This window comes from Enterobacter sp. TCD1-1, assembly GCF_020567405.1.
In the GTDB taxonomy this organism is placed as follows: domain Bacteria; phylum Pseudomonadota; class Gammaproteobacteria; order Enterobacterales; family Enterobacteriaceae; genus Enterobacter; species Enterobacter quasiroggenkampii.
Genome location: NZ_JAJCXF010000002.1, coordinates 285735 through 343405 on the forward strand (window position 1 = coordinate 285735; position 57671 = coordinate 343405).

A 57671-nucleotide genomic window follows, 5' to 3' on the forward strand; every position below is an offset into this window, starting at 1 on the left:
TCGCATCCCGATAAATCAATATTGCGTAAATAGAGCCCCCTGAGATCCATAAACCGCAGATCTGCACCTGCCAAATCAGGCTGGTATCGGCGATTTTTCAGCATCTTTCTATGATATTTAATCAGTTTTTTTCGTTTGTTTTTTTTGTTCATGCTCAACTGAATACCGATGGGTAAATTAGGCGTTGAGTTAAGCGCTCTTATCATCCTGTAGCAATAGCCCCTCTTCATTTTCAGAAATTAATTAGGGGTAAACTGTATTTATTAACGATTCATTTATTTTTCTCATACATTTTAGTGAGCCAGGGTGGTCTGTAGATCAAATATTGACAGGGAATAAACATGAATCACAATCCAGAGACATACGAAAAAACCACCTGAAGGTAGTCAGAAATGAAGGCTGTCGCGGTTGCCAGGTTTCAGGATAGTCGGAATGGAACAGCCGTTGGTGTGCCTCGTTTGTATCACAGTCTGTGTCACATTTTGCCTTAGAAAGCCTGAGACACACCAACGAATTGTTTTAGAAGAAGTTGAAGCTGACCGATAAGCCGGGTTCTGTCGTGGACAGTCATTCATCTAGGCCAGCAATCGCTCACTGGCTCAAGCAGCCTACCCGGGTTCAGTACGGGCCGTACCATGTGAACCCCTATTTGGCCTTGCTCCGGGTGGAGTTTACCGTGCCACGGACTGTTACCAGCCGCGCGGTGCGCTCTTACCGCACCCTTTCACCCTTACCTGATCCCGCTTGCGCGGGCCATCGGCGGTTTGCTCTCTGTTGCACTGGTCGTGGGTTTCCCCCCCAGGCGTTACCTGGCACCCTGCCCTATGGAGCCCGGACTTTCCTCCCCTCCGCCCGTCTCCCCCGAAAGGGACGACGACGAAGCGGCGACTGTCTGGTCAGCTTCGGCGCGCAGTATAGAGGGTTTGCACGCCGCTGTCACCCTCAGGTATAGGTAAGGCGTGATTATCGCGCTACTTCCACCTTCGCCAGTTTTTCGTAGTAGCATGCAATTGCGCTGTGATCGGCCGTGCCCAGGCCATCGGCACGCAGCGCCTGCATCATCTCCATGACCGCTGCGGTCAGCGGCAGCTGTGCGCCCACGCCGTGGGAGGTATCCAGCGCGTTGGCCAGATCTTTGATATGCAGGTCGATGCGGAAACCGGGTTTGAAATTGCGATCCATGACCATGGGCGCTTTGGCATCCAGCACGGTACTGCCCGCCAGACCACCGCGAATGGCCTGGTAGACCAGGTCCGGATTGACGCCCGCTTTGGTTGCCAGCGTCAGCGCTTCAGACATGGCGGCAATGTTGAGCGCCACAATCACCTGGTTTGCCAGCTTGGTCACGTTACCCGCCCCGATCTCTCCGGTGTGCACCACGGACCCCGCCATGGCTTTCATCAGGTCGTAAAATTTATCGAAAACGGCTTTATCACCGCCGACCATCACCGACAGCGTGCCATCGATCGCTTTCGGCTCACCGCCGCTGACCGGCGCATCCAGCATATCGACGCCCTTTGCTTTTAGCGCCTCGCTGATTTCACGGCTTGCAAGCGGTGCGATAGAACTCATATCGATCAGCACCAGGCCTGGCTTCGCGCCGTCGATAATGCCGTTTTCACCCAGCGCAACCTCTTTAACATGCGGGGAGTTTGGCAGCATGGTGATGATGACATCGCACTGCTCGGCAATGGCTTTCGCGGTGGTGGCCGTTTCTGCTCCCGCCGCCATCACTTCAGCCACGGCCTGTGGATTATGATCGGATACCACCAGTGAGTAACCCGCTTTGATGAGGTTCTTACTCATTGGTTTACCCATGATCCCCAGGCCAATAAAGCCCACTTTCAGCGTCATAATCTGTTTCCTCAATGATGGTTATTTTTTAAAAGCGTTCGCTAATTTCTGCGTAGCCGAGCGGAAAACGCCGAGGTCACTGCCGACGGCAACAAACGTGGCTCCCCACTCCAGATAGCGGCGTGCGTCAGCCTCAACCGGCGCCAGAATACCGCACGGTTTACCGTGTGCTTTGGCGCGGGCAAAGATGTGCTGGATCGCGCGCTGCACGTCAGGGTGGCTGGCGTTGCCCAGATGGCCAAAGGCGGCAGCCAGATCGCTTGGACCGACGAAGATCCCGTCCACGCCGTTTGTGGCGGCAATCGCGTCGACGTTATCAACGCCCTGCTGGCTCTCGATCTGAACCAGAATGGTGATGTTGCTGTTGGACTGCGCGAAATAGTCCGGGACGGTGCCAAACATATTGGCGCGGTGTGAAACGGAGACGCCGCGGATCCCTTCGGGAGGGTAGCGCGTAGACGCAACGGCCAGTGCCGCTTGTTCTTCCGTCTCCACAAACGGGATCAGGAAGTTGTAGAAGCCGATATCCAGCAGACGCTTGATAATCACTGGTTCGTTGGTGGGGACACGCACCACCGGAGCGCTGTGGCTACCTTTAAGCGCCATCAACTGCGGAATAAAGGTGCTGATATCGTTCGGCGCATGCTCGCCGTCCAGCACCAGCCAGTCGAAACCGGCCAGGCCCAGCACTTCGGTGCTGATGGGATTTGCCAGCGCGGACCAGCAGCCAATCTGAATCTGGTGCGCCGCGAGAGCCGCTTTAAATTTATTCGGGAAGATCGCGTTATTCATCGTATTTACCTTTTTAATTCAGCAGCCTTTTTCAGCATCATTTTATTTATTCAGACACCGCGCCAGCATGATATTTATTATTCTGCCGTATTCTGGCGTGATAAAAACGTCATTCAGTATAAGACGCTATCCGCGACCGCACATTGTTTTAATGCTCAGGTATTACGGTATATTTTGATAAAAATTTTTGCATATGCACAAAGCACTGGGCGCTAATGCACAGAATCAAGGATTACGGGTTCTGAAGCGATCGGGATCACATTTTGCTATTCATTCTGCTGACATGCTTTATTTCTGAAAGCCGCGTATTTATTTCTACCATTAGAAAAATGGCTGAATTTATTATCAGAGTTTTTGCTGGAGAATACTGAACAATGGCCGACATTGAAATTCGACAGGCACCGCCGACAGCGTTTTATATAAAAGTGCACGACGCCGATAACGTGGCGATTATCGTCAACGACAATGGCTTAAAAGCGGGAACCCGCTTTCCGGACGGGCTGGAACTGATTGAGCATGTTCCGCAGGGACATAAAGTCGCCCTGGTGGATATCCCTGTTAACAGCGAAATCGTGCGTTACGGTGAAGTCATCGGCTATGCCGTTCGTTCGATACCGCAGGGAAGCTGGGTGGAGGAGTCGCTGGTGGCGCTGCCAGAAGCGCCGCCGCTGAATACGCTTCCGCTGGCAACCCGCGTGCCGGAACCGCTTCCCCCACTGAAAGGCTATACCTTTGAAGGCTATCGCAATGCGGACGGCAGCGTCGGCACCAAAAATCTGCTCGGCATTACCACCAGCGTGCACTGCGTGGCGGGCGTAGTGGATTACGTGGTGAAAATCATCGAACGCGATCTGCTGCCAAAATACCCGAACGTCGACGGCGTGGTGGGCCTGAACCACCTCTACGGCTGCGGCGTGGCGATTAACGCGCCCGCTGCCGTGGTGCCTATCCGGACCATTCACAATATCGCCCTGAACCCGAACTTTGGCGGCGAGGTGATGGTCATTGGCCTCGGCTGTGAAAAATTGCAGCCAGAACGTTTGCTGCAGGGGACCGAGGATGTCAAAGCCATCCCGGCAGACGAGGCCAGCATCGTGCGCCTGCAGGACGAACGCCACGTCGGTTTCCGCTCAATGGTCGACGATATTTTGCAGGTGGCAGAGCGACATCTGGACAAACTTAACCGCCGCCAGCGCGAAACGTGCCCGGCGTCGGAGCTGGTGGTCGGAACCCAGTGCGGCGGCAGCGATGCCTTCTCCGGCGTAACGGCCAACCCGGCGGTGGGCTTTGCATCCGATCTGCTTGTTCGCTGCGGCGCCACGGTGATGTTCTCCGAGGTGACCGAAGTGCGTGACGCCATCCATCTGCTGACACCGCGCGCCGTTAATGAAGAGGTCGGCAAGCGCTTGCTTGAGGAGATGGCCTGGTACGATAACTATCTCGATATGGGAAAAACCGACCGCAGCGCCAATCCCTCCCCCGGAAACAAGAAAGGCGGCCTGGCAAACGTGGTGGAAAAAGCCCTCGGCTCTATTGCCAAATCCGGGCAGAGCGCCATTGCAGAGGTGCTCTCTCCGGGACAGCGCCCGACGAAACGCGGCCTGATCTACGCGGCAACGCCGGCCAGCGATTTTGTGTGCGGCACGCAGCAGGTGGCATCCGGCATTACGGTGCAGGTCTTTACCACCGGGCGCGGCACGCCGTACGGCCTGATGGCGGTACCGGTGATCAAAATGGCGACCCGCACCGCGCTGGCGAACCGCTGGTATGACTTAATGGATATCAACGCGGGCACCATCGCCACCGGAGAAGAGAGTATTGAGGACGTGGGCTGGAAGCTGTTCCACTTCATTCTCGATGTCGCCAGCGGGCGGAAGAAAACCTTTTCGGATCAGTGGGGATTACACAACCAGCTGGCGGTGTTTAACCCGGCACCGGTGACGTGACTTCCCCTCACTCTACCCTCTCCCCCAAGGAGAGGGTAAAAAAATTTAAACCAACACCACCTCAATCCCGCTTTTCCGTAATCCTTCAAGACTTTCCGCCGGAATACCTTCATCGACAATAATCATATCAATCCGTTGCGTATCAATGATTTTATGCAGGCTTGAGCGATTAAATTTGCTGGAGTCAGTAACAACGATAATACGCTCCGCCACCTCGCACATTTTGCGATTCAGACGGGCTTCGTCTTCGTTATGCGTACTCACGCCCCGATCGAGATCGATGGCATCGACGCCCAGGAACAGCAGGTCAAAATGGTAATTCTGTAGCGACTGCTCGGCCTGGTCACCGTAGAAGGATTGCGACTGACGACGCAAATGCCCGCCGGTCATCAGCAACTCCACCCCATCAGCTTCCAGCAGCGCATTCGCCACGTTCATGCCGTTAGTCATCGCAATCACGTCCGTGTGCTGGCGCAGCATGCGGGCGATTTCAAACGTCGTGGTACCCGAATCCAGAATAATACGGTGCCCGGGTTTGACCAGCGCGGCAGCGGCCTGGGCAATGCTGCGCTTCACCGCTGTATTCAGCGAGCTTTTATCTTCCACGGAAGGCTCAGCGCCCGGCACATTACCTTCGCAAATCAATGCCCCGCCGTAGGCGCGAACGGCAATGCCCTGCTTCTCAAGAAAGGCGAGGTCATTGCGGATCGTCACCGTCGATACGCCGTACAGATGAGACAGATCGTTAACCTGCACGCTTCCCTGCGCCCGCAACCGCTGAATGATCTGCTCTCGCCTTTCACTGGTGCCGGTGATGCGCTTTTCTGCGGATGAATCGGTGCTGCTCATACGAGCTCCTTAATCAATATTCTTTCGTTTCATTTCGTTTTGCCTATTAAGGCCTTTCCTTTACGGGAATGCAAGCCCTGCATGGTGACGATACGCAAGCTGGCATCGCGCTGAAACCTTTCATTATGTTTCTTTTGTGAAACAGATCGGAAAACCATTATCTTTCGTTTTATTTTTATATCACCATGATGCAGGATTAAATGAAACAAAACGAAAGATAAATATCATTACCATCCGAAATGGAGAGGAAAGTGAAACATCTGACAGAAATGGTGGAACACCATAAACGGGGGAATTCAAACGGGATTTACGCCGTCTGCTCCGCGCATCCGCTGGTACTGGAAGCGGCAATTCGTTATGCGCATTCGCATCAGTCGCCGCTGCTGATCGAGGCCACCTCCAACCAGGTGGATCAATTTGGCGGCTATACCGGCATGACGCCCGCTGATTTTCACGGGTTTGTCTGCAAGCTTGCCGAGTCGCTCGGTTTCCCGACGTCACAGCTGATCCTCGGCGGCGATCATTTAGGCCCCAACCGCTGGCAAAATCTCCCTGCGGAACAGGCGATGGCCAACGCCGACGATCTGATCAAAAGCTATGTTTCTGCCGGATTCAAAAAGATCCACCTCGACTGCAGCATGTCCTGTGAGGACGATCCGGTTCCCCTGACCGATGCGATCGTCGCCGGACGCGCCGCACGCCTGGCGAAGATTGCCGAAGCGACCTGTCGCGAGCAGTTTGGTGTAGCCGATCTGGTCTACGTTATTGGCACGGAAGTACCGGTTCCCGGCGGTGCGCACGAGACGCTCACCGAACTTGAAGTCACCACGCCGGACGCAGCCCGCGCCACGCTTGAAGCGCACCGTCATGCATTCGAAAAGGAAGGCTTAACCGACATCTGGCCGCGCATTATTGGTCTGGTCGTCCAGCCCGGCGTGGAGTTCGACCATGCGCACGTCTGCGACTATCAGCCGCAGAAAGCCGTCGCCCTGAGCAAAATGGTTGAAGCCTACGACACGCTGGTGTTTGAAGCGCACTCCACCGACTACCAGACGCCGCAGGCGCTGCGAAAGCTGGTCAACGATCACTTTGCGATTTTGAAGGTTGGCCCTGCCCTGACCTTCGCCCTGCGCGAAGCGCTCTTCGCGCTGGCCGCCATCGAAGAGGAACTGCTGCCAGCGAAAGCCGTTTCTGGCCTGCGTCACGTGCTGGAAAACGTCATGCTCGATCGCCCGGAATACTGGCAAAGCCATTACCACGGTGACGGCAACGCGCGTCGCCTGGCCCGCGGCTACAGCTACTCTGACCGCGTGCGCTATTACTGGCCGGACAGCCAGATTGACGACGCTTTTGAACGGCTGGTGCGCAACCTGGCAGACGAGCCCATTCCGCTGCCGCTGATCAGCCAGTACCTGCCGCTGCAGTACGGCAAAGTTCGCGAGGGCGCTCTCAAGTCAACGCCACGGGAACTCATCATCGACCACATTCAGGACATACTCCAGCAGTACCACGCCGCCTGCGAAGGCGTAACAACGCAAAACGCATAATAAAAAGAGGAAAGCGCTATGCCAAACATTGTCTTATGCCGCATTGATGAACGCCTGATCCACGGTCAGGTGGGCGTGCAGTGGGTGGGGTTTGCGGGGGCAAACCTGGTACTCGTCGCCAACGATGAGGTGGCTGACGATCCGGTTCAACAGAACCTGATGGAGATGGTGCTCGCGGAAGGGATCGCCGTGCGCTTCTGGTCACTGCAAAAAGTGATCGACAACATTCACCGCGCCGCTGACCGCCAGAAAATCCTGCTGGTCTGCAAATCACCCGCTGATTTTCTGAAGCTGGTTGAGGGCGGCGTGCCCATCACCCGTATCAACGTAGGAAACATGCACTACGCCAGTGGCAAACAACAAATTGCCAAAACGGTCTCTGTCGACGCGAACGATATCGCCGCGTTCAACGGCCTGAAAGCGGCTGGGGTGGAATGCTTCGTTCAGGGCGTTCCAACAGAAACTGCTTTGGATCTCTTTAAACTGCTCTGAGGGATTCACAATGGAAATCAGTCTGTTGCAGGCACTGGGGTTGGGCATACTCGCCTTTATCGCCGGTCTGGATATGTTTAACGGGTTAACGCACATGCACCGCCCGGTGGTGCTCGGGCCGCTGGTCGGTCTGATTCTGGGCGACCTGCATACCGGTATTTTGACCGGCGGCACGTTAGAGCTGGTCTGGATGGGGCTGGCGCCGCTCGCCGGTGCCCAGCCGCCGAACGTCATTATCGGCACCATTGTGGGTACCGCATTTGCCATCAGCACCGGGGTGAAGCCAGAAGTTGCCGTGGGCGTCGCCGTCCCGTTTGCCGTCGCGGTACAGATGGGAATTACGTTCCTCTTCTCGGTGATGTCCGGCGTGATGTCACGCTGCGATCGCATGGCGGCCAATGCAGATACTCACGGTATTGAACGGGTGAACTATCTTGCGCTGCTGGCGCTCGGCATCTTCTATTTTCTGTGCGCCTTCCTGCCGATCTACTTCGGTGCGGAACATGCGAAAACCGCCATTGATGTTTTGCCGGCACGGTTGATTGACGGCCTCGGCGTTGCGGGCGGCATCATGCCTGCCATCGGCTTCGCCGTACTGCTGAAGATCATGATGAAAAACGTCTACATCCCTTACTTCATTATCGGTTTTGTCGCCGCCGCCTGGCTCAAGCTTCCGGTGCTGGCGATTGCGGCCGCCGCGCTGGCCATGGCGCTGATCGACCTGATGCGTAAATCACCTGAACCGACGGCTCCTGCGGCCCAGAAAGAGGAATTCGAAGATGGCATCTAATCAAACTACGTTACCGGGCGTGTCTGAATCCGAAGAGACGCTGCTGACCGGCGTCAACGAAAACGTCTACGAAGACCAGAACATCGGTGCCGAACTGACGAAAAAAGATATTAACCGCGTGGCCTGGCGTTCAATGCTGCTGCAGGCCTCGTTTAACTATGAACGTATGCAGGCCTCCGGTTGGCTGTACGGGCTGCTGCCCGCGCTGAAAAAGATCCACACCAACAAGCGAGACCTGGCGCGGGCGATGAAAGGCCATATGGGCTTCTTTAACACCCACCCGTTCCTGGTGACCTTTGTTATCGGCATCATTCTGGCGATGGAGCGCTCCAAGCAGGATGTGAACAGCATCCAGAGCACCAAAATTGCCGTCGGCGCGCCGCTCGGCGGTATCGGCGACGCCATGTTCTGGCTAACCCTGCTGCCCATCTGCGGCGGTATCGGCGCCAGCCTGGCGCTGCAAGGGTCGATTCTGGGGGCCGTGGTCTTTATCGTGCTGTTTAACGTGGTGCACCTCGGCCTGCGTTTTGGTCTGGCGCACTACGCATACCGGATGGGCGTTGCGGCCATTCCGCTGATCAAAGCCAACACCAAAAAGGTCGGTCACGCGGCGTCTATCGTCGGGATGACGGTAATTGGCGCGCTGGTGGCAACCTATGTCCGACTCAATACGACGCTTGAAATCAAGGCGGGTGATGCCGTTGTCAAACTACAGGCCGACGTTATCGACAAGCTGATGCCCGCGTTCCTGCCGCTGGTCTACACCCTGACCATGTTTTGGCTGGTGCGCCGCGGCTGGAGCCCGCTGCGGCTGATCGGTATCACCGTGCTGCTGGGCGTAGTCGGTAAGTTCTGTCACTTCCTGTAAAAGCAAAGAGGTTGCGATGTTAGGCATTATTTTGACGGGTCACGGCGGTTTTGCCAGCGGGCTTGAGCAGGCGATGAAGCAGATCCTCGGCGAGCAGCCGCAGTTTATCGCCATCGATTTTCCTGAAACATCCACCACCGCGCGACTGACCGCTCAGCTTGAGCAGGCAGTGAGTGAACTCGATGCAGAGCACGATATTGTGTTTCTCACCGATTTGCTCGGCGGCACGCCGTTTCGCGTGGCATCGACGCTCGCCATGCAACGGCCGGGGAGCGAAGTGATCACCGGGACCAACCTGCAGCTGCTGCTGGAGATGGTGCTGGAGCGCGACGGATTAAGCAGCGAAGCGTTTCGTCTGCAGGCGCTGGAGTGCGGGCACCGCGGCCTGACGAGCCTCGTAGACGAACTGGGACGCTGTCGCGAGGAAGCCCCTGCCGAGGAAGGGATATGAGGCAGCTACTGCGCGCGAGGCGGGTGCTTACCGAACAGGGCTGGCTGGATGACCACCAGCTACGCATTGAAAACGGTGTGATTGCGGCTATTGAGCCTGTCCCGGCGGGCGTGACGTCGCGCGATGCGGAACTGCTCTGCCCGGCGTATATCGATACGCACGTCCACGGCGGCGCGGGCGTGGACGTGATGGATGATGCGCCTGACGTGCTGGATATTCTCGCGATGCATAAAGCGCGCGAAGGCGTGGGCGCCTTTTTACCCACTACCGTTACCGCGCCGCTGGAGGCTATCCACGGCGCGCTCGCGCGAATCGCCCGTCGCTGTCAGTCGGGCGGCCCCGGCGCGCAGATCCTGGGCAGCTACCTGGAAGGACCGTACTTTACGCCGCAGAACAAAGGGGCGCATCCGCCTGACCTGTTCCGGGAACTGGATATCGCCGAGCTGGACAGCCTGATTGACGTTTCACTGAGCACGTTACGGGTGGTGGCGCTGGCGCCGGAAAAACCTGGCGCGTTGCTGGCGATTCGCCATCTCAAACAGCGCGGAATACGCGTGATGCTGGGCCACAGCACCGCTACGTTCGAGCAAACCCTCGCCGCGTTTGACGCGGGTGCCGATGGGCTGGTGCACTGCTATAACGGCATGACGGGACTGCACCACAGGGAACCCGGCATGGTCGGCGCAGGGCTGACGGACAAACGGGCGTGGCTGGAGCTGATTGCCGACGGCCACCATGTCCATCCGGGAGCCATGCGGTTATGCCGTTGCTGCGCAAAAGAACGCCTGGTGCTGATCACCGATGCTATGCAGGCAGCCGGTATGCCGGATGGTCGGTATACGCTCTGTGGTGAAACGGTCACGATGCAAAACGGCGTGGTTCGAACCGGCTCCGGCGGGCTGGCCGGGAGCACGCTCTCGCTGGATGCCGCTGTACGCAATATGGTGGAACATACAGGTATCACTGCCGAAGACGCCATTCATATGGCCTCGCTGCATCCCGCCCGCCTGCTGGGCATGGATAATCAACTCGGTTCGTTAGCGCCGGGTAAACGCGCGAATCTCAACGCGCTGAACGGGGGTTTACACCTCCAGCAGATCTGGATTCAGGGCCAGGCTCTCCCCCTTTAGCCCTTTCATTGTGTCTCCTTTTGGCTTTACGGCCTGAAACCGTAAGGCCTTTCTTTTCCTTTCCTTTAATCTGCCTCTTCCTTTCATGATCACACTTTTCGTTTTATTTCTTTTCTTTCATTGAAGTTTCGATTTCTTTTCTATAGATTTTATTTAACTGCTAAAGTGAACAAGTGAAACGAAACGAAAGATAGCGACACGATTGCCAGCGTCTGATGTGGAATTCACACGACTAAGGATTGAGTTATGCCACAAACTACCACCGCCGCAACCGGCACCTGGACCGAGGAAGAGATCCGCCAGCAGCCTGCCAGCTGGATCCGCTCGCTCAACAATATCGATAGCCTGCGCTCTTCGATCGACAGCTTCCTGACGCCGCTGCTGCGCAAGCACGATCTGCGGATCGTCCTGACCGGCGCGGGCACGTCCGCGTTTATCGGCGATATCATTGCGCCATGGCTTGCGAGCCACACCGGGAAAACTATCTCCGCCGTCCCGACCACTGACCTGGTCACAAACCCGATGGATTACTTCAGCCCTGCGCATCCGCTGCTGCTGGTTTCGTTTGCCCGATCCGGCAACAGTCCGGAAAGCGTCGCAGCCGTTGAGCTGGCCAATCAGTTCGTACCGGAGTGCTACCACCTGTCGATCACCTGTAACGAGGCCGGAAGCCTGTACCAGACCGCCGTCGACAGCGATAACGCTTATGCCCTGCTGATGCCTGCCGAAACGCACGATCGCGGGTTCGCGATGACCAGCAGTATCACCACCATGATGGCGAGCTGTCTGGCCGTATTCGCCCCGGAAACGATCAACAGTCACACCTTCCGCGACGTGGCCGATCGCTGTCAGGCGATCCTCACCTCGCTCGGCGATTTCAGCCATGGCGTCTTTGGCAGCGAACCGTGGAAACGGATCGTGTATCTGGGAAGCGGCGGTCTGCAGGGCGCGGCGCGCGAATCGGCGCTGAAGGTGCTGGAGCTGACGGCGGGCAAGCTGGCGGCATTCTACGATTCCCCCACCGGTTTCCGTCACGGGCCGAAGTCGCTGGTGGATAACGAAACGCTGGTGGTGGTGTTCATCTCCAGCCATCCGTATACGCGCCAGTACGATCTGGATCTGCTGGCCGAGCTGCGCCGCGATCGCCAGGCCCTGCGCGTCGTCGCCATCGCTGCTGAAAACGATCCGGCCATTGAAGCGGGGCCGCATATTCTCCTGCCGCCTTCCCGTCCGTTTAGCGATATGGAACAGGCGTTCTGCTTCCTGATGTATGCGCAGGTCTTTGCCCTTACCCAGTCGCTCAGCGTAGGCAATACGCCCGATACGCCATCCGCCAGCGGGACGGTCAACCGCGTGGTGCAGGGCGTTGTTATTCATCCGTGGCAGGCTTAAGAGGATCTGATTATGAGTATTATCTCGACGAAATATCTTCTCCAGGACGCGCAGACAAAAGGCTATGCCGTTCCGGCGTTCAACATCCACAACGCGGAGACGATCCAGGCGATCCTCGAAGTGTGCAGCGAAATGCGATCGCCAGTGATCCTCGCGGGCACGCCGGGCACCTTTAAGCATATTGCGCTGGAAGAGATCTACGCCCTGTGCAGCGCCTACTCCCTCACCTACGACATGCCGCTGGCGCTGCACCTCGATCATCACGAATCGCTGGATGATATTCGCCGCAAGGTCAACGCGGGCGTGCGCAGCGCGATGATCGACGGCAGCCACTATCCGTTTGAACAGAACGTGAAGCTGGTGAAGTCGGTGGTCGATTTCTGCCACCTCAACGACTGCAGCGTCGAAGCCGAACTGGGCCGCCTGGGCGGCGTGGAAGATGACATGAGCGTGGATGCGGAAAGCGCGTTTCTCACCGATCCACAGGAAGCGAAACGCTTTGTCGAACTGACCGGCGTCGACAGCCTTGCCGTCGCCATCGGCACCGCACACGGCTTGTATACCAAGCGCCCAAAAATCGACTTCCAGCGGCTGGCCGAGATCCGTGAAGTGGTCACCGTGCCGCTGGTGCTGCACGGCGCGAGCGATGTGCCGGATGAGGATGTGCGTCGCACCATCGAACTGGGCGTGTGCAAAGTTAACGTGGCAACCGAGCTGAAAATCGCCTTCTCTGACGCGGTGAAAGCCTGGTTTGCCGACAATCCGCAGGGCAACGATCCGCGCTTCTATATGCGGGTCGGCATGGACGCCATGAAAGAGGTGGTCAGAAGCAAAATCACCGTTTGCGGCTCCGCAAACCGGCTGCTGCTTCCAGCGGAAGCCTGATCCCATCGCGCATTACGTCAGTACTTAAAAATAACTATAAGCCTCGCAAATATGAAGGCGCGTCCTTAAGCCGGACAGCGCCTTCCATTATCCTAAAAATCCGAGGAGTCCCTACATGACACAGGAAAAGTCGTTTAAATCGAAAGCGTGGGAATTTTTCCAAAGCCTGGGAAAGACCTTTATGTTCCCGGTCTCCCTGCTGGCCTTTATGGGGTTGCTGCTGGGGATCGGTAGCTCCGTCACCAGCCCTTCCACCATTAAAAGCTTTCCCTTTCTGGGCGGCGAGTTAACGCAGTTAACCTTTGGCTTTATCGCCATGGTGGGCGGCTTCGCCTTTACCTATCTGCCGCTGATGTTCGCCATGGCGATCCCGATGGGCCTCGCGAAACGCAACAAGGCCGTGGGCGCTTTTGCCGGGTTCGTTGGCTACATGCTGATGAACATGAGTATCAACTACTACCTGACCGCCACCCACCAGCTTGCCGATGCCGCGACCATGAGACAGGTGGGACAATCGATCGTGCTGGGGATCCAGACCCTGGAGATGGGCGTGCTGGGCGGTATCGTGGTGGGGGTGATTACCTATTTCCTGCACGAGCGTTTTCAGGACACGGTCCTCCACGACGCCTTTGCCTTCTTTAGCGGCATCCGTTTTGTACCGATTATCACCGCCCTTATCCTTTCGCTGGTCGGGCTGTTCATTCCCCTGCTGTGGGAATACGTGGCGCTGGGGATTGCCGGGATTGGCCATATTATCCAGAGCACCAGCGTTTTCGGCCCCTTCCTTTACGGCGTGGGCGTGCTGCTGCTTAAACCCTTCGGCCTGCACCACATTCTGCTGGCGATGGTGCGCTTCACGCCAGCAGGCGGGATTGAGATGGTCAACGGCCATGAGGTGGCCGGCGCGCTGAATATCTTCTACGCCGAGCTGAAAGCCGGACTGCCGTTTAGCCCGCACGTTACCGCGTTTCTGTCACAAGGGTTTATGCCGACCTTTATCTTTGGCTTACCTGCCGTGGCCTATGCCATCTACCGCACCGCGCGTCCGGAAAACCGCCCGGTGATTAAGGGACTGCTGCTTTCCGGCGTGCTGGTGTCCGTCGTTACCGGTATTTCAGAGCCGATTGAGTTCCTGTTCCTGTTTATCGCGCCTGCGCTTTACGCCTTCCATATCGTGATGTCGGGCCTGGCGCTGATGGTGATGGCTCTGCTTGGGGTGACCATCGGCAACACCGACGGTGGGATTCTGGATCTGCTGATCTTTGGCGTGATGCAGGGGATGTCGACCAAATGGTATCTGATGTTCCCGGTCGGTATCGCCTGGTTTGCTATCTACTTCGTCGTCTTCCGCTGGTACATCCTCAAACACGATATCAAGACGCCGGGACGTGAAGTGGATGTACAGGCTGCACAGCAGGCCGTCGAAGCCAACACCCGCGCGCGTGGAAAATCGAAATACGATCATGGGCTTATCCTGCAGGCGCTCGGTGGCAAAGAGAACATCGAGTCGCTCGACAACTGCATCACCCGCTTGCGTCTGGTGGTGAAAGAGATGGGCCTTATCGATCAGCAGGCGCTGAAAGCAGCGGGCGCCCTGTCGGTGGTGGTGCTGGATGCTCACAGCGTACAGGTGATCATCGGCCCGCAGGTGCAGAGCGTCAAAACCGGCATTGAAGCCTTAATTTAACAGGGGGGCGTTGTGTTTGATTTCGACAAAATCATCGAGCGTAAAAGCGATAAGTGCCGTAAATGGGACCATGCGTTTGTCTGCTCACGCTTTGGTGATGTTCCGGAGGGGTTTATTCCGCTGTGGATCGCAGATATGGATTTCACCTCACCGCCCGCCGTTATTGAAGGCTTCCAGCGCATCGTGGAGCACGGCACCTTTGGCTATACGTGGTGTTTCGACGAATTCTACGATGCGACGATCGCCTTTCAGCGCACGCGTCATCAGGTTGAGGTAGACAGGTCGTGGATCACGCTAACCTACGGCACCGTGTCCACACTGCACTACACGGTTCAGGCGTTCTGCAGGGCTGGCGACAGCGTGATGATGAACACCCCGGTCTACGACCCGTTTGCAATGGCGGCACAGCGCCAGGGCGTTAAGGTCCTCGCTAACCCGCTTCGCGTTGAGGAAAACCGCTATCAGCTGGATTTTCATCTGATTGAAGATCAGCTCAAAACCCACCGTCCAAAACTGTGGTTCTTTTGCTCGCCGCATAACCCCTCGGGCCGAATCTGGCGCGCAGATGAGATACGGCAGGTGTCCGATCTCTGTAAACGCTACGGCACGATTCTGGTGGTCGATGAGGTTCACGCCGAGCACATTCTGGACGGTACATTCGTCAGCTGTCTGACTTCGGGCTGTGCCGCGCAGGACAACCTGATCGTGCTGACGTCCCCCAATAAAGCCTTCAACCTGGGCGGGCTGAAAACGTCTTATTCGATGATCCCGGACGATTCGCTGCGCCAGCGCTTCCGCCAGCAGCTTGAGAAGAACTCGATTACATCCCCCAATATGTTCGGCGTATGGGGGATTATCCTCGCCTACCAGCACGGTCTGCCGTGGCTCGACGCGCTGAACGGGTATCTGCAAGGCAACGCGCGCTACCTTGCAGACGCGATTCAGACCCACTTCCCGGCGTGGAAGATGATGAACCCGGAATCGTCGTATCTGGCCTGGATAGACGTGAGCGCCGACGAGCGCAGCGCCACCCAGTTAACCCAACATTTTGCCCGGCAGGCGGGCGTGGTCATTGAAGACGGCAGCCACTACGTGCAAAACGGCGAAAACTACCTGCGGATTAACTTCGGCACCCAGCGCTACTGGCTGGAGCAGTCCATCACCCGAATGCTGAAGCATTACTGATAAGGATCTAAACCCGATGAAAAAAGTGCTCACTCTTTCGCTGCTGGCTCTCTCTGTTTCTCATGGCGCGGCGGCCGCCAACTACGCGCTCAATAACGACAATATTGCCCTTTCGTTTGATGATGCAAACGCAACGGTAGTAGTGAAGGACAGCAAGGCTAACCATCCGCTCACGCCCCAGGAGCTGTTCTTTCTGACGCTGCCGGATGAGACAAAAATCCACGCCGCTGATTTCTCCATCAAGCATGTCGAAAAGCGGGACAACGCGATTGTCATCGACTTTACGCGCCCGGATTTTAACGTAACGGTGAAGCTGAATCTGGTGAAGGATAAGTATGCCAGTATCGATTACACCCTCGCGGCTGTTGGTCAGCCGCGAGACGTGGCGAAAATCACCTTCTTCCCGACAAAAAAGCAGTCTCAGGCACCGTATGTTGACGGTGCCATTAACAGTTCGCCGATCGTGGCTGATTCGTTCTTTATTCTGCCGGATAAACCGATCGTGAATACTTACGCCTATGAAGCGACGACCAACCTCAACGTCGAGCTGAAAACCCCCATTCAGCCTGAAACGCCGGTCAGCTACACGATGTATTTCGGCACCTTCCCGGAAACCAGCCAACTGCGCCGCAGCGTGAACCAGTTCATCGATGCCGTGCGCCCCCGTCCGTATAAGCCTTACCTGCACTACAACAGCTGGATGGACATCGGCTTCTTTACACCTTACTCCGAGCAGGATGTGCTGGGGCGGATGGACGAGTGGAATAAGGAATTTATCACCGGACGCGGCGTGGCGCTGGACGCGTTCCTGCTGGACGACGGCTGGGACGACCTTACCGGGCGCTGGCTGTTTGGCCCGGCATTCAGCAACGGTTTTGGCAAGGTACGGGAAAAAGCCGACAGCCTGCACAGCTCGGTCGGGCTGTGGCTCTCACCGTGGGGAGGCTACAACAAGCCCCGCGACATTCGCGTCTCGCATGCAAAAGAGTATGGATTCGAAACCGTCGACGGGAAGCTGGCGCTGTCAGGGCCGAACTACTTTAAGAACTTCAATGAGCAGATCGTTAAGCTGATCAAAAACGAACATATTACCTCGTTCAAACTTGATGGGATGGGAAACGCCAATTCGCATATTAAGGGCAGTCCGTTCGCCTCGGATTTTGACGCCTCTATCGCCCTGCTGCATAACATGCGCAGCGCTAACCCAAACCTGTTTATCAACCTGACCACCGGGACCAACGCCAGCCCGTCCTGGCTGTTCTACGCTGATTCGATCTGGCGCCAGGGGGACGACATCAACCTGTACGGCCCTGGCACGCCGGTGCAGCAGTGGATGACCTACCGCGATGCGGAAACGTACCGCTCGATTGTGCGCAAGGGCCCGCTGTTCCCGCTGAACTCCTTGATGTACCACGGGATCGTCAGCGCGGAGAATGCCTACTACGGTCTGGAGAAGGTACAAACGGACAGCGATTTTGCCGACCAGGTCTGGAGCTACTTCGCGACCGGTACGCAGCTGCAGGAGCTGTATATCACCCCGTCAATGCTGAATAAGGCGAAGTGGGACACCCTGGCGCAGGCCGCGAAATGGTCCCGGGAAAACGCCAGCGTGCTGGTGGACACCCACTGGATAGGCGGCGACCCAACGGCGCTGCAGGTTTACGGCTGGGCATCATGGAGCAAGGACAAAGCGATTCTCGGCTTGCGTAACCCGTCGGATAAGCCGCAAAGCTACTACCTGGATTTGACGAGAGATTTCGAAGTCCCGACAGGAAACGCGGCGCAGTTTAGTCTGAAGGCGGTGTATGGCCGTAATTCAACCGTACCGGAGGCGTACAAAAACGCCGTGGTGATTACGCTGCAACCGCTGGAAACGCTGGTGTTTGAGGCGATACCTGCTAGCTAAAAGACGCTTAAAGATCTGTAGGCCGGGTAAGGCGTAGCCGCCCCCCGGCAAAAACGGGCAGGAGATGCCTTACTCCCCCTGCTGCTCCAGCGCATACTTATACAGCGCATTTTTCTTCACGCCGTGAATTTCTGCCGCCAGCGCAGCGGCTTTCTTCAGCGGCAGTTCCGCCTGCAGCAGCGCCAGCGTACGCAGCGCGTCGGCTGGAAGCGCGTCTTCTTCCGCCTTGTGCCCTTCGACGATCAGCACCATTTCACCCTTGCGGCGGTTTTCGTCTTCCTTCACCCACGCGAGCAGTTCACTTACCGGCGCACCGTGGATGGTTTCCCAGGTTTTGGTCAGCTCGCGCGCCAGCACCACGTAGCGGCCTTCCCCCCAGACGGTCACCATATCTTCCAGGCTCTCCAGCAGGCGGTGCGTGGATTCGTAGAAAATAAGGGTACGCGGTTCCGCTTCCAGGTCTTTTAAGACGTCGCGGCGGCCTTTGGATTTGGCAGGCAGAAAGCCTTCATAGCAGAAACGGTCAGACGGCAGACCTGCGGCGCTTAACGCAGCAATCGCGGCGCACGGTCCCGGCAGGGGTACCACGCGAATACCGGCTTCGCGACAGGTACGCACCAGGTGATAGCCCGGATCGTTGATCAGCGGCGTACCGGCATCGGAGACCAGGGCAATGTTTTGCCCCTCTTTCAGTTTGGCCACCAGCGTTTCGGCTTTTTGTTGCTCATTGTGATCGTGCAGAGCAAACAAACGGGCGTTAATCGCGAAATGTTGCAGCAGTAAGCCGGTATGGCGGGTGTCTTCAGCAGCAATTAAATCAACAGCTTGCAGTACGGTCAGCGCACGTTGGGTAATATCAGACAAATTCCCGATAGGAGTAGGTACAATATAAAGCTGGCCTTGAGAATTATCTGCCGTTTCGTGTTGTTTCATTGTTTCGTCCGTATTGCCGATTTAATATTGAGCATTGCGTAAAAAAAATCACTGGATACAGTATGGTACCGTTAACGTTTCTTCGAAAAAAAGCCGCGCGCAGCGTGCCGCTTCTGCTGGCAGCCCTGATCTTTGCAGGCTGTGGCACCCAGGCACCTGACCAGAGCACCGCCCATCTCCAGGGTTCTGCTCAGGCTGATTCTGGCTTTTATCTGCAACAAATGTCGCAGAGTTCAAATGATACCAAGACCAACTGGCAATTACTCGCCATTCGTGCACTGCTAAAAGAGGGTAAAACCCAGCGGGCAGCCGAACTGTTTAACCAGTTGCCAAAAGATCTTAACGACGCCCAGCGTCGTGAGCAGAGCCTGCTCTCTGCCGAGCTGAAAGTTGCGCTGAAAGATTACGCCGCCGCGAAGAAGATCCTCGGTGATATCGACGTGAGCGCGCTGGATAAAAACCAGCAGGCGCGCTTCTGGCAGGCGGGCATTACCGCTGAGCAGGGACGCCCTTCCCTGACCTTGCTCCGTGCGCTCGTCGCCCAAGAACCGCTGCTTGGCGGTGCTGATAAGCAGAAAAATATTGATGCCACCTGGCAAGCGCTGGCGTCGATGACGCAGGAACAGGCGCAGGCGCTGGTCATCAACGCGGATGAAAACGTCCTGCAGGGCTGGCTGGATCTGCAGCAGATGTGGTTTAACAACCGCAGCGACCCTAAGATGTTGAAAGCCGGCATTACGGACTGGCAGACGCGCTACCCGCAAAACCCGGGCGCGAAAATGCTGCCAACCCAGCTGGTGAACGTGCAGAACTTTAAGCCTGCCTCGACCAGCAAAATCGCCCTCCTTCTGCCACTCAACGGCCAGGCGGCGGTATTTGGACGCACCATTCAGCAGGGCTTTGAAGCGGCGAAAAACGGCACGACGGCGGTCACCGGCAGCGCCGTTCCCGCACAGGCGGCCCAGGCGGCTAACGTGAATGATGTTGTCAGCCCATCCGCCGCAGAGACCAGCGACCTGACCACGGCGCAAGCGCCAGCGCAGGGCACGATGCAAAACCCGGTGACGGCCCCGACGACGCCGGCACCGGTGCCAGCAACTCCGGCGCCGGCCGAGACGCAAGCGGCGCCAGCATCTGTTCCAGCGCCTGCCACAACAGCAGAACAGCCTCAACAGCAGCCTGCACAGCCAACTGCTCAACCTGCCGCGCAGCCGCAGTCCGTGGCAACCACCAGCGCCAACCCGGGCGCTGAATTGAAAATCTACGATACCAGTTCGCAGCCGCTGGACCAGGTTCTGGCGCAGGTTCAACAGGATGGCGCGAGCATCGTTGTCGGTCCGCTGCTGAAAAACAACGTGGAAGAGCTGATGAAGAGCAATACCACGCTGAACGTGCTGGCGCTCAACCAGCCAGAGCAGGTTCAGAACCGGGCCAATATCTGCTACTTCGCGCTCTCTCCGGAAGATGAAGCCCGCGATGCGGCGCGTCATATTCACGAGCAGGGTAAGCAGGCGCCGCTGTTGCTCATCCCACGCAGCGCGCTGGGCGATCGCGTGGCCAATGCCTTTGCCGATGAGTGGCAGAAGCTGGGCGGCGGCGTGGTACTGCAGCAGAAATTCGGTTCGGTCTCTGAACTGCGCGCGGGCGTCAACGGCGGGGCGGGTATCGCGCTTAACGGTAGCCCGGTCACCGCGAGCCTGCCACAGCAGCAGGGCGTGACGATTGGCGGCCTGACGATCCCTGCGCCGCCAACCGACGCGCAGATTAGCGGTGGCGGTAAAGTGGATGCGGCCTATATCGTTGCCACACCGCAGGAGATCGCCTTTATCAAACCGATGATTGCAATGCGTAACGGCAGCCAGAGCGGCGCAACGCTCTACGCCAGCTCCCGCAGCGCACAGGGCACCGCAGGCCCGGATTTCCGTCTGGAAATGGACGGTCTGCAGTACAGCGAAATCCCGATGCTGGCTGGCAGCAATCCATCCCTGATGCAGCAGGCGCTGAGCGCGGTGCGTAACGATTACTCTCTGGCGCGTCTGTATGCGATGGGGGTTGATGCGTGGGCGCTGGCGAACCACTTTACCCAGATGCGTCAGGTGCCGGGCTTCGAGCTTAACGGCAACACCGGCGATCTGACCGCCACTCAGGATTGTGTGATTAACAGGAAGTTATCATGGCTCAAATACCAGCAGGGGCAGATCGTCCCGGCCAGTTAAGCCGCAAACAGACCGGCGATGCGTGGGAGTTAAAGGCGCGTCGCTGGCTTGAAGGCAAAGGACTGCATTTCATCGCCGCCAACGTCCGCGGGCGTGGCGGCGAAATCGACCTGATCATGAAAGACGGTCAGGTCATCGTGTTTGTAGAAGTGCGCTTTCGACAGTCCTCCCGTTTTGGCGGTGCTGCCGCCAGCGTGACGCTCGCCAAACAACATAAATTATTACAGACTGCCCACTTGTGGCTTGCCCGCCATAATGGGAGTTTTGATACTGTGGATTGCCGGTTCGATGTGATAGCCTTCACCGGAAATGAGATCGAATGGCTTAAAAACGCTTTTGGCGAAGACGCATAATTAAGATTTAAAAGGGATAACGTGCTCGAAAGAATTAAAGTGTGCTTCACAGAAAGCATCCAGACTCAGATTGCCGCGGCGGAAGCCCTTCCGGATGCTATCTCGCGTGCCGCAATGACGCTGGTGCAATCCCTGCTAAACGGCAACAAAATTCTCTGTTGTGGCAACGGCACGTCAGCCGCCAACGCACAGCATTTTGCTGCCAGCATGATCAATCGTTTTGAAACAGAACGCCCGAGTTTACCTGCCATTGCACTTAATACCGATAATGTGGTCTTAACGGCGATTGCTAACGATCGTCTGCATGACGAAATTTACGCAAAGCAGGTGCGAGCTCTGGGTCATGCCGGAGATGTGCTTCTGGCCATCTCCACGCGCGGCAATAGCCGGGATATCGTCAAAGCCGTTGAAGCCGCCGTCACCCGCGACATGACCATCGTGGCCTTAACCGGCTATGACGGGGGTGAGCTGGCGGGTCTGCTTGGGCCGCAGGATGTGGAAATCCGCATTCCGTCTCACCGGAGCGCGCGTATTCAGGAAATGCATATGCTCACGGTGAACTGCTTATGTGACTTGATCGATAACACGCTTTTCCCTCACCAGGATGATTAAGGAGTTCTTATGAAGGCTTTATCGACCCTCGCAGTCCTTATGTCTGCATTACTGCTTCAGGGATGTATCGCTGCGGCCGTTGTGGGTACCGCCGCAGTAGGCACCAAAGCGGCAACCGATCCGCGCTCTGTGGGGACACAGGTGGATGACGGTACGCTGGAGCTGCGCGTCAACAGTGCGCTGTCGAAAGACGAACAGATCAAGAAAGAGGCGCGTATCAACGTGACGGCTTACCAGGGCAAAGTGCTGCTGGCAGGCCAGGCGCCGAATATGGAACTCGCCTCGCGTGCGAAACAGATTGCGATGGGCGTTGAAGGGACCACAGAGGTGTTTAACGAAGTGCGTCAGGGCAAGCCAATTGGCCTGGGTGATGCCTCTTCCGATACCTGGATCACCACCAAAGTGCGTTCTCAGCTGCTGGGTTCGGACCAGGTGAAATCCTCCAACGTGAAGGTGACGACGGAAAACGGTGAAGTGTTCCTGCTGGGTCTGGTGACCGACCGTGAAGGGAAAGCGGCGGCCGATATCGCCAGCCGGGTGAGCGGCGTGAAGCACGTCACCACCGCGTTTACTTACATTAAATAAAAAAATCCCCTCAAGTGAGGGGATTTTTTTGTAGGCCCGGTAAGCGTAGCGCCACCGGGCGTTTTTCACAGAAGCGCAATACTCCCCACCAGCACCCCACTCAACGCCACCAGCCCTGCGGTGAGCCACAGCGCTTTCGCCGGGAATGACTTACGCAGCATAATCAGCGACGGCAGACTGATGGCAGGCAGCGTGATGAGCAACGCCAGCGCCGGTGCGGTGCCCATGCCGGCCAGCATCATGGTCTGAACAATAGGAATTTCTGCGGCGGTAGGGATCACAAACAGGCAGCCTGCAACGGCCATCGCAATGACCCACAACAGCGTGTTGTCGATAGCGCCATCCGCATGCGGGAAGAGCCAGACGCGCGCCGCCCCGAGAACCAGCACCGCCAGGATATAGACCGGGATGGTGCTCCAGAAAAGCTGCCATAGCGCCCTGCCCCAGCGGGCAAAGAACCCGCCCTGCGGCTCGCTGACGTCCAGCTCAACAGACGCGGACTCTGGCGTCTTATCCTTCACCAGATTTTGCACCAGCGTCGCCACCACCAGCACGGTCAGCAGTCCGGCCACCAGACGAATGAACGCGAAATGCCAGCCCAGTACAAAACCCATAAACACCAGCGTCGCCGGATTGAGCAGCGGGTTGCCCATCCAGAACGCCAGTGCGCCACCCATTGATACGCGCTGGCGGCGCATCCCTGCCGCTACGGGTGCAGCACAGCAGGAGCACATCATGCTCGGCAGGGAGAAAATCGTCCCCAGCAGCGTCCCCTGAAAGCGCGGCTGCCCGAGGGTTTTCACCAGCCAGTTGCGCGGGATCAGCACCTGAATCAGTGAGCCCAGGATCACGCCCAGGACGGCAGCCTTCCAGACGGCAAGGAAGTAGACCATGGCATAGTCCCACGCCGCCTGAAGCGGATTGGCATCAGCCTGAGCGAGAATAGATTTACCGATGCTGTGCGTTTCGGCGGCGGTGAAGGCTTTGCCGTAGTACGGCTGCCATTTCACGTACCAGAGGCCAATAATGACCACGAGAAAGAAGAGTGCGGGCTTCCACCATTGAACAGGTGTTGCCGCCTGAGATGAAGACTGACCAGTCATAGCATTCCCCGGAGAGTATGAGTAATTAGCCGGGGGAGTTTACGCCTCGCCCTGCGCGATTTCACGCAGTTTTGCCGAAGGGATAATGTTTACGCCCGCTTTTGACGGGGCCAGTCCCTCTTTTAACATCGCCCGCGCGACATCCCGCGCCTCGATGGCTTTCCAGTTGCCGGGAAGGATCCGAAACAGCGGGGTCAGCATCGACTCGTTAAAGCGGCGCTCGTCGCGGTGGCCGATCAGCATCGAGGGACGCACAATCGTCAGTTGCTCCCATTTCTGCGCAATCAGTGCATCCTCCATCTTGCCCTTCACCTTGTTGTAGAAGAAAGGCGATCCGGCACTGGCGCCCAGCGCGCTGACCACCAGAAAATGTCTGGCCCCCAGCTTTTTCGCCGTAAGCGCGGTGTCCACCACCAGCGTATAGTCGGCGTGGATAAATGCCTCTTTGCTCCCCGCCTCCCGCCGCGTGGTGCCCAGACAGCAAAACGCGATATCAATGGGATCCTGCACCTGCGCCAGCGCATCCGTCAGTTGAGGATCGTGCGGATTAAAGACGCCGGAGATGTCCGCCAGCGGTCGACGCGTCGGGGCGGCGATGTAGTTCACGCGGCGATCCTGAATCAGCAGCCGCAGCAGATGATCGCCCACTAGCCCGGTAGCCCCGGTAATCAGTACCTGACTCATCGTATCCCCTTTACAGAATTGTCCGTTTGCGAACTCAGCGTCGTCGACCACACTTAGAAGTCTGTTACAGGTAAGTATTTACCACAAGCGGAGAAAAATCAGTCTGAAGCCAAAACAACGGAGGAAGCATGGGCAAGAAAATCGCAGTCTTGATTACCGACGAGTTTGAAGATTCAGAATTCACCTCTCCTGCAGAGGCGTTCCGCAAGGCGGGACATGAGGTCATCACCATTGAAAAAGAGGCGGGCAAAACGGTGAAAGGCCATAAGGGCGAGGCCAGCGTGACCATCGACGAGACTATCGATAACGTTATCCCCTCCGATTTTGACGCCCTGCTGTTACCCGGCGGCCATTCACCGGATTCCCTGCGCGGAGACGAGCGCTTCGTGACTTTCACCCGGGACTTTGTCTCTACCGGCAAACCGGTCTTTGCCATCTGTCACGGCCCGCAGCTGCTCATCAGCGCGGAGGTTGTCCGCGGGCGTAAGCTCACAGCGGTGAAACCGATCGTAATCGATCTGAAAAACGCGGGGGCCGAGTTTTACGATCAGGAGGTGGTCAACGACAAAGACCAGCTGATCACCAGCCGGACCCCGGACGATCTTCCGGCGTTTAACCGCGAAGCGCTACGCCTGCTCGGCGCGTAGCCAGTGCAGCTTCTTGCCAAAGCCCAGGGTGTTGTCGGTAAATTTCAGCTCATCAAGGCGGATTTCCCACACCGGGGCTTTTAGCGCAGCGGCAACCGGAAAGCGGCGCGTGTAGTGCTTACGACGCGCGTCGCTCTCTTCTCCGTCCAGACGACGGATTTCCCCTTTAAACTGTACCCCACGGATCAGCGCGACCGTTTTCGGCTGGCCATTCACCGTGCCCGCGACCTTCGCCTGCTGGCCGGTCATCTGCGCATGACGCGTTTTGTCTTCACTCATGATATAAAACGCGACGCGCTCCGGATCGTAGTAGTAAAACGCGTTTGCGCACCACATCTCACCCTCGCTGTAGACGCACCAGGTGACGACGTGCTGCTTCGCCAGCCAGCGGTTGATGGCTGCCAGTGTTTCCATTTTCGTTCTCTCTCATGCTATGGTGCGTTCACCTTAACATACTGAATCTGTTTACCGTGTGCTGGTTTCTCTATCTCGTCCGAACCGCTGATAACGCACTCTACACCGGGATCACCACCGATGTGGCGCGGCGTTTTTTACAACATCAAACGGGGAAAGGGGCAAAAGCACTGCGAGGGAAAGGGGAATTACAGCTCGCCTTTTCGGCGCCCGTCGGTGACCGATCGCTGGCGCTCAGGCTGGAATACCGCATCAAACAGCTGACGAAGCGCCAGAAAGAGCGCCTCGTGACCGGAGACGGCTCCTTTGAGGCGCTACGCGAGAGCCTGATTAAAAGCGATTGAAATGGTCGTGGTACTCGACCAGGCCATTGACGCCGTTGAGCGCGTCGTCCGCCAGACGGTGCACCTGGAATGCGGATTCCGTACCCGGCCAGCGGCAGCGCAGATCGTAATGCGCGGCCTGCTCGAAGCCTAAACGGCCATAGAAAGCCGGATCGCCCAGCGCAACAACGGCCGCATAACCGAACTCATTGAGCGAATCCAGTCCTTCATAGACCAGCTGACGCGCCAACCCCTGCCCGCGATAGTTTTCATCCACCGCCAGCGGTGCCATACCGACCCACTGCAGCTCTTCGCCCTGAACGGTGACCGGACTGAAGGCAACATAGCCCACCACCTGACCTTCGTCATCGGTGGCGACCAGCCCCAGCGTAATCAGACCGTCTTCGCGGAGATCGTGGACCAGCTGGGCTTCGGCATCGCTCGCGAAAGCACGGCGCAGCAGCGCATCGATCCCCGGCGCATCAATCCCTATTTCGACTCGAATCAGCATGGCTCACCTACTGAAGTGTGTTTACTGTCCGGCGGGGCTTTCAGCCCGGCCTCAACGAAATCTGCCATTTGCATCAACATCACGCGCAGCGCTTTCGGCATCTGCTCCAGCTCAATGGCATCCATTAAATTCTTCACGTACAGGCCCAGCTCCGTGTCGCCTTCAATCACCAGACGGCGCTGGAAGAAGAGCGTATCCGGATCCTGTTTACGCGCGGCGATCATCAGCAGATCGCTGGCGTTGGCGCTAAAGCTCACGTCCGCCTCGGCGGTTTCGCGGACGATCAGCTGGTCATTCTCAACGGAGGTAAACCAGCGCAGCCCGATGTCACGCACCTCAATGCTCAACCAGCGGCCTTCCAGGAATTCCAGCTCGCCATCCTGCAGCGCCTGGCGGAACTGCCAGCTCAGGACCTGCTCCAGCACCTGACGTTTAAGCGCGAACGGCGCCAGCTTGACCGGCACGCTCAGCATTGATGGGCCAAATTGTACGAGACGTGAACGCAGTTTATCCAGCACGAGCTTTACTCCCTGATATCTATAGTCCTGCTATTTTGCCATATCCGACGCACAACATAGCGGCGTAAATCAACAAACCGTCGTCCGGACAACCTCATTATTGGTGCCATCAATACGCCATTAGCTGCCTTAAATCAAAAATTGTCGCGTATGGGTTAATTAAAATCCCAGCTCGTTAACATTTTTGCGATCGATAACATCAGGATAAATTATGGAGCTGCTCTGCCCTGCCGGAAACCTTCCGGCGCTTAAGGCGGCCATCGAAAATGGGGCCGATGCGGTCTATATCGGGCTAAAAGATGACACCAATGCCCGCCATTTTGCTGGCCTTAACTTTACGGAGAAAAAGCTTCAGGAAGCCGTTAACTTCGTTCACCAGCACCGCCGCAAGCTGCATATCGCCATCAATACCTTTGCTCATCCTGACGGGTACGCCCGCTGGCAGCGCGCGGTGGATATGGCGGCACAACTGGGTGCCGATGCGCTGATTCTGGCCGACCTCGCCATGCTTGAGTATGCGGCAGAACGCTATCCCCATATTGAGCGCCACGTCTCTGTTCAGGCATCTGCCACCAACGAAGAGGCCGTGCGTTTTTATCACCGAAACTTTGACGTGGCCCGCGTGGTGCTGCCGCGCGTGCTCTCTATTCATCAGGTTAAGCAACTCGCACGCGTCACGCCAGTGCCGCTGGAAGTTTTTGCCTTTGGCAGCCTGTGCATTATGGCCGAAGGCCGTTGCTATCTTTCCTCGTATCTGACCGGCGAGTCGCCAAATACTGTCGGGGCCTGCTCCCCTGCCCGCTTTGTCCGCTGGCAGCAAACGCCGCAGGGGCTGGAATCCCGCCTGAATGAGGTGCTGATCGACCGCTATCAGGACGGTGAAAACGCCGGTTATCCCACCCTGTGTAAAGGCCGCTATCTGGTCGACGGCGAGCGCTATCACGCGCTGGAGGAGCCGACCAGCCTCAACACGCTGGAGCTGCTGCCGGAACTGCTGGCGGCCAATATTGCCTCGGTGAAAATCGAAGGTCGCCAGCGTAGCCCGGCCTACGTGAGCCAGGTGGCGAAAGTGTGGCGTCAGGCCATCGACCGCTGCATGGCGGACCCGCAGAACTACGCTCCGCAGCAGGCCTGGATGGAGACGCTCGGATCGATGTCCGAAGGCACGCAAACCACGCTGGGCGCGTATCACCGTAAATGGCAGTGAGAAAATCATGAAATATTCATTAGGGCCGGTGCTCTACTACTGGCCAAAAGAGACGCTGGAAGATTTTTACCAACAGGCCGCCACCAGCAGCGCCGATGTGATTTACCTCGGCGAGGCGGTGTGCAGCAAGCGCCGCGCCACCAAAGTGGGCGACTGGCTGGAGATGGCGAAAAGCCTGGCCGGCAGCGGCAAGCAGGTGGTGCTCTCCACGCTCGCGCTGGTGCAGGCCTCTTCCGAACTGGGCGAGCTGAAACGCTACGTAGAGAACGGCGAGTTCCTGCTGGAAGCGAGCGATCTCGGCGTGGTGAACATGTGCGCCGAACGCAAGCTGCCGTTTGTCGCGGGCCATGCCCTGAACTGCTACAACGCCGTGACCCTTCGCCTGCTGCTCAAACAGGGCATGACGCGCTGGTGCATGCCGGTTGAACTCTCCCGCGACTGGCTGGCAAACCTGCTCACGCAGTGCGAAGAGCTGGACATTCGCAACAAGTTTGAAGTGGAAGTGCTGAGCTACGGGCATCTGCCGCTGGCCTATTCCGCCCGCTGCTTTACCGCACGCTCGGAAGACCGTCCGAAAGACGAGTGCGAAACCTGCTGCATTAAGTACCCAAACGGGCGCAGCATGCTGTCGCAGGAGAACCAGCAGGTGTTTGTTCTCAACGGTATTCAGACCATGAGCGGCTATGTCTATAACCTCGGCAACGAGCTGGCGTCGATGGACGGGCTGGTAGATATGGTGCGTCTGTCGCCGCTCGATACCGGCGTGTTCGCGATGCTGGACGCCTTCCGCGCTAACGAAAACGGTGCCGCTCCGCTGCCGCTGACGGCGAACAGCGACTGTAACGGCTACTGGAAGCGTCTGGCCGGGCTGGAACTTCAGGCCTAAAAAAAGGCTCACTTTGTTAACAACGGTTATCATTTTTTAATGCAGTATTAAAGATTCACCGTCGACAAAGTGAGCTGTTATGACTGACAAAACCCTTCCGTTTTCGGTGCTGGATCTGGCGCCGATCCCACAAGGCTCCTCGGCGAGAGAAGCCTTTTCGCACTCTCTGGATCTGGCTCAGCTGGCCGAAAAGCGTGGCTATCACCGCTACTGGCTGGCCGAACACCACAACATGGTGGGCATTGCCAGCGCCGCCACCTCGGTACTGATTGGTTATCTGGCGGCAAATACCACCACGCTGCACCTGGGCTCCGGCGGCGTGATGCTGCCGAACCACGCCCCGCTGGTGATCGCCGAGCAGTTCGGCACGCTGAATACCCTCTATCCGGGCCGTATCGATTTAGGGCTTGGCCGTGCGCCGGGCAGCGATCAGCCGACCATGCGCGCCCTGCGTCGCCATATGAGCGGCGATATTGATAACTTCCCGCGCGACGTGGCCGAACTGGTGGACTGGTTCGACGCACGTGACCCGAACCCGCACGTGCGCCCGGTACCTGGTTACGGCGAGAAGATCCCGGTTTGGCTGCTGGGCTCAAGCCTCTACAGCGCGCAGCTCGCCGCCCAACTGGGGCTGCCGTTTGCGTTTGCCTCCCATTTCGCGCCGGATATGCTGCATCAGGCGCTGCATCTTTACCGCACGCACTTCAAACCGTCCGAGCGTCTGGAGAAACCGTACGCGATGGTGTGTATCAACATCATTGCTGCCGACAGCAATCGCGACGCGGAATTCCTGTTCACCTCCATGCAACAGGCGTTTGTGAAGCTGCGTCGCGGAGAGACGGGCCAGCTTCCGCCGCCGGTGGAGAATATGCATCAGCTGTGGTCAGCTTCAGAGCAGTATGGCGTTCAGCAGGCGCTGAGCATGTCGCTGGTAGGCGATAAAGCGAAAGTGCGTCACGGGCTGGAGGCGGTGCTGCGTGAAACGCAGGCGGATGAAATTATGGTTAACGGCCAGATTTTCGATCACCAGGCGCGTTTGCACTCGTTTGATTTAGCCATGCAGGTGAAAGAGGAGTTGGTGGGGTAGTTTTTTGCCGGATGGCGGCTACGCCTTATCCGGCCTACGCGATCCCTGTAGGCCCGGTAAGCGTAGCGCCACCGGGCTTTGCATTTACTGATAGACAGGCAACAGATTAAAACTCGACAGCACGTGTACCAGGGCATTGCCCGCGCCGAACACCAGGATCAGCGCAATCATCGGCTTACCGCCCCAGACGCGGAATTTCGGGCTACCGAAGCGTTTACGTGATTTACGCGCCAGCAGCGCGGGCACTATTGCCGCCCAGATGGTTGCCGCCAGTCCGGCATAGCCGATCGCGTACAGGAAGCCGTTCGGCCACAGCAGGCCGCCCACAATCGGCGGCAGGAAGGTCAGCAGCGCGGTTTTAAAACGCCCCATCGCAGAATCATCAAAGCCGAACAGATCCGCCAGGTAGTCAAACAGGCCCAGCGTCACGCCGAGGAAAGAGCTCGCCACCGCAAAGTTAGAGAAGATAACCAGCAGCAGATCCAGGCTGCGGCTGTTCAGCACGCCGCTCAGCGCCTGCACCAGCACGTCAATGTTACCGCCCTTCTGCGCAATACCGATAAATTCCGGGCGCGGGATGTTGCCCATCGTTCCGAGCAGCCAGATGACATACAGCGCCAGCGCCAGCAGCGTGCCGTAGACCAGACACTTCACAATGGTGCGCGGATCTTTGCCGTAGTACTTCATCAGGCTCGGCACGTTACCGTGGTAGCCGAACGACGCCAGACAGAACGGCAGCGTCATCAGCAGGTACGGCGTATAGGAGGTATTCACTTCGGCAACGTTAAACAGCGTGGCGGGCGTCACGTGCCCCAGCAGGCTGCCGAAGGTCAGGAAGAAGGTGATGACCTTCGCGCCCAGTACGATTGCCGTCATCCGGCTTACCGCTTTGGTACTCATCCAGACGATAAACGCCACGCCCAGCGCAAAGCACAGCCCGGCCAGACGCGCCGGAACGTTCAGCGACATCTCAGAGAAGGTGTGATGCAGAATCGAACCGCTCGCCGAAATATATGCGTAGGTCAGGATATAGAGCACAAACGCGATGGACAGACCGTTCACCAGGTTCCAGCCTTTGCCCAGCAGGTCTTTGGTAATGGTGTCAAAGCTCGCGCCAATGCGGTAGTTCAGGTTGGCTTCGAGGATCATCAGCCCGGAATGAAGCATACAGAACCAGGTAAAGACCAGCGCGGCCAGCGACCAGAAGAACCACGCACCGGACATGACCACGGGCAGGGAGAACATCCCGGCACCTATAATGGTTCCGCCGATGATCACCACGCCGCCAAGCAGCGAAGGTGACGTTTGGGTGGTGGTTAGTGTCGCCATACAGCCTTTTCTCCAGTCAATCATGCGGTTCTGCATTTTAATGTGACGCACTGTACCAGTACAAGAGTACAAAGGGAATAAAAAAAGCCCCGATAGCATGTATCGGGGCTGTATATTTTACTTTACGTCAGAAGCGTAAGGCTTACGCGTCACCGAAACGACGACGGCTGGTGCCTTCTTCACGACGTGGACCACGGCTTTCGCGGCGCTCGCCGGAGAAACGACGACCTTCACCACCGCGACCTTCGCTGCGACCGCCTTCACGACGCTCGCCGCCGAAACCGCGACCACCACCACGGCGTTCGCCGCCACGGTCAGGACGTGGCTGTGCATCGCCCAGCAGCTGCATGTTCATCGGCTTGTTCAGGATGCGGGTACGCGTAAAGTGCTGCAGTACTTCACCCGGCATGCCTTTTGGCAGCTCGATGGTTGAGTGGGATGCGAACAGCTTGATGTTACCGATGTAACGGCTGCTGATGTCGCCTTCGTTAGCGATCGCGCCAACGATGTGACGAACCTCAACGCCATCATCACGGCCCACTTCAATGCGGTACAGTTCCATGTCGCCTGCGTCGCGACGTTCACGACGTGGACGGTCTTCACCACCACGCTCTGGACGGTCACCACGTGGGCCACGATCGTTACGGTCGCCACGACGTTCGAAGCGATCGTCACGGTCACGGAATTCACGCTTAGGACGCATCGGCGCATCTGGTGGCACGATCAGGCTACGTTCGCCCTGAGCCATTTTCAGCAGTGCTGCAGCCAGGGTTTCCATATCCAGCTCTTCGCCTTCAGCAACAGGCTGAATCTGCGACAGCAGCGCACGGTACTGATCCAGATCGCTGCTTTCCAGCTGCTGCTGTACTTTGGCGGCGAATTTTTCCAGACGGCGTTTGCCCAGCAGCTCTGCGTTTGGCAGGTCCGCTTCTGGAATGGTCAGCTTCATGGTGCGTTCGATGTTACGCAGCAGACGACGCTCGCGGTTCTCAACGAACAGCAGCGCACGGCCAGCACGACCCGCACGACCGGTACGGCCGATACGGTGAACGTAAGACTCGGAATCCATCGGGATGTCGTAGTTAACAACCAGGCTGATACGCTCAACGTCCAGACCACGTGCTGCCACGTCGGTTGCAATCAGGATATCCAGACGACCGTCTTTCAGACGCTCCAGAGTCTGCTCACGCAGGGCCTGGTTCATGTCACCGTTCAGCGCTGCGCTGTTATAGCCGCTACGCTCCAGGGCTTCAGCCACTTCCAGGGTCGCGTTTTTGGTACGAACGAAGATAATCGCCGCATCAAAATCTTCCGCTTCCAGGAAACGTACCAGCGCTTCGTTTTTACGCATACCGTACACAGACCAGTAGCTCTGGCTGATGTCCGGGCGAGTGGTTACGCTGGACTGAATACGCACTTCCTGCGGCTCTTTCATGAAGCGGCGGGTAATGCGACGGATAGCTTCCGGCATGGTTGCAGAGAACAGCGCGGTCTGATGACCGTCCGGGATCTGCGCCATAATGGTTTCAACGTCTTCGATGAAGCCCATACGCAGCATTTCATCTGCTTCATCCAGTACCAGACCGCTCAGTTTAGAGAGGTCCAGGGTACCGCGCTTCAGGTGATCCAGCAGACGGCCCGGCGTACCGACAACAATCTGTGGGCCCTGGCGCAGGGCGCGTAACTGCACGTCATAACGCTGGCCGCCGTACAGGGCAACCACGTTTACGCCGCGCATATGTTTAGAGAATTCCGTCATGGCTTCTGCAACCTGAACAGCCAGTTCACGGGTTGGAGCCAGAACGAGGATCTGCGGTGCACGCAGGTCCGGATCAATGTTGTTCAGCAGCGGCAGCGAGAACGCTGCAGTTTTACCGCTACCAGTCTGGGCCATGCCCAGCACGTCACGACCAGAAAGCAGGTGTGGGATACACTCAGCCTGGATCGGAGATGGTTTTTCGTAACCCAGATCGTTAAGGGCTTCAAGGATAGGAGCCTTCAGGCCCAGATCTGCAAAAGTGGTTTCGAATTCAGCCATGTAGTACGAGTGCCTCAATGTCAATGGCGGCCAGTCTACTTAGCTCATCGTGAAAATGATTAGCAATTTTCATTGAAAAGTGTGAACCGGCTCAAAGTAGGTGTATTGACGAACAACAACGCCCTCACCAGTTAAGGTGATGGCAATCAAAAGATTACGGGCTGATGTTTATGTCGTCAGCTATTGCTGGTCCGATTCTGCCAGGTCGTCTTGCTCCTGGCCCAAGAGCGATAATTCCAACAATGCATAACGGTGCTCAACGAAGTTGTGTACGTTGTTAGCAACCGCTAATTTGAACAGTGCCGTAGCGCTGTCCTTATCCCCCAGACTTAGGTAGTACTTACCTAAATAGAAGTTGGTTTCACTGAGATGCTCAGCGAGCGAGGTGTTATCCGTTGCGTCCGCCTTGAGGCGTTCCATCAGCGTTGCTTCGCTAATGTTGCCCAGGTAGAACTCGACAATGTTCCATCCCCACTGTTCCTTGTCCGATTTATCGAAGCGCTGTTTCAGTGCCTCTTTTGCCTGCTTCTCATCGAGCTTCCGCTCAACGATGTAAAGCCACAGGCTACGGAAAGGATCATTAGGATCGTCTTGATAAAACGCCAGCAGATCATCTTGCGCTAACTTGTCACGACCGCCGTAATACAATGCGATACCGCGATTCAAGTGCGCGTAGTTGTAAGTTGGATCAAGCTCAAGTACAGAATCAAACGCTTCATAGGCAGCATCAAAATTGCCTGCCTGCGTTAAATAAATGCCTAAGTAATTGAATACTTCAGGCATATCAGGTCGGATAGCCAGCGCTTGTGAAAAATCATTTCGCGCCAATGCCCTCAGACCGAGACTATCATACAACACTCCGCGCTCATATAAAAGCTGTGCGCGTTCGTCATCGGTTAAAGCCCGACTGGCAAGTATTTGTTCCATGCGTGCCAGGATCACTTCCTGCTGCAAAGTCGGTTGCAATGGCACTGCGAGGACTTCGCTCTTACGCCAGGCAGAGTTGCTGCATCCTGCCAGCGTTAAAGCTGTCGCAACGAAACACCAGCGCAAAAAAGGCTTCATTTCCCACTCCCGAAGACAACTATTGGATGAACGTCCTGTCCCCCGGCGGCTTAACAAGGCGTCCTGCCTGATAATAGGCCCTCCGCAAAGCGGAGGGCAAATGGCAACTTACTCGCCTTGCTGTTCTGCGGCCTGTGCTTCTGGCGCAGCAGCTGGCTGAGACTGCTCGGTTGCTTCTTTAATGCTCAGACGGATACGGCCCTGGCGATCAACTTCCAGAACTTTAACCGGTACTTCCTGACCCATCTGCAGGTAATCGGTCACTTTCTCAACGCGCTTGTCAGCGATCTGAGAGATGTGAACCAGACCTTCTTTACCGCCACCGATGGCAACGAACGCGCCAAAGTCAACGATACGGGTCACTTTACCTGCATAGACGCGGCCCACTTCGATTTCTGCAGTGATTTCTTCGATGCGACGGATCGCGAATTTCGCTTTCTCGCCGTCGGTTGCTGCGATCTTCACAGTACCGTCATCTTCGATTTCGATGGTGGTGCCAGTCTCTTCGGTCAGCGCACGGATTACGGAACCGCCCTTACCGATAACATCTTTGATCTTGTCTGGATTGATCTTGATGGTGTGAATACGCGGTGCGAATTCAGAGATATCACCGCGTGGCGCGTTGATAGCCTGTTCCATCACGCCCAGGATGTGCAGACGCGCACCTTTAGCCTGGTTCAGAGCAACCTGCATGATCTCTTTGGTGATACCTTCAATTTTGATATCCATCTGCAGCGCAGAGATACCGTCGCGGGAACCCGCCACTTTGAAGTCCATATCGCCCAGGTGGTCTTCGTCGCCCAGAATGTCAGACAGAACAACATAGTTGTCGCCTTCTTTCACCAGGCCCATTGCGATACCCGCAACGGCGGCTTTGATTGGCACGCCTGCATCCATCAGCGCCAGAGAGGCACCACACACGGAAGCCATAGAAGAAGAACCGTTGGATTCGGTGATTTCAGACACCACACGTACGGTGTACGGGAATTTGTCTGCTTCTGGCATGACTGCCAGCACGCCGCGCTTCGCCAGACGACCGTGACCAATTTCACGACGCTTCGGCGAGCCAACCATACCGGTTTCGCCTACGGAGTACGGAGGGAAGTTGTAGTGGAACAGGAAGCTGTCAGTACGCTCGCCCATCAGTTCGTCGATGATCTGTGCGTCACGTGCCGTACCCAGGGTCGCGGTAACCAGCGCCTGCGTTTCGCCACGGGTGAACAGCGCGGAACCGTGAGTACGTGGCAGCACGCCAGTACGCACATCCAGACCACGGATCATGTCTTTTTCACGGCCATCGATACGCGGCTCGCCTGCCAGAACGCGGCTACGAACAACGTTTTTCTCGATAGCATGCAGAATTTCGCTCAGCTCGTTAGCATCCAGCGTTTCGTCTTCAGCAACCAGCGTTGCGATAGTTTCAGACTTGATCACGTCAACCTGAGCGTAACGCTCCTGTTTGTCAGTGATGCGGTACGCATCGCTCAGACGAGATTCTGCCAGAGCTGCAACGCGTGCATTCAGTGCGTCGTTAGCTGCTTCTGGCTGCCAGTCCCAACGTGGTTTACCGGCTTCTTTCACCAGATCGTTGATGTTCTGGATAACAACCTGCTGCTGGTCATGGCCGAAGACCACAGCACCCAGCATCTGGTCTTCGCTCAGCAGTTCAGCTTCGGATTCAACCATCAGCACAGCGGCTTCAGTACCCGCAACCACCAGGTCCAGCTTACTTTCTTTCAGCTCTTCCTGAGTTGGGTTCAGCACGTACTGGTCATTGATGTAACCGACGCGCGCGGCACCGATTGGGCCATTGAATGGAATACCAGACAGTGACAGGGCAGCGGACGCACCGATCATCGCCACGATGTCCGGGTTAACCTGTGGGTTAACGGAAACAACGGTCGCGATAACCTGTACTTCGTTAACGAAGCCTTCCGGGAACAGCGGACGAACCGGGCGGTCAATCAGACGCGCGATCAGGGTTTCGCCTTCGCTTGGACGGCCTTCACGACGGAAGAAGCCACCCGGGATTTTACCCGCAGCGTAGGTACGCTCCTGGTAGTTAACGGTCAGCGGGAAGAAGTCCTGACCTGGTTTAGCTTTTTTCTGGCCCACAACGGTAACGAATACCGCGGTGTCATCCATGCTTACCATAACGGCAGCAGTAGCCTGACGTGCCATCATGCCGGTTTCCAGCGTGACGGTATGTTGACCATACTGGAATTTACGAACGATCGGATTCAGCAAAGTTCTGTCCTTTCTTAAATGTTTGACAGCACACCACCGGTGTGCTGTCGATTTGACCCGACCTTCTTCGCATCCTCGCGACTAATGACAACCAACACCCCCCTGGGTGAAGCCTCTCATTAGCCGCGCGAACCTCTGCAATGAAGATCATTTATAGCAACAATACAATAGTTTCCAGTGAATTGCTGCCGTCTGCTTGAAAAAAGGGGCCATCAGGCCCCCTTTTCTGAAACTCGCAAGAATTAGCGACGCAGACCCAGACGCTCGATCAGCGCGGTGTAGCGTGCAACATCTTTACGTTTCAGGTAGTCGAGCAGTTTACGACGCTGAGAAACCATACGCAGCAGACCACGACGGCTGTGGTGATCTTTTTTGTGCTCTGCAAAGTGACCCTGCAGGTGGTTAATCTGTGCAGTCAGCAGTGCAACCTGAACTTCGGTAGAACCGCTGTCGTTAGTACCACGACCAAACTCAGAAACGATTTTAGCTTTAGCTTCAACGCTTAGAGACATTTTCAAACTCCAAAGTATAAAGAATGTAAGGATGCCGATCTCTAATTCAGCAATCCCATGTACGCCCCGCAGATTGTTAAACAATTTACCAGGCGTTAAGCGGCGATATTCTACTCGTCTCCCCTGCTTATCGCAAGGTGAGCCGTTATCACCGTCACGCGTCGACCGGATATTCGACGACCAGACGACGCGGCGCAACGCGCCCTTCGCCATCCATTTCGCCCATCCCGATGAATTTCCCTTCGTCACCTTCGGTCACGCGCACCAGACCTTCCAGCGGAGCATCCGCCGTACGAACCGGGTTGCCGTTCTTAAAGTAAACGGACGATGTTAAAGGAAGATTAACAACCGGGAAGTCCGCAGCCGGACTGTCCATCGGCATCAGCAGCGGATCCAGCAAATCTGCCGGCGCGATCCCCTGCGCTTCCGCCTGTTCAACCAGCTCGCGCAAATGTTCCAGGGTCACCATCCGCTCCACCGGATACTTGCTCACCGCCAGACGACGCAGGTAAATCACATGCGCGCCACAGCCCAGCTTTTCACCGAGGTCGTCGATGATGGTGCGAATATAGGTCCCTTTCGAACAGTGCACTTCCAGCTCCAGCTCATCGCCTTCGTGGCGAATAAAGAGCAGCTCATACACGGTAATCGGACGGGCTTCACGCGGGACCTCAATGCCCTGGCGCGCATATTCGTAGAGTTTTTTCCCCTGATACTTCAGCGCCGAATACATCGACGGTACCTGCATCGTATCCCCACGGAAGCTCTCCAGCGCCGCATCAAGCTGCTCCGCGCTGAACGTCACCGGACGCTCCTCCACGACCTGACCATCCGCGTCGGAGGTATCCGTGCGCTGGCCCAGCTTAGCGATAACGCGATAACGCTTATCGGAGTCGAGCAGGTACTGGGAAAACTTTGTCGCCTCTCCCAGACAGACCGGCAGCATGCCGGTTGCCAGCGGGTCGAGCGCGCCGGTGTGGCCCGCACGGTTGGCGTTAAAAATACGCTTCACTTTCTGCAGCACGTCGTTGCTGGAAGCGCCCTGGGGTTTATCCAGCAGCAGCACACCATGCACGTCGCGACCACGACGACGAGGACGACTCATCAGTCCTCCTTGCTGTCGTCCGCCGGGTTAACACGACGCTCATCGTCATGTTTAACCACGCTGGTCACCAGGTTGGACATACGCATACCTTCGACCAGCGAATTGTCGTAGAAGAAGGTCAGTTCAGGCACGATACGCAGGCGCATCGCCTTACCGAGCAGAGAGCGGATGAAACCAGACGCTTCCTGCAGCGCTTTGATGCCGTTTTTCACTGCGGCTTCGTCCTGATCGTTCAGGAAGGTGACGAACACTTTGGCATAGGCCAGGTCACGGGACATTTCCACACCGGAAACGGTGGTCATCATGCCGACGCGTGGGTCTTTAATTTCACGTTGCAGAATGAGTGCGATCTCTTTCTGCATTTCCTGCGCTACGCGCTGAGGGCGACCAAATTCTTTCGCCATAATAAATTCTCCAGACAAAAAAGGGGCTAAAGCCCCTTTTTGAAATTATTGCCGGGTGGCGCGAGGCGATCCCGGCTTACAATCGGTAATTAAGCGATGGTACGCTGAATTTCGATGATCTCGAACACTTCGATCATATCGCCAACGCGAACGTCGTTGTAGTTCTTCACGCCGATACCACATTCCATGCCGTTACGGACTTCGTTAACGTCATCTTTGAAGCGGCGCAGGGATTCCAGCTCGCCTTCGTAGATAACCACGTTGTCACGCAGTACGCGGATTGGGTTGTGACGCTTGATGTTACCTTCGGTAACCATACAGCCCGCGATCGCACCGAATTTCGGTGATTTGAACACGTCACGTACTTCAGCCAGACCGATGATCTGCTGTTTCAGCTCAGGAGACAGCATGCCGCTCATCGCTGCTTTCACTTCGTCGATCAGGTTATAGATGACGGAGTAGTAACGCAGATCCAGACTTTCGGATTCAATCACTTTACGCGCAGACGCATCCGCACGAACGTTGAAGCCAACCAGGATAGCGTTGGACGCAGCAGCCAGGGTTGCGTCTGTTTCGGTGATACCACCTACGCCAGAACCGATGATCTTCACTTTCACTTCGTCGGTGGACAGTTTCAGCAAGGAGTCGGAGATCGCTTCCACAGAGCCCTGAACGTCGGCTTTCAGCACGATGTTCACTTCGTGAACTTCGCCCTCGGTCATGTTGGCAAACATGTTCTCGAGTTTAGATTTCTGCTGACGAGCCAGTTTAACTTCACGGAATTTGCCCTGACGATACAGTGCCACTTCACGCGCTTTCTTCTCGTCACGCACAACGGTCACTTCGTCACCGGCAGCCGGAACACCGGACAGACCCAGGATTTCCACTGGAATGGACGGACCCGCTTCCAGCACTTCCTGACCCAGTTCGTTACGCATCGCACGAACGCGACCGTATTCGAAACCGCACAGAACGATATCGCCTTTATGCAGCGTACCTTCACGAACCAGAACGGTAGCAACCGGGCCACGTCCTTTATCCAGGAAGGATTCGATAACCGCACCGCTCGCCATACCGTTACGGATGGCTTTCAGCTCCAGAACTTCGGCCTGCAGCAGGATCGCGTCCAGCAGTTCGTCGATACCGGTACCCGCTTTCGCAGACACGTGTACGAACTGGCTTTCGCCGCCCCACTCTTCCGGCAGGATACCGTACTGGGAGAGTTCGTTTTTAACACGATCGGGATCCGCTTCTGGCTTATCGATCTTGTTCACGGCAACCACAACCGGCACACCGGCTGCTTTCGCGTGCTGGATAGCTTCGATGGTCTGCGGCATGACGCCGTCGTCCGCCGCAACAACCAGAACAACGATATCCGTCGCCTGAGCACCACGAGCACGCATAGAGGTAAACGCGGCGTGGCCCGGGGTATCCAGGAAGGTGATCATACCGTTGTCAGTTTCTACGTGGTATGCACCGATGTGCTGGGTAATCCCACCCGCTTCGCCAGAGGCAACCTTGGTAGAGCGAATGTAGTCAAGCAGAGAGGTCTTACCGTGGTCAACGTGACCCATGATGGTCACTACCGGTGCGCGCGGTTCTGCCGCAGCACCTGTGTCACGGTCGCTCATTACTGCTTCTTCCAGCTCGTTTTCACGACGCAGGATAACTTTGTGGCCCATCTCTTCCGCAACCAGCTGTGCAGTTTCCTGATCGATCACCTGGTTGATGGTTGCCATCGCGCCCAGCTTCATCATCGCTTTGATGACCTGAGAGCCTTTAACCGCCATCTTGTTCGCCAGTTCGCCAACGGTAATGGTTTCGCCGATCACAACGTCACGGTTAACGGCCTGAGCCGGCTTCTGGAAGCCCTGCTGCAGAGCGGAACCTTTACGCTTGCCGCCTTTACCACCGCGAACAGCCGCGCGTGCTTCTTCACGGTCAGCTTTGGATTCAGCGTGCTTGTTACCTTTTTTCGCCGGACGCGCTGCTTTTGCATTACGACCACGGCCACGGCCGCCTTCTACTTCACGGTCATTATCATCTTCAGCCTGACGTGCGTGCTGAGAAGTGGTCACGTGATAGTCGCTGGTGTCTTCAGACTGCTCAGCGGTATCAACACCGTTCTTCTCATTTTCTTCAGCCATACGACGCGCTTCTTCGGCGACGCGGCGAGCTTCTTCTTCCAGCTTACGGCGGGCTTCTTCTTCCGCTTTACGCTTCAGCTCGGCAGCTTCATTTTCACGGCGGGCTTTTTCAGCCTGGGCGGTTTTGGTCATTTCGTCTGTCTGTTGATTGCTCACTTTGTCTTTTTCCGCAGCGTCACGCTTCACTTTATCACTTGCGTCGCGTTTCGCTTTTTCTGCGGCCTCACGTTCAGCTTTTAATTCTGCTTCACGTTTGGCGGCTGCTTCCGCCTCACGCTGAGCTTGTTCTTCCGCTTCACGCTGTGCCTGCTCTTCCGCGGCAAGGCGTTCTGCCTCTTGCGGATCACGTTTTACAAAGGTGCGCGTCTTGCGGACTTCAATTTGTACCGATTTGCTTTTGCCACCGGTACCAGGGATGTTTAACGTGCTACGCGTTTTGCGCTGCAGCGTTAACTTGTCAGGCGTAGAGCCGTGTTCACGGTTCAGGTGCGTTAACAAGGTTTGTTTTTCTTGCGCGGTCACCGAGTCATCAGCGGACTTCGGGATCCCTGCATCAGCAAATTGCTGTACCAGGCGGTCCACGGAGGTCTGAATCTCAGCAGCCAGCGATTTTACAGTTACATCAGTCATGCTGTTCCTTCCTGCTACAGTTTATTACGCTTCGTCGCCGAACCAGCAAATATTACGTGCGGCCATGATGAGCTCGCCGGCTTTCTCGTCGGTTAAACCTTCGATATCAGCCAGGTCATCAACGCCTTGCTCAGCGAGATCTTCCAGCGTACAAACACCACGGGCAGCCAGCTTGAACGCAATCGCACGATCAAGACCTTCCAGATTCAGCAGGTCATCAGCCGGCTTCTTATCGCCAAGGCTTTCTTCCTGAGCCAGTGCCAGGGTGGTCAGTGCGTTTTTAGCGCGTTCACGCAGGGCTTCAACGGTTGGTTCATCCAGACCGTCAATTTCCAGCAGCTCTTTCATTGGCACATAGGCCAGTTCTTCCAGCGTAGAGAAACCTTCTTCAACCAGAACAGTGGCGAAGTCTTCGTCAATATCCAGGTATTTCGTGAAGGTGTCGATCGCCGCATGGGCTTCAGCCTGATGCTTAGCCTGCAGGTCATCAACGGTCATGACGTTGAGTTCCCAGCCGCTCAGCTGTGACGCCAGGCGTACGTTCTGACCGTTACGGCCGATTGCCTGCGCCAGGTTGCCCGCTTCAACAGCGATATCCATGGTGTGTTTGTCTTCGTCAACAACGATAGACGCCACATCAGCCGGAGCCATTGCGTTGATCACGAACTGCGCCGGGTTGTCATCCCACAGAACGATATCAATACGTTCGCCGCCCAGCTCAGTAGAAACTGCCTGGACACGCGCACCGCGCATACCGACGCAAGCACCGACCGGGTCGATACGCTTGTCGTTGGTTTTCACCGCAATTTTCGCACGGGAGCCCGGATCGCGAGCCGCCGCTTTAATCTCAATAACTTCTTCACCGATTTCCGGTACTTCGATACGGAACAGTTCTACCAGCATTTCTGGTTTAGAACGGGTCACGAAGAGCTGTGCACCACGCGCTTCAGGACGAACGGCGTACAGAACACCGCGAATACGGTCGCCTGGGCGGAAGTTTTCACGCGGCAGCATATCTTCACGCAGGATCACGGCTTCAGCGTTACCCGGCAACCCTTCGGATTTGATCTCCAGGGAGATGTTGTCGCGGTTCACTTTCTTCACCACGCCGGTGATGATTTCGCCTTCCTGATCGCGGAACTGATCGACAACCAGCGCGCGCTCGGCTTCGCGCACTTTCTGCACGATAACCTGTTTAGCGGTCTGGGTGGTGATACGGTCGAAGGTCACAGATTCAATCTGATCTTCAACGTAGTCACCCACGTTCAGACTTTCGTCTTCAAAACGGGCGGCTTCCAGCGTGATCTCTTTGGTCGGCTGGGTCACTTCTTCAACGATTACCCAACGACGGAATGTATCGAAGTCACCGCTTTTACGATCGATTTCTACGCGAACATCGATCTCTTGTTCGTATTTTTTCTTGGTTGCTGTAGCCAGTGCACTTTCCAGCGCTTCAAAAATCTTCTCACGCGGCAGTGATTTCTCGTTGGAGACGGCTTCAACAACAGCCAAAATTTCTTTGTTCATCGCGGGCTTTTCACCTCAATCCAGACTGTTAAAAGTGGGGAACCAGGTTCGCCTTCTGGATATTACTCAGCGCGAACACTTCATCTTTGCCTTCGACTGTCACCGTGATCATTTCACCATCAACGGCTTTGATAATTCCCTGCCATTTACGGCGGTTCTGTACGGCCATACGCAGAACGAGAGCCACTTCTTCACCGGTAAAGCGCACATAGTGCTCGGCCGTGAACATCGGGCGATCGAGGCCAGGTGAGGAAACTTCCAGGTTGTACGCAACGGTAATTGGGTCTTCAACATCAAGAACCGCACTCACCTGGTGGCTGACATCAGCACAATCATCAACATTGATGCCATCTTCACTATCAATATAGATGCGCAGCGTCGATGTACGGCCGCGAACGAATTCGATGCCGACCAGTTCGTAGCCCAGTGCTTCGACCGGTGCAGTAATCATCTCTGTTAATTTTTGCTCTAATGTGGACAAGCCCACCCCCAAGACATAAAAAAAGGGCGTAAAGCCCAGTTATTCTGTAGTCAGATAACAAAAAACCCCGATAAATCGGGGCTTTAGATAACTGAACCCTATAGCCACAACTGTGGCCTGGAGCACTTTCCTAAAGAATTTTTTCAAATCCAGCTACGAAGGCTCTAAGTCTTCACAGTATATTTGAAAAAGAACTTTATGGGAAAGTGGTTGCGGGGGCCGGATTTGAACCGACGACCTTCGGGTTATGAGCCCGACGAGCTACCAGGCTGCTCCACCCCGCGCCTGAAACGTGGCAAATTCTACGCGTTTTGGACAGAATTTGCAAATAATGCTGGGATTTGGTACCGAAGACGGGACGTAAAATCGGCGTTTAGTATATTGATAGTTGACCCCACCTGTCAAGGCGACTTCCGCCAGATCGATCAGACCAAAATTTTTACAAAAAACGCACGAGTCACTTCCGGTCTTCGCCAAAAGATGATTAAATGAATACTCACTTATTTTGCATAAAAATGCACAAGAGAGCGAAAGCGGTCTCTAATCAGTCAATCAAGCAGGGTTTTATTCTATGACGACGATTCTCAAGCATCTTCCGGTAGGACAACGTATTGGCATCGCTTTCTCAGGTGGCCTGGATACCAGCGCTGCACTGCTGTGGATGCGCCAGAAGGGAGCGGTTCCGTATGCCTATACTGCGAACCTGGGTCAGCCGGATGAGGACGATTATGATGCTATTCCTCGTCGCGCGAAAGAGTATGGTGCAGAGAACGCGCGCCTGATTGACTGCCGTAAGCAACTGGTCGCGGAAGGTATCGCGGCGATTCAGTGTGGTGCATTCCATAACACCACCGGCGGCCTGACCTATTTCAACACCACTCCGCTGGGCCGTGCGGTGACCGGCACCATGCTGGTTGCCGCCATGAAAGAAGACGGCGTTAACATCTGGGGTGACGGCAGCACTTATAAAGGAAACGATATCGAACGTTTCTATCGTTATGGCCTGCTGACCAATGCCGAACTGCAGATTTACAAACCGTGGCTGGATACCGACTTCATCGACGAGCTGGGTGGTCGTCATGAGATGTCCGAGTTTATGATCGCCTGCGGTTTTGACTATAAGATGTCAGTCGAGAAAGCTTACTCCACCGACTCCAACATGCTGGGTGCGACGCACGAAGCGAAAGACCTGGAATTCCTGAACTCCAGCGTGAAGATCGTTAACCCAATCATGGGCGTGAAGTTCTGGGACGAGAACGTGAAGATCCCGGCAGAAGAAGTGACCGTACGTTTCGAACGCGGTCATCCGGTTGCGCTGAACGGCAAAACCTTCTCTGACGATGTGGAGCTGATGCTGGAAGCAAACCGCATCGGCGGTCGTCATGGTCTGGGCATGAGCGATCAGATTGAAAACCGTATCATCGAAGCGAAAAGCCGTGGTATCTATGAAGCCCCGGGGATGGCGCTGCTGCACATCGCTTACGAGCGTCTGCTGACCGGCATTCACAACGAAGACACCATTGAGCAGTATCACTCTCATGGCCGTCAGCTGGGCAAACTGCTGTATCAGGGCCGTTGGTTCGATCCGCAGGCGCTGATGCTGCGTGATGCGCTGCAGCGTTGGGTGGCGAGTGCAATCACCGGTGAAGTGACCCTGGAACTGCGTCGCGGTAACGACTACTCCATTCTGAACACCGTGTCTGACAACCTGACCTATAAAGCAGAGCGTCTGACCATGGAGAAAGGTGAATCCGTGTTCTCACCGGACGATCGTATTGGCCAGCTGACCATGCGTAACCTGGACATCACCGATACCCGTGAGAAGCTGTTCAACTATGTTGAGAACGGTTTGCTGTCAGCCAGTTCAGGTAACGGCCTGCCGCAGGTTGAAAACCTGGAGCACAGCGATAAGAAATAATCGCTGATGTAGCATGCAAAAGGCGTCCTGGGGACGCCTTTTTTATTTGGCCTTTCGTAGGGCGGGTAAGCGCAGCGCCACCCGCCATTTTGCCCGGTGGCGCTGCGCTTACCGGGCCTACGAAAAACAACACATAATCTACAGACGAAAAAAAAGACGTCTTTCGACGTCTTTCTTCTGGAATATTGGTACCGAGGATGGGACTCGAACCCACAAGCCCGTTAGGGCACTACCACCTCAAGGTAGCGTGTCTACCAATTCCACCACCTCGGTACAAAATACTTAGTGCGGGATATCGCTGGTTGGCTTAGCCGGTGCAGCTGGCTGAGTCTGCTCAGTTTTCGCTGGCGCGCTCAGGTTTTCCCACTCGCTTCCTTTGCTGGTCTTGTTGCTGTTGATATTGCCAAGCACCAGACTGATGATGAAGAACAGCGTAGCCAGAATCGCCGTAGTGCGGGTCATGAAGTTCGCAGAACCACTTGAACCAAACAGCGTACCGGAAGCGCCTGCTCCGAAGGAGGCTCCCATATCAGCGCCTTTACCTTGCTGCAGCATAATCAGCGCTACGAGAGCGATGGCTACAATAAGGAAAACAACTAAAAGAGCTTCGTACATAATCAACCTGTTCCTTGCGGATTTGCCGCATACCAATGCTTCGACCAATTAGCAGGATTTTTGTTTCCCACTGAAGCGGGTGTGAATACTAACCAAAGCGAATCACCTTCGCAAGGGCATTTTCGACGCATTGTATCAACTGCGGAAAAAAACAGCAAAAAGCCATTAATTGCTTAAAACAAAGGCGGCAAACGCCGCCTTTTTAAACATTTAGCGTGCAAGATTATGCAGCTTTTACGGCATCCGCAATACGGTGCGCAAATTCGGTTACCTGCGCTTCGTCTTCGCCTTCCACCATTACGCGGATCAGCGGTTCGGTACCAGACTTACGCAGCAGCACGCGTCCACGGCTGCCGAGGGCCGCTTCAACATCCGCCATCACCGCTTTCACGTTCTCATTTTCCAGCGGGTCGCCTTTGCCGGCAGTAAAACGTACGTTGACCAGAATCTGTGGGAACATTTTCATGCCGCTGCACAGGTCGTGCAGGCTCATATGGTTGCGCGCCATCGCGGCAACCACCTGCAGCGCGGCCACAATTCCGTCACCGGTGGTGGTTTTGTCGAGCAGGATCACGTGACCTGAGTTCTCCGCGCCGATACGCCAGCCCTTCTCCTGCAATTTTTCCAGCACATAGCGGTCACCCACTTTCGCGCGAACGAACGGAATACCGAGCTGTTTCAGCGCCAGTTCCAGGCCCATGTTACTCATCAGCGTCCCGACCGCACCGCCGCGCAGCTGACCCTGACGCAGACCTTCACGCGCAATAATGTAGAGGATCTGGTCGCCGTCGACCTTGTTACCTTCGTGATCAACCATGATCACGCGGTCACCGTCGCCGTCCAGCGCAATGCCCAGATCGGCTTTTTCTGCCAGAACGCGCGCCTGCAGGGCACGAACATCCGTCGCACCGACCTGCTCGTTGATGTTCAGACCATCCGGCTCACAGCCAATGGCGATCACTTTCGCACCGAGCTCGCGGAAGACATTCGGGGCGATGTGATAGGTCGCGCCATTTGCGCAGTCCACCACAATTTTGAGGTGCGCCAGGCTCAGCTCATTCGGGAAGGTGCCTTTACAGAATTCGATATAGCGACCCGCCGCATCAACGATACGGTTCGCTTTACCCAGTTCGGCGGAATCAACACAGGTGATCTCTTTTTCCATTTCAGCTTCAATGGCTTCTTCCACCTCATCCGGCAGCTTGGTGCCATCAATAGAGAAGAATTTAATGCCGTTGTCGTAGAACGGGTTGTGAGAGGCCGAGATGACAATCCCCGCTTCCGCACGGAAGGTGCGCGTCAGATACGCGACCGCAGGCGTTGGCATTGGGCCTGTAAAAGAAGCGGACAGTCCAGCCGCCGCCAGACCCGCTTCCAGCGCGGATTCCAGCATATAGCCGGAAATACGGGTGTCTTTACCGATGATAATTTTACGTGAGCCATGACGCGCCAGAACCTTACCGGCAGCCCAGCCGAGCTTCAGGACAAAATCAGGGGTGATGGGAGCATCGCCTACGCGCCCGCGGATACCGTCGGTACCAAAATATTTACGATTACTCATAGCGTTTGTTTTCCTTCGCTGCCAGTGTGGCTTCCACCACACGCATGGCTTCTACTGTTTCTTTGACGTCATGGACACGAATGATGTGCGCACCCTGCATCGCCGCAATCACCGCGCAGGCCAGGCTGCCGCTCAGGCGTTCGCTCGGGCCTACATTCAGCAACTGGCCAATCATCGATTTCCTCGACATCCCCACCAGCAGCGGCAGGCCAAAGTGATGAAATTCCGATAAGCGCGCAAGCAGCGCATAGTTGTGGGAGAGATTTTTACCGAAACCGAATCCCGGGTCGAGCAGCAATTTCTCTTTTGGGATACCTGCACGTTCACAACGTTCGATATGCTCAATAAAGAAGCGGTTTACGTCGGCGAAGACATCGTCATACTTCGGCGCGTCCTGCATGGTTTTCGGCTGCCCCTGCATATGCATCAGGCAAACCGGCAGCCCGGTTTCCGCAGCCGCCTCAATCGCCCCCGGTTCGGTAAGTGAACGAATATCATTGATAATGTGAGCGCCCACTCTCGCCACTTCACGGATCACTTCCGGTTTGGAGGTATCAACGGAGATCCACACTTCAAACCGCTGCGCGATAGCTTCAACGACCGGCACCACGCGCGCCAGCTCTTCTTCCACAGACACGTCCGCCGCACCGGGACGCGTCGATTCGCCGCCAACGTCAATGATGGTGGCACCTGCATTGATCATTAAATTCGCGTGCTTAACCGCCTCGATAAGCGTGTTATGCGTGCCACCGTCAGAGAAGGAGTCAGGGGTAACATTCAGGATCCCCATCACATGGGGATGTGAAAGATCGAGATGCGAGTCCTGAGCGAATAATTTCATGGCGAAATCCCTGATATCTAAATGGTTAAACAAAAATGAAAAACCCCGGAGCAAGCTCCAGGGTTTGAGTTACAGACAAACGCTTCAACAGCAGTGACTTACTTATCGCCCAACTGTTCTGACATGGTGTTGCCCGGGTTTGGCGTACGCGGTTCATCAACCGGACGCGGCGCACGCGGGGTGCCATTGTTGTCAGAGTTATTGGAAGCGCCTGGGTCTTCCCAGCCTGCTGGCGGACGCACTTCGCGGCGCGCCATCAGGTCGTCAATCTGCGGTGCATCGATGGTCTCATATTTCATGAGCGCATCTTTCATGGAATGCAGAATGTCCATGTTGTCATTCAGGATCTGACGCGCGCGACCGTAGTTACGTTCAATCAGCGCTTTCACTTCCTGGTCGATGATACGAGCCGTTTCATCGGACATATGTTTCGCTTTTGCCACGGAGCGGCCCAGGAACACTTCGCCCTCTTCCTCTGCATAGAGCAGTGGACCGAGTTTGTCGGAGAAGCCCCACTGCGTCACCATGTTACGCGCCAGGTTTGTCGCCACTTTAATGTCGTTCGACGCACCGGTAGAAACATGTTCCGGACCGTAGATAATCTCTTCGGCCAGACGACCGCCGTACAGGGTTGAGATCTGGCTTTCCAGCTTCTGACGGCTGGCGCTGATTGCGTCGCCTTCAGGCAGGAAGAAGGTCACACCCAGCGCACGACCGCGCGGAATAATCGTCACTTTATGCACCGGATCGTGTTCCGGCACCAGACGACCAATAATCGCGTGACCGGCTTCGTGGTAAGCCGTGGACTCTTTCTGCGCTTCCGTCATCACCATGGAACGACGTTCCGCACCCATCATGATCTTGTCTTTCGCTTTCTCGAACTCCACCATCGACACGACGCGCTTGTTACCGCGAGCGGCAAACAGTGCAGCTTCGTTGACCAGGTTAGCGAGATCCGCACCGGAGAAGCCCGGAGTACCGCGCGCAATGATTGCCGCGTCGATGTCGGGTGCCAGCGGTACGCGACGCATGTGAACTTTCAGAATCTGTTCACGACCGCGAACATCCGGCAGACCGACAACAACCTGACGGTCGAAACGGCCTGGACGCAGCAGCGCCGGGTCAAGAACGTCCGGACGGTTAGTCGCCGCGATAACGATGATACCTTCGTTACCTTCGAAGCCGTCCATCTCAACCAGCATCTGGTTCAGCGTCTGTTCACGTTCATCGTGACCACCACCCAGGCCTGCGCCACGCTGGCGGCCTACGGCGTCGATTTCATCGATGAAGATAATGCACGGTGCTGCCTTCTTGGCCTGCTCGAACATGTCACGCACACGAGATGCACCGACACCCACGAACATTTCGACGAAGTCAGAACCTGAAATAGTAAAGAACGGCACCTTCGCTTCACCCGCGATGGCTTTCGCCAGCAGGGTTTTACCGGTACCCGGAGGGCCAACCATCAGCACGCCTTTCGGGATTTTACCGCCCAGTTTCTGGAAACGGCTCGGCTCACGCAGGTATTCAACCAGTTCACCCACCTCTTCTTTCGCTTCGTCACACCCGGCAACGTCCGCAAAAGTGGTCTTGATCTGATCTTCCGTCAACATACGCGCCTTGCTCTTACCGAACGACATGGCACCTTTGCCACCGCCGCCCTGCATCTGGCGCATAAAGAAGATCCAGACGCCGATAAGAAGCAGCATCGGGAACCAGGAAATGAAGATAGAAGCCAGCAGGCTTGGTTCTTCTGGCGGCTCACCTACCACCTTGACGTTTTTAGTCAGAAGGTTATCAAGCAGCTTAGGATCGTTCACCGGGATGTAAGTCGTGTAACGGTTACTATCTTTCTTGGTAACGTTGATCTCACGTCCGTTGATACGCGCTTCGCGAACCTGGTCCTGATTGACCTCCTGCAGGAAGGTAGAATAATCCACCTTGCGGCCATTCGACTCGCTGGGCCCAAAGCTCTGGAATACTGACATCAGCACAACGGCAATGACCAGCCAGAGTATTAGGTTTTTCGCCATGTCACTCAAGGGATTAACCTCATATTACAACTGTGTTAAAAACAGCGTCAGGATACTCTATATCCAGTTTCATTCAAACTTTCGTCTGAAATCTCCCGGTTATCATTTTCGCCCGGTCGCTACAATATACACTTCACGGGAACGGGCCCGGGAAGAGTCCGGCTTACGAACTTTGACCTTCGCAAACAGGGAGCGAATTTCCTTAAGATACTCCTCGAAACCTTCGCCCTGAAACACCTTCACAACAAAACTACCACCAGGCGCTAGTACATCACGACACATTTCTAACGCTAGCTCCACCAGATACATGGCGCGGGGGATATCCACCGCCGGTGTTCCGCACATATTTGGTGCCATATCTGACATGACAACCTGGACCTTACTGTCACCTACACGATCAAGTAACGCTTTCAGCACTAATTCATCACGAAAGTCGCCCTGAAGGAAGTCGACACCGACGATGGGATCCATTGGTAAAAGATCGCACGCGATGATTCGGCCTGTTCCGCCGATCTGCGTTACCGCATACTGGGACCATCCGCCAGGTGCCGCACCGAGGTCAACAACCGTCATCCCCGGCTTAAAAAGTTTGTCACTTTGCTGTATTTCATCAAGTTTAAACCAGGCACGGGAACGCAACCCCTTTTTCTGTGCCTGTTGAACATATTTATCGCTAAAGTGTTCCTGGAGCCAGCGGCTGGAGCTGGCAGAACGCTTTTTACCTGTCATTTAACATTTCCGTCCTGGTTCATCGTTGCTTGCCTGTGACGTAAATTTCTACGCAGCTATTTGGCGATATAAGGGAGATGGCGGTAGAATGAACCGTTTTCAATCCCAACGTAAGCAAAAATATACGATGAATCTGAGTACTAAACAAAAACAGCACCTTAAAGGTCTGGCACATCCGCTCAAGCCTGTAGTGATGCTTGGCAACAATGGTTTGACCGAAGGGGTGCTTGCCGAGATTGAACAAGCGCTGGAACACCACGAGCTGATCAAGGTGAAAATCGCCTCTGAAGACAGAGACACTAAAAACCTGATCGTGGAAGCCATCGTGCGCGAAACCGGCGCCTGTAATGTACAGGTCATCGGTAAAACGCTGGTGCTCTACCGCCCGTCTAAAGAGCGTAAAATCTCGCTGCCACGTTAAGGATATCCTGAATTAAACACATTTTCTGTGTGAAACGAGGGATTTCTGTCAGCAGGCGAGCAAAATGCCATGCTCCTTGAGTTGATAAAAGGCCGCTACGCGGCCTTTTTCTTTTCTTTACAATGTATCAACATCTTAGTAGAGAAGCGAATTACAGGTATTCAACCTTAATAATTTCGTATTCTACTTCACCGCCAGGGGTGCGGATGGTGACAACATCGTCCTGCTCTTTGCCAATCAGGCCGCGAGCAATCGGCGAGTTCACCGAAATCAGGTTCTGTTTGAAGTCAGCTTCATCATCACCCACGATGCGATAGGTCTGCTCTTCGTCGTTGTCCAGGTTCAGCACGGTAACGGTAGAACCAAAGATCACACGGCCATTATTCGGCATCTTAGTGATATCGATAACCTGTGCATTGGACAGCTTTGCTTCGATATCTTTAATACGCCCTTCACAGAAACCCTGCTGCTCACGCGCGGCGTGGTATTCAGCATTCTCTTTCAGGTCGCCATGCTCGCGCGCATCCGCGATAGCGGCGATGATTTCAGGACGACGCACGGATTTCAGGAAATCCAGCTCTTCGCGCAGTTTTTCGGCACCACGTAAGGTCATCGGAATAGCTTGCATTTGTTATACCTCTTAAACATTCCTGTTGGGAGCAGTGTTCCCTGCTCCTGCCCCCTTTAAGCGGGCAAGAAGCAAAAAGAAAACCGACCCGGGAGCGATGCCCCAGGTCAGCAGCAATTTTTCAATTTGATACGCATTTTACCGCGAAGTTCACTATGGGTCATCGTTTACTTTGCAGTGCCATGCACCGTAGTATGACGGTTTGTTTTCGGGTTGTTAGCGCGAGATTATGCGATTTTCCAGTTTTATCATCGGATTGACTACCAGTATAACGTTCACCGCTCAGGCCGCGAATGTTGATGAGTACATTAATCAGCTTCCCGCAGGCGCGAACCTCGCCCTGATGGTGCAGAAGGTTGGCGCACAGGCTCCCGAGATTGACTATCACAGTCAACAGATGGCGCTGCCTGCCAGTACCCAAAAGGTGATCACCGCCCTCGCCGCCCTGCTCCAGCTCGGGCCTGACTTCCGTTTTACGACCACTCTTGAAACCAAAGGTAACGTCGAGGGTGGCGAACTGAAAGGCGATCTTATCGCCCGTTTTGGCGGCGATCCGACCTTTAAACGCCAGGATATCCGCAATATGGTTGCGGTGCTGAAAAAAACCGGCGTGCAGAAAATTAACGGCAATGTGCTGATCGATACCTCCATCTTTGCCAGCCACGATAAAGCCCCGGGCTGGCCGTGGAACGACATGACGCAGTGCTTTAGCGCCCCGCCCGCCGCCGCGATTGTTGACCGCAACTGCTTCTCGGTTTCGCTTTACAGTGCGCCAAAGCCGGATGATTTAGCGTTTATTCGCATAGCGTCCTACTACCCGGTCACCATGTTTAGTCAGGTCCGCACGCTGGCCAAGGGCTCTCCTGATGCACAGTACTGCGAACTGGATGTGGTGCCAGGCGATCTTAACCGCTTCACGCTGACCGGCTGCCTGACGCAGCGCGCCGATCCGCTGCCGCTGGCCTTTGCGATACAGGATGGCGCAAGCTATGCAGGCGCCATTCTGAAAGATGAGCTGAAACAAGCGGGAATAACCTATTCCGGTACCCTGCTTCGTCAGACGCAGGTCAACCAGCCCGGCACGGTCATCGCCAGCAAACAGTCTGCGCCGTTGCACGATTTACTGCGAATTATGCTGAAAAAGTCGGACAACATGATTGCCGATACGGTGTTCCGCATGATTGGTCACGCCCGTTTCGGCGTGCCGGGAACCTGGCGCGCGGGTTCAGACGCGGTTCGGCAGATCCTGCGCCAGCAGGCGGGGATCGATCTGGGTAATACCATCGCCGTCGATGGCTCCGGACTATCGCGCCATAATTTGATCTCTCCGGCCACGATGATGCAGGTGCTTCAGTACATTGCACAACATGACACTGAGCTAAACTTTATTTCAATGCTGCCGCTGGCCGGGCATGACGGTTCACTGCAGTACCGCGCAGGGCTTCACGCCGCGGGCGTGGATGGCAAAGTCTCCGCGAAAACAGGCTCACTGCAGGGGGTTTATAACCTTGCAGGTTTCATCACTACCGCCAGCGGACAGCGCATGGCATTCGTGCAGTATCTTTCCGGCTATGCCGTCGAACCGACCGACCAGCGCAATCGTCGTATTCCACTGGTTCGCTTCGAAAGCAGGCTTTATAAGGACATCTACCAGAATAACTAGCGATGAAACTACTTATAGTTGAAGACGATCTGTTATTGCAGGAAGGGCTGGCGCTGGGGCTGGCCAATGAAGGGTATGCTCTCGACTGTGCAGGCACCGCAGCAGAGGCGGATGCCCTGATCCAGAGCGGCGAATACAGCCTGGTGATCCTCGATTTGGGCTTGCCGGATAAAGACGGCGCCACGCTGCTCAGCCAGTGGCGACGTCGCGGCATCGCCAACCCGGTATTGATCCTGACGGCACGTGATGCCATTGAAGACCGTATCACCGGCCTCGATGCAGGCGCAGACGATTACCTGGTGAAGCCTTTTGCGCTCGCGGAGCTGCAGGCCCGGGTACGAGCGTTGATTCGCCGCTATCAGGGCCATAGTGATAACTTACTGACCGACGGCGATATCACGCTGAATTTGCAAACCCAGCAGGTGCTGCGTCAGGATCAGGCCGTAGAGGTGACGCCAAAAGAGTTCGCCTTGCTTACGCGTCTGATCATGCGTAGCGGACAAACGGTACACCGAGAAACGCTCCAGCAGGATATCTACTCCTGGCAGGACGATCCCGGGTCAAATACCCTTGAGGTCCATATTCATAATCTGCGGCGTAAGCTCGGCAAAGACAGGATCAAAACCGTTCGCGGCGTCGGCTACCGTCTGGAGAGCCAGAAATGAACAGCATGCGTCGGCGTTTGATGGTGCTGCTGGCGGTCATTCTGTTATTTTTCCAGCTGATAAGCGTCATCTGGCTGTGGCATGAAAGCCGTGAACAGATTGGTTTTCTGGTCAACGAAACGCTGTCAGCGAAAGCGCGCAATAATCACGTTGAGAAAGAGATCCGCGAAGCGATTGCCTCGCTGCTGGTCCCTTCCCTGGTGATGGTCGGTTTTACCCTGTTCTTCTCCTTCTGGGCCGTCACCTGGATAACCCGGCCGCTGAATAAGCTCCGCGACAGCCTCGCTAACCGCTCAGCCGATAACTTAACCCCGCTTCCTATGTATTCCGACATGGAAGAAATTGGCGCGGTGACGACCTCCCTGAACCAGCTGCTGGCCCGGCTGGATAGCACCATTCAACAGGAGCGTCTCTTCACCGCAGACGCCGCACACGAACTGAGAACGCCTCTGGCCGGTATCCGGCTCCATCTGGAGCTGATGTCGCAGTCAGGTGCGCCTCAGGCCGCCACGCTGGTTAGCCGTATCGATCAGCTCATGCATACCGTTGAACAACTGCTGATGCTGGCCCGTGCCGGACAGGCAATGGCGAGCGGCCACTACGAAACCGTGAGCTGGACGGAAAATATCATCGAACCTCTCGGCCTTGGGCATGAAGCCAAAGAGCATACGGTGATTTGGCCCGCTAAAAGCGCGCTCACGGTTCAGGGAGACGCCGTTCTCCTGCGCCTGATGCTGCGCAACCTGCTGGAGAATGCCGGGCGCTACAGCCCGACAGGGACAACGATTACAGTGACATTAACCGAGGTCGACGGCGGGACGCAGATCAGCGTTATCGATCAGGGGCCGGGGATTGATGAAGCGCACCGGCAGTCCATTACCGAGCCATTCCGCCGTCTTGACCAGCGCTACGGAGGCAGCGGTCTGGGCCTGAGTATCGTGCAGCGCATCCTCCAGCTCCACCACGGCAGGCTGATGCTTGAGAATGGCGCTGAAGGCGGTTTAATCGCCAGCTGCTGGCTGCCCGCAACGCTGGAATAAAAAAGCCCCCATAACGGGGGCTTTGAACAGCAATTAGTGCTTGTAGATGAACTCGACGCCTTCTTCGTCGTCTTCATCCCAGTCATCGTCCCAGTCTTCATCGTCTTCTTCCGCTTCCAGCTCTTCGAGCTGCTGGCGGTGGTAGTCATCCCACATGAATTCGACTTTTTCAGGCTGTTTGACTTCTTCCGCCTGAACAATTGGGTTCTCAATGATGAAGGTCATCACATCCCAGCACAGATCTTTCACGCCGACCTGGCTTGCCGCAGAGATCAGGTAGTATTTATCTTCCCAACCCATCGCTTCAGCAATGGCTTTCGCTTTTGCTTCCGCTTCGGCTTTGTCCATCAGGTCGATCTTGTTGAAGACCAGCCAGCGTGGTTTATTCGCCAGTTTTTCGCTGTATTTTTCCAGCTCGCCAACGATGATGCGGGCGTTTTCAACCGGATCGGAACCGTCGATAGGATCGATATCGATAAGGTGCAGCAGCACGCGGCAGCGCTCAAGGTGTTTCAGGAAGCGAATACCCAGACCCGCCCCTTCCGCGGCGCCTTCAATCAGGCCCGGAATATCGGCGACCACGAAGCTCTTCTCGTTATCCATACGGACAACGCCCAGGCTTGGTACCAGCGTGGTAAACGGATAGTCCGCCACTTTTGGCTTGGCCGCGGAGACGGCGCGAATAAACGTCGATTTACCCGCGTTTGGCATACCCAGCATGCCCACGTCAGCCAGAAGCATCAGCTCCAGCTGCAGGTCGCGCTTATCGCCCGGCGTACCCATCGTTTTCTGACGCGGCGTACGGTTAACGGAAGATTTGAAACGGCTGTTACCCAGACCGTGCCAGCCGCCTTTCGCCACCATCAGGCGCTGACCGTGTTTGGTCATGTCACCCATGGTTTCACCCGTCCCCTGGTCAATCACACGCGTACCGACCGGCACTTTAATGGTGACATCTTTACCGCGTTTCCCGGTACAGTCACGGCTCTGGCCGTTCTGACCACGTTCAGCGCGGAAGGATTTTTCGAAACGGTAGTCGATCAGCGTGTTGAGGTTCTCATCCGCCTCCAGCCACACGTCACCACCATCCCCACCGTCGCCGCCATCAGGACCGCCACGAGGGATATACTTTTCACGGCGGAAGCTCACGCAACCGTTGCCGCCATCACCAGCCACGACCAGGATCGTCGCTTCATCAACAAACTTCATTTTACTCTCCGTAACTCATTCGCCTGAGCGGGGGACTACTACAACCGCTTCATTTTTGCGCCAACGTCCCCAGAGACGATGACCAATGGCGGAATACATCGCGCCCGCAACCACGACAAACGCACCGAGATAACCCAACAGGTTGAGCATCGGTCTGACGAAGACATCGGGCCAGGCCATTGATAACAAATCTGAAAATAACAGCGTAAACAGCGGGGTAAGCGTGATTAATGCGCTCACCTGTGCTGCCTGCCAGCGCGCCATCGCTTCGGCCAGCGCGCCATAACCGACCAGCGTGTTCAGCCCACAAAAAATGAGGCACGCCAGTTGCCAGTCGCTAAGCTGGGTAATTACGCCCGGCTTCGCTAATGGCAGCAATGCTATTGTACACAAAGTGTACAGCAAAAAGAGGATCTGCTGTGAGGCAAGCCGACGCAATAACACCTTTTGCGCGACGCCATAGCTCACCCAGACCGTTGCTGCCCCCACACCGAAAATGACACCCCATGTGTAATCCGTCAGGCGGGTAAAAATCTCGATCAGACTGGTGTTGAAGAACATCACCAGACCGCACAACAGCATGCTCGCCCCGATAATCTGCGTACCGCGCATCTTCTCCTTGAGGATAAAGACGCTGGCGACCATCATGCCCACCGGCGAAAGCTGACCAATCACCTGCGACGCCGTGGGGCTGAGATATTGCAGGGAAGAGCTGAACAGGATGAAGTTACCAAACAGACCGCCCGTCGCGATAGCCAGCAGCACCAGCCAGCGCGGTTTACGGAAGAGCCGCAAGGGTGGAAGCTTACCTTTGACGGCCAGAATCGCCCCAAGGCCGATGCTTGCCATCAGAAAGCGATAAAAGACCACCGTAGGCGGCTCCATCACTTCCAGTACCTGCTTCATTGCAATTGGCAGCGCACCCCAGCACATTGCGGTTGTGAGCGCCAAAAGAATTCCTATGCCGGCCTGCTGCTTCATGCCCGTTTTCCCTACAGAAAAAATTACCG

At 55.9% G+C, this 57671-nt stretch carries 54 protein-coding genes, 2 tRNA genes, 1 other RNA gene and 1 pseudogene (1 of these 58 only partly in view); 26 read left to right on the forward strand and 32 right to left on the reverse strand.

The genetic code is table 11. The features are described 5' to 3' along the window. The 4 genes and pseudogenes from LJA86_RS22190 to garL all read right to left on the reverse strand — a co-directional run. Positions 1–230: pseudogene (locus LJA86_RS22190) on the reverse strand (pentapeptide repeat-containing protein) (its annotated part extends 148 nt beyond the left edge of the window); the annotation flags it as partial. A gap of 297 nt (positions 231–527) precedes the next feature. Beyond that, positions 528–904, reverse strand: an RNA gene (gene rnpB / locus LJA86_RS14230) — RNase P RNA component class A. A 59-nt stretch (positions 905–963) separates the two neighbouring features. Then, positions 964–1854 carry a 2-hydroxy-3-oxopropionate reductase gene (garR, locus tag LJA86_RS14235; protein WP_069719922.1) on the reverse strand — a complete coding sequence of 297 codons (891 nt, stop codon included), beginning with the start codon at positions 1852–1854 and terminating at the stop codon, positions 964–966. Between the two features lie 21 nt (positions 1855–1875). Further along, a complete protein-coding gene (garL, locus tag LJA86_RS14240) occupies positions 1876–2646 on the reverse strand; it encodes a 2-dehydro-3-deoxyglucarate aldolase (RefSeq protein ID WP_229226335.1) in 771 nt (256 codons plus the stop codon). Positions 2647–3020: 374 nt separating this feature from the next. On the opposite strand from garL, the gene garD reads away from it, so the two are divergent. Beyond that, on the forward strand, positions 3021–4592 hold the full coding sequence (gene garD / locus LJA86_RS14245; RefSeq protein WP_229226336.1) for a galactarate dehydratase: 1572 nt from the start codon (positions 3021–3023) through the stop codon (positions 4590–4592). 45 nt (positions 4593–4637) lie between these two features. Here garD and LJA86_RS14250 read toward each other — a convergent pair whose 3' ends face one another. Beyond that, positions 4638–5441, reverse strand: a complete 804-nt coding sequence (locus LJA86_RS14250) for a DeoR family transcriptional regulator (protein WP_045415290.1) — start codon at positions 5439–5441, stop codon at positions 4638–4640. Between the two features lie 239 nt (positions 5442–5680). On the opposite strand from LJA86_RS14250, the gene kbaZ reads away from it, so the two are divergent. The 11 genes from kbaZ (at position 5681) to LJA86_RS14305 (ending at position 17774) form a co-directional block, all read left to right on the forward strand. After that, positions 5681–6988 (forward strand): tagatose-bisphosphate aldolase subunit KbaZ, encoded by a 1308-nt coding sequence (kbaZ, locus tag LJA86_RS14255; protein WP_196352798.1) that lies wholly within the window; start codon positions 5681–5683, stop codon positions 6986–6988. An 18-nt stretch (positions 6989–7006) separates the two neighbouring features. Continuing rightward, positions 7007–7480, forward strand: coding sequence for a PTS N-acetylgalactosamine transporter subunit IIB (gene agaV, locus LJA86_RS14260; RefSeq protein ID WP_028014524.1), 474 nt, complete (start codon positions 7007–7009; stop codon positions 7478–7480). Positions 7481–7490: 10 nt separating this feature from the next. After that, positions 7491–8270, forward strand: a complete 780-nt coding sequence (agaW, locus tag LJA86_RS14265) for a PTS N-acetylgalactosamine transporter subunit IIC (protein WP_024906387.1) — start codon at positions 7491–7493, stop codon at positions 8268–8270. Further along, entirely contained in the window at positions 8260–9138 is an 879-nt protein-coding gene (agaE, locus tag LJA86_RS14270; protein ID WP_029739649.1) for a PTS N-acetylgalactosamine transporter subunit IID, read from the forward strand. The genes agaW and agaE overlap by 11 nt, the downstream gene beginning before the upstream one ends. A gap of 16 nt (positions 9139–9154) precedes the next feature. After that, entirely contained in the window at positions 9155–9589 is a 435-nt protein-coding gene (agaF, locus tag LJA86_RS14275) for a PTS galactosamine/N-acetylgalactosamine transporter subunit IIA (RefSeq protein WP_045355421.1), read from the forward strand. Continuing rightward, positions 9586–10719 (forward strand): N-acetylglucosamine-6-phosphate deacetylase, encoded by a 1134-nt coding sequence (nagA, locus tag LJA86_RS14280; RefSeq protein WP_229226337.1) that lies wholly within the window; start codon positions 9586–9588, stop codon positions 10717–10719. Before agaF ends, nagA begins: the two co-directional genes overlap by 4 nt. A 246-nt stretch (positions 10720–10965) precedes the next feature. Continuing rightward, the gene (locus tag LJA86_RS14285) at positions 10966–12111 is read left to right on the forward strand and encodes an SIS domain-containing protein (RefSeq protein WP_045910081.1); all 1146 of its coding nucleotides are present in this window, start codon (positions 10966–10968) and stop codon (positions 12109–12111) included. 12 nt (positions 12112–12123) lie between these two features. Further along, on the forward strand, positions 12124–12996 hold the full coding sequence (kbaY, locus tag LJA86_RS14290) for a tagatose-bisphosphate aldolase subunit KbaY (protein ID WP_048225073.1): 873 nt from the start codon (positions 12124–12126) through the stop codon (positions 12994–12996). 115 nt (positions 12997–13111) lie between these two features. After that, a complete protein-coding gene (malX, locus tag LJA86_RS14295; protein ID WP_229226338.1) occupies positions 13112–14683 on the forward strand; it encodes a maltose/glucose-specific PTS transporter subunit IIBC in 1572 nt (523 codons plus the stop codon). 12 nt (positions 14684–14695) lie between these two features. After that, the gene (locus tag LJA86_RS14300) at positions 14696–15868 is read left to right on the forward strand and encodes a MalY/PatB family protein (RefSeq protein ID WP_048028874.1); all 1173 of its coding nucleotides are present in this window, start codon (positions 14696–14698) and stop codon (positions 15866–15868) included. A 16-nt stretch (positions 15869–15884) separates the two neighbouring features. Further along, positions 15885–17774, forward strand: coding sequence for an enterotoxin (locus tag LJA86_RS14305; protein ID WP_069719916.1), 1890 nt, complete (start codon positions 15885–15887; stop codon positions 17772–17774). 69 nt (positions 17775–17843) lie between these two features. Here the strand turns inward: LJA86_RS14305 and rsmI are convergent, their stop codons facing one another. Continuing rightward, complete coding sequence (gene rsmI, locus LJA86_RS14310) at positions 17844–18707, reverse strand: 16S rRNA (cytidine(1402)-2'-O)-methyltransferase (protein ID WP_229226339.1); 864 nt, start codon at positions 18705–18707, stop codon at positions 17844–17846. A 62-nt stretch (positions 18708–18769) separates the two neighbouring features. Here rsmI and LJA86_RS14315 point away from each other — a divergent pair, with 62 nt between their 5' ends. From LJA86_RS14315 to dolP, 4 genes are read left to right on the forward strand one after another with little or no spacing between them, the layout of a single operon-like run. Further along, positions 18770–20923, forward strand: a complete 2154-nt coding sequence (locus tag LJA86_RS14315) for a penicillin-binding protein activator (RefSeq protein ID WP_229226340.1) — start codon at positions 18770–18772, stop codon at positions 20921–20923. After that, the gene (locus LJA86_RS14320; RefSeq protein WP_045910089.1) at positions 20881–21276 is read left to right on the forward strand and encodes a YraN family protein; all 396 of its coding nucleotides are present in this window, start codon (positions 20881–20883) and stop codon (positions 21274–21276) included. Before LJA86_RS14315 ends, LJA86_RS14320 begins: the two co-directional genes overlap by 43 nt. A 21-nt stretch (positions 21277–21297) precedes the next feature. After that, positions 21298–21888 (forward strand): DnaA initiator-associating protein DiaA, encoded by a 591-nt coding sequence (diaA, locus tag LJA86_RS14325; protein ID WP_003861754.1) that lies wholly within the window; start codon positions 21298–21300, stop codon positions 21886–21888. Positions 21889–21897: 9 nt separating this feature from the next. Then, a complete protein-coding gene (gene dolP / locus LJA86_RS14330) occupies positions 21898–22473 on the forward strand; it encodes a division/outer membrane stress-associated lipid-binding lipoprotein (RefSeq protein ID WP_024906379.1) in 576 nt (191 codons plus the stop codon). Positions 22474–22538: 65 nt separating this feature from the next. Here dolP and LJA86_RS14335 read toward each other — a convergent pair whose 3' ends face one another. Then, positions 22539–23576, reverse strand: a complete 1038-nt coding sequence (locus tag LJA86_RS14335) for a permease (protein ID WP_229226341.1) — start codon at positions 23574–23576, stop codon at positions 22539–22541. 39 nt (positions 23577–23615) lie between these two features. Next, complete coding sequence (locus tag LJA86_RS14340; protein WP_126534117.1) at positions 23616–24260, reverse strand: NAD(P)H-binding protein; 645 nt, start codon at positions 24258–24260, stop codon at positions 23616–23618. Positions 24261–24388: 128 nt separating this feature from the next. Between LJA86_RS14340 and LJA86_RS14345 the strand changes: the two genes are divergently transcribed. Beyond that, a complete protein-coding gene (locus LJA86_RS14345; RefSeq protein ID WP_229226342.1) occupies positions 24389–24907 on the forward strand; it encodes a type 1 glutamine amidotransferase domain-containing protein in 519 nt (172 codons plus the stop codon). Here the strand turns inward: LJA86_RS14345 and LJA86_RS14350 are convergent. Then, positions 24887–25321 (reverse strand): YhbP family protein, encoded by a 435-nt coding sequence (locus LJA86_RS14350; protein ID WP_229226343.1) that lies wholly within the window; start codon positions 25319–25321, stop codon positions 24887–24889. The two genes, LJA86_RS14345 and LJA86_RS14350, sit on opposite strands and share 21 nt — an antisense overlap. A 14-nt stretch (positions 25322–25335) precedes the next feature. On the opposite strand from LJA86_RS14350, the gene LJA86_RS14355 reads away from it, so the two are divergent. Further along, positions 25336–25665, forward strand: coding sequence for a GIY-YIG nuclease family protein (locus LJA86_RS14355; RefSeq protein ID WP_008501484.1), 330 nt, complete (start codon positions 25336–25338; stop codon positions 25663–25665). On the opposite strand, the gene LJA86_RS14360 is transcribed toward LJA86_RS14355, so the two are convergent. Both LJA86_RS14360 and ubiT read right to left on the reverse strand, forming a co-directional pair. Continuing rightward, positions 25652–26155, reverse strand: a complete 504-nt coding sequence (locus LJA86_RS14360; RefSeq protein ID WP_045910092.1) for a GNAT family N-acetyltransferase — start codon at positions 26153–26155, stop codon at positions 25652–25654. The two genes, LJA86_RS14355 and LJA86_RS14360, sit on opposite strands and share 14 nt — an antisense overlap. Continuing rightward, positions 26149–26673 carry a ubiquinone anaerobic biosynthesis accessory factor UbiT gene (ubiT, locus tag LJA86_RS14365; protein ID WP_045910093.1) on the reverse strand — a complete coding sequence of 175 codons (525 nt, stop codon included), beginning with the start codon at positions 26671–26673 and terminating at the stop codon, positions 26149–26151. Before ubiT ends, LJA86_RS14360 begins: the two co-directional genes overlap by 7 nt. A gap of 211 nt (positions 26674–26884) precedes the next feature. On the opposite strand from ubiT, the gene ubiU reads away from it, so the two are divergent. The 3 genes from ubiU to LJA86_RS14380 all read left to right on the forward strand — a co-directional run bounded on the left by ubiU (position 26885) and on the right by LJA86_RS14380 (position 29853). Next, positions 26885–27880, forward strand: coding sequence for a ubiquinone anaerobic biosynthesis protein UbiU (gene ubiU, locus LJA86_RS14370; RefSeq protein WP_021242249.1), 996 nt, complete (start codon positions 26885–26887; stop codon positions 27878–27880). 7 nt (positions 27881–27887) lie between these two features. Next, positions 27888–28766, forward strand: a complete 879-nt coding sequence (locus LJA86_RS14375) for a U32 family peptidase (protein WP_111967404.1) — start codon at positions 27888–27890, stop codon at positions 28764–28766. A 79-nt stretch (positions 28767–28845) separates the two neighbouring features. After that, a complete protein-coding gene (locus tag LJA86_RS14380) occupies positions 28846–29853 on the forward strand; it encodes a luciferase-like monooxygenase (protein ID WP_023326163.1) in 1008 nt (335 codons plus the stop codon). Positions 29854–29937: 84 nt separating this feature from the next. Here LJA86_RS14380 and mtr read toward each other — a convergent pair whose 3' ends face one another. From mtr to LJA86_RS14435, 12 genes are all read right to left on the reverse strand, one after another. Beyond that, positions 29938–31182, reverse strand: a complete 1245-nt coding sequence (gene mtr, locus LJA86_RS14385) for a tryptophan permease (protein WP_008501478.1) — start codon at positions 31180–31182, stop codon at positions 29938–29940. A 142-nt stretch (positions 31183–31324) separates the two neighbouring features. Continuing rightward, positions 31325–33220 (reverse strand): DEAD/DEAH family ATP-dependent RNA helicase, encoded by a 1896-nt coding sequence (locus tag LJA86_RS14390; protein WP_048028855.1) that lies wholly within the window; start codon positions 33218–33220, stop codon positions 31325–31327. Then, the gene (yrbN, locus tag LJA86_RS22295) at positions 33213–33293 is read right to left on the reverse strand and encodes a protein YrbN (RefSeq protein WP_100122156.1); all 81 of its coding nucleotides are present in this window, start codon (positions 33291–33293) and stop codon (positions 33213–33215) included. The genes LJA86_RS14390 and yrbN overlap by 8 nt, the downstream gene beginning before the upstream one ends. Positions 33294–33400: 107 nt before the next feature. Further along, a complete protein-coding gene (gene nlpI, locus LJA86_RS14395; protein WP_008501476.1) occupies positions 33401–34285 on the reverse strand; it encodes a lipoprotein NlpI in 885 nt (294 codons plus the stop codon). A gap of 108 nt (positions 34286–34393) precedes the next feature. Then, entirely contained in the window at positions 34394–36532 is a 2139-nt protein-coding gene (gene pnp / locus LJA86_RS14400) for a polyribonucleotide nucleotidyltransferase (protein ID WP_045910096.1), read from the reverse strand. A gap of 242 nt (positions 36533–36774) precedes the next feature. Beyond that, positions 36775–37044, reverse strand: a complete 270-nt coding sequence (rpsO, locus tag LJA86_RS14405; protein ID WP_003861789.1) for a 30S ribosomal protein S15 — start codon at positions 37042–37044, stop codon at positions 36775–36777. A gap of 154 nt (positions 37045–37198) precedes the next feature. Next, a complete protein-coding gene (gene truB / locus LJA86_RS14410; protein ID WP_229226344.1) occupies positions 37199–38149 on the reverse strand; it encodes a tRNA pseudouridine(55) synthase TruB in 951 nt (316 codons plus the stop codon). Continuing rightward, on the reverse strand, positions 38149–38553 hold the full coding sequence (rbfA, locus tag LJA86_RS14415) for a 30S ribosome-binding factor RbfA (protein WP_003024988.1): 405 nt from the start codon (positions 38551–38553) through the stop codon (positions 38149–38151). Before rbfA ends, truB begins: the two co-directional genes overlap by 1 nt. Positions 38554–38642: 89 nt before the next feature. Beyond that, positions 38643–41330 (reverse strand): translation initiation factor IF-2, encoded by a 2688-nt coding sequence (gene infB, locus LJA86_RS14420; RefSeq protein ID WP_045910098.1) that lies wholly within the window; start codon positions 41328–41330, stop codon positions 38643–38645. A 24-nt stretch (positions 41331–41354) separates the two neighbouring features. Further along, positions 41355–42857, reverse strand: coding sequence for a transcription termination factor NusA (gene nusA, locus LJA86_RS14425; protein WP_003861798.1), 1503 nt, complete (start codon positions 42855–42857; stop codon positions 41355–41357). 28 nt (positions 42858–42885) lie between these two features. Continuing rightward, positions 42886–43338 (reverse strand): ribosome maturation factor RimP, encoded by a 453-nt coding sequence (gene rimP / locus LJA86_RS14430; RefSeq protein ID WP_014833432.1) that lies wholly within the window; start codon positions 43336–43338, stop codon positions 42886–42888. Positions 43339–43545: 207 nt separating this feature from the next. Next, positions 43546–43622: transfer RNA gene (locus LJA86_RS14435), tRNA-Met, on the reverse strand. Between the two features lie 287 nt (positions 43623–43909). On the opposite strand from LJA86_RS14435, the gene argG reads away from it, so the two are divergent. Then, positions 43910–45256 carry an argininosuccinate synthase gene (gene argG / locus LJA86_RS14440; protein ID WP_014833433.1) on the forward strand — a complete coding sequence of 449 codons (1347 nt, stop codon included), beginning with the start codon at positions 43910–43912 and terminating at the stop codon, positions 45254–45256. 186 nt (positions 45257–45442) lie between these two features. Here the strand turns inward: argG and LJA86_RS14445 are convergent. The 6 genes from LJA86_RS14445 to rlmE all read right to left on the reverse strand — a co-directional run bounded on the left by LJA86_RS14445 (position 45443) and on the right by rlmE (position 51035). Continuing rightward, a tRNA-Leu gene (locus LJA86_RS14445) sits at positions 45443–45529 on the reverse strand. 9 nt (positions 45530–45538) lie between these two features. Then, positions 45539–45871 carry a preprotein translocase subunit SecG gene (secG, locus tag LJA86_RS14450; protein WP_023309338.1) on the reverse strand — a complete coding sequence of 111 codons (333 nt, stop codon included), beginning with the start codon at positions 45869–45871 and terminating at the stop codon, positions 45539–45541. Positions 45872–46094: 223 nt separating this feature from the next. Next, positions 46095–47432, reverse strand: a complete 1338-nt coding sequence (glmM, locus tag LJA86_RS14455) for a phosphoglucosamine mutase (protein ID WP_021242257.1) — start codon at positions 47430–47432, stop codon at positions 46095–46097. Next, entirely contained in the window at positions 47425–48273 is an 849-nt protein-coding gene (folP, locus tag LJA86_RS14460) for a dihydropteroate synthase (protein ID WP_045910100.1), read from the reverse strand. Before folP ends, glmM begins: the two co-directional genes overlap by 8 nt. A 98-nt stretch (positions 48274–48371) precedes the next feature. Beyond that, positions 48372–50306: an ATP-dependent zinc metalloprotease FtsH gene (gene ftsH / locus LJA86_RS14465; RefSeq protein WP_013098921.1), complete on the reverse strand. Its 1935-nt coding sequence runs from the start codon at positions 50304–50306 to the stop codon at positions 48372–48374. A gap of 102 nt (positions 50307–50408) precedes the next feature. Next, complete coding sequence (gene rlmE / locus LJA86_RS14470) at positions 50409–51035, reverse strand: 23S rRNA (uridine(2552)-2'-O)-methyltransferase RlmE (protein ID WP_003861812.1); 627 nt, start codon at positions 51033–51035, stop codon at positions 50409–50411. Positions 51036–51162: 127 nt separating this feature from the next. Here rlmE and yhbY point away from each other — a divergent pair, with 127 nt between their 5' ends. Next, positions 51163–51456 (forward strand): ribosome assembly RNA-binding protein YhbY, encoded by a 294-nt coding sequence (gene yhbY / locus LJA86_RS14475; RefSeq protein ID WP_003861814.1) that lies wholly within the window; start codon positions 51163–51165, stop codon positions 51454–51456. Positions 51457–51607: 151 nt separating this feature from the next. Here yhbY and greA read toward each other — a convergent pair whose 3' ends face one another. Then, entirely contained in the window at positions 51608–52084 is a 477-nt protein-coding gene (gene greA, locus LJA86_RS14480) for a transcription elongation factor GreA (protein WP_014171793.1), read from the reverse strand. Positions 52085–52313: 229 nt separating this feature from the next. On the opposite strand from greA, the gene dacB reads away from it, so the two are divergent. The 3 genes from dacB to pmrB are packed head-to-tail and all read left to right on the forward strand — an operon-like array spanning position 52314 to position 55452. Beyond that, positions 52314–53747, forward strand: coding sequence for a serine-type D-Ala-D-Ala carboxypeptidase (gene dacB / locus LJA86_RS14485; RefSeq protein WP_063622531.1), 1434 nt, complete (start codon positions 52314–52316; stop codon positions 53745–53747). A 2-nt stretch (positions 53748–53749) separates the two neighbouring features. Beyond that, positions 53750–54412, forward strand: coding sequence for a two-component system response regulator PmrA (pmrA, locus tag LJA86_RS14490; protein WP_024906362.1), 663 nt, complete (start codon positions 53750–53752; stop codon positions 54410–54412). After that, positions 54409–55452 carry a two-component system sensor histidine kinase PmrB gene (pmrB, locus tag LJA86_RS14495; RefSeq protein WP_229226345.1) on the forward strand — a complete coding sequence of 348 codons (1044 nt, stop codon included), beginning with the start codon at positions 54409–54411 and terminating at the stop codon, positions 55450–55452. The genes pmrA and pmrB overlap by 4 nt, the downstream gene beginning before the upstream one ends. 33 nt (positions 55453–55485) lie before the next feature. Here the strand turns inward: pmrB and cgtA are convergent, their stop codons facing one another. Together cgtA and LJA86_RS14505 are read right to left on the reverse strand one after the other, a co-directional pair. After that, positions 55486–56661 carry an Obg family GTPase CgtA gene (gene cgtA, locus LJA86_RS14500; protein WP_021242261.1) on the reverse strand — a complete coding sequence of 392 codons (1176 nt, stop codon included), beginning with the start codon at positions 56659–56661 and terminating at the stop codon, positions 55486–55488. A 15-nt stretch (positions 56662–56676) separates the two neighbouring features. Then, positions 56677–57642, reverse strand: a complete 966-nt coding sequence (locus tag LJA86_RS14505; protein WP_014833443.1) for a DMT family transporter — start codon at positions 57640–57642, stop codon at positions 56677–56679. Positions 57643–57671 lie beyond the last annotated feature (29 nt).

Coding starts and splice junctions, on each gene's coding strand:
- LJA86_RS14340 (WP_126534117.1), bottom strand. CDS start 24,260: ATGAGTCAGGTACTGATTACCGGGGCTACCGGGCTAGTGGGCGATCAT.
- LJA86_RS14380 (WP_023326163.1), top strand. CDS start 28,846: ATGACTGACAAAACCCTTCCGTTTTCGGTGCTGGATCTGGCGCCGATC.
- LJA86_RS14350 (WP_229226343.1), bottom strand. CDS start 25,321: ATGGAAACACTGGCAGCCATCAACCGCTGGCTGGCGAAGCAGCACGTC.
- LJA86_RS14315 (WP_229226340.1), top strand. CDS start 18,770: ATGGTACCGTTAACGTTTCTTCGAAAAAAAGCCGCGCGCAGCGTGCCG.
- agaF (WP_045355421.1), top strand. CDS start 9,155: ATGTTAGGCATTATTTTGACGGGTCACGGCGGTTTTGCCAGCGGGCTT.
- LJA86_RS14360 (WP_045910092.1), bottom strand. CDS start 26,155: ATGCTGATTCGAGTCGAAATAGGGATTGATGCGCCGGGGATCGATGCG.
- LJA86_RS14335 (WP_229226341.1), bottom strand. CDS start 23,576: ATGACTGGTCAGTCTTCATCTCAGGCGGCAACACCTGTTCAATGGTGG.
- ubiU (WP_021242249.1), top strand. CDS start 26,885: ATGGAGCTGCTCTGCCCTGCCGGAAACCTTCCGGCGCTTAAGGCGGCC.
- mtr (WP_008501478.1), bottom strand. CDS start 31,182: ATGGCGACACTAACCACCACCCAAACGTCACCTTCGCTGCTTGGCGGC.
- malX (WP_229226338.1), top strand. CDS start 13,112: ATGACACAGGAAAAGTCGTTTAAATCGAAAGCGTGGGAATTTTTCCAA.
- LJA86_RS14250 (WP_045415290.1), bottom strand. CDS start 5,441: ATGAGCAGCACCGATTCATCCGCAGAAAAGCGCATCACCGGCACCAGT.
- LJA86_RS14375 (WP_111967404.1), top strand. CDS start 27,888: ATGAAATATTCATTAGGGCCGGTGCTCTACTACTGGCCAAAAGAGACG.
- secG (WP_023309338.1), bottom strand. CDS start 45,871: ATGTACGAAGCTCTTTTAGTTGTTTTCCTTATTGTAGCCATCGCTCTC.
- nusA (WP_003861798.1), bottom strand. CDS start 42,857: ATGAACAAAGAAATTTTGGCTGTTGTTGAAGCCGTCTCCAACGAGAAA.
- rpsO (WP_003861789.1), bottom strand. CDS start 37,044: ATGTCTCTAAGCGTTGAAGCTAAAGCTAAAATCGTTTCTGAGTTTGGT.
- LJA86_RS14355 (WP_008501484.1), top strand. CDS start 25,336: ATGCTATGGTGCGTTCACCTTAACATACTGAATCTGTTTACCGTGTGC.
- kbaZ (WP_196352798.1), top strand. CDS start 5,681: ATGGAGAGGAAAGTGAAACATCTGACAGAAATGGTGGAACACCATAAA.
- LJA86_RS14305 (WP_069719916.1), top strand. CDS start 15,885: ATGAAAAAAGTGCTCACTCTTTCGCTGCTGGCTCTCTCTGTTTCTCAT.
- nlpI (WP_008501476.1), bottom strand. CDS start 34,285: ATGAAGCCTTTTTTGCGCTGGTGTTTCGTTGCGACAGCTTTAACGCTG.
- nagA (WP_229226337.1), top strand. CDS start 9,586: ATGAGGCAGCTACTGCGCGCGAGGCGGGTGCTTACCGAACAGGGCTGG.
- yrbN (WP_100122156.1), bottom strand. CDS start 33,293: ATGAAAATTGCTAATCATTTTCACGATGAGCTAAGTAGACTGGCCGCC.
- garD (WP_229226336.1), top strand. CDS start 3,021: ATGGCCGACATTGAAATTCGACAGGCACCGCCGACAGCGTTTTATATA.
- agaV (WP_028014524.1), top strand. CDS start 7,007: ATGCCAAACATTGTCTTATGCCGCATTGATGAACGCCTGATCCACGGT.
- folP (WP_045910100.1), bottom strand. CDS start 48,273: ATGAAATTATTCGCTCAGGACTCGCATCTCGATCTTTCACATCCCCAT.
- rlmE (WP_003861812.1), bottom strand. CDS start 51,035: ATGACAGGTAAAAAGCGTTCTGCCAGCTCCAGCCGCTGGCTCCAGGAA.
- ftsH (WP_013098921.1), bottom strand. CDS start 50,306: ATGGCGAAAAACCTAATACTCTGGCTGGTCATTGCCGTTGTGCTGATG.
- LJA86_RS14505 (WP_014833443.1), bottom strand. CDS start 57,642: ATGAAGCAGCAGGCCGGCATAGGAATTCTTTTGGCGCTCACAACCGCA.
- garR (WP_069719922.1), bottom strand. CDS start 1,854: ATGACGCTGAAAGTGGGCTTTATTGGCCTGGGGATCATGGGTAAACCA.
- yhbY (WP_003861814.1), top strand. CDS start 51,163: ATGAATCTGAGTACTAAACAAAAACAGCACCTTAAAGGTCTGGCACAT.
- cgtA (WP_021242261.1), bottom strand. CDS start 56,661: ATGAAGTTTGTTGATGAAGCGACGATCCTGGTCGTGGCTGGTGATGGC.
- pmrB (WP_229226345.1), top strand. CDS start 54,409: ATGAACAGCATGCGTCGGCGTTTGATGGTGCTGCTGGCGGTCATTCTG.
- argG (WP_014833433.1), top strand. CDS start 43,910: ATGACGACGATTCTCAAGCATCTTCCGGTAGGACAACGTATTGGCATC.
- dacB (WP_063622531.1), top strand. CDS start 52,314: ATGCGATTTTCCAGTTTTATCATCGGATTGACTACCAGTATAACGTTC.
- garL (WP_229226335.1), bottom strand. CDS start 2,646: ATGAATAACGCGATCTTCCCGAATAAATTTAAAGCGGCTCTCGCGGCG.
- LJA86_RS14345 (WP_229226342.1), top strand. CDS start 24,389: ATGGGCAAGAAAATCGCAGTCTTGATTACCGACGAGTTTGAAGATTCA.
- dolP (WP_024906379.1), top strand. CDS start 21,898: ATGAAGGCTTTATCGACCCTCGCAGTCCTTATGTCTGCATTACTGCTT.
- glmM (WP_021242257.1), bottom strand. CDS start 47,432: ATGAGTAATCGTAAATATTTTGGTACCGACGGTATCCGCGGGCGCGTA.
- rbfA (WP_003024988.1), bottom strand. CDS start 38,553: ATGGCGAAAGAATTTGGTCGCCCTCAGCGCGTAGCGCAGGAAATGCAG.
- LJA86_RS14285 (WP_045910081.1), top strand. CDS start 10,966: ATGCCACAAACTACCACCGCCGCAACCGGCACCTGGACCGAGGAAGAG.
- greA (WP_014171793.1), bottom strand. CDS start 52,084: ATGCAAGCTATTCCGATGACCTTACGTGGTGCCGAAAAACTGCGCGAA.
- LJA86_RS14390 (WP_048028855.1), bottom strand. CDS start 33,220: ATGGCTGAATTCGAAACCACTTTTGCAGATCTGGGCCTGAAGGCTCCT.
- agaE (WP_029739649.1), top strand. CDS start 8,260: ATGGCATCTAATCAAACTACGTTACCGGGCGTGTCTGAATCCGAAGAG.
- rsmI (WP_229226339.1), bottom strand. CDS start 18,707: ATGAAACAACACGAAACGGCAGATAATTCTCAAGGCCAGCTTTATATT.
- agaW (WP_024906387.1), top strand. CDS start 7,491: ATGGAAATCAGTCTGTTGCAGGCACTGGGGTTGGGCATACTCGCCTTT.
- pmrA (WP_024906362.1), top strand. CDS start 53,750: ATGAAACTACTTATAGTTGAAGACGATCTGTTATTGCAGGAAGGGCTG.
- LJA86_RS14320 (WP_045910089.1), top strand. CDS start 20,881: ATGGCTCAAATACCAGCAGGGGCAGATCGTCCCGGCCAGTTAAGCCGC.
- kbaY (WP_048225073.1), top strand. CDS start 12,124: ATGAGTATTATCTCGACGAAATATCTTCTCCAGGACGCGCAGACAAAA.
- infB (WP_045910098.1), bottom strand. CDS start 41,330: ATGACTGATGTAACTGTAAAATCGCTGGCTGCTGAGATTCAGACCTCC.
- truB (WP_229226344.1), bottom strand. CDS start 38,149: ATGAGTCGTCCTCGTCGTCGTGGTCGCGACGTGCATGGTGTGCTGCTG.